This is a genomic window from Amycolatopsis sp. NBC_00348 (assembly GCF_036114655.1).
Lineage (GTDB): Bacteria > Actinomycetota > Actinomycetes > Mycobacteriales > Pseudonocardiaceae > Amycolatopsis.
Genome location: NZ_CP107994.1, coordinates 9,110,896 through 9,166,804, shown reverse-complemented (window position 1 = coordinate 9,166,804; position 55,909 = coordinate 9,110,896). Strand labels below are relative to the sequence as shown.

The following is a 55,909-nucleotide window of genomic DNA, read 5'->3' as shown; positions in this document are numbered from 1 at the left end:
GCCCGGCTGGCGACCTCGGGCACGACACCGCCGAAGCGCGCGTGCTGCTCGACGCTCGAGGCGACCTCGTCGGCCAGCAGCTCGAGCGTGCCGTCGTCGTGCAGGCGGACCAGGCCGACGCCGGTCTCGTCGCACGAGCTCTCGATGCCCATGATGATGCGCGACATCAGCCCGCCACCTCGTCTCGCGTCCGCGCGGGGCGGACCATCGTGTACGCGTCGGCACCGGAAGGCTGGTAGTAGCGCTTCCGGATGCCGAGCCGTTCGAAGCCGTGGCGCTCGTACAGCCCGAGCGCGGTCGTGTTGTCCGTGCGGACCTCGAGGAACACCGGCGCCTCGAACTCGTCGGCGCGTTCGAGCAGGGCCAGCAGCAGCGCCTTGCCGATGCCCTGGCCCTGGTACTCCGGCGCGACGCCGAGGGTGTGCACGGTCGCCTCGTACTCGCCGCGACGCCGGCCGAGAACGGCCAGCCCGGCGTAGCCGAGGAGCTCGTCGCCCTCGTCCGGGCGCGCGGCCAGGTAGAAGTGGCCGATGTCCAGCTCGGAGTGGAACGCGTGGGCGTTCCACGGGTCGTCCCCGGGGAAGAGGATCTTCTCGATCTCGACGCAGCGGGCGATGTCCTTGCGGCGCAGGGGATCGAGTCTCACGGCGCGGTCACCCGTTTCGGCGCCGACGGCTCGGCGGCGTCGGGGCGCCGCAGGTACAACGGCGTCAGCGGCGCGGGCGTCTCCTGCGCGAGCAGGGCGCTCCGAGCGGCCTTGACCAGCCCGGCGGGCGACGGGAAGCGCGGCTCGATCGGCCGGACGTCGAGCACCGCGCCGTAGAGGACCGCGCCGTCGCCGGCCGCGGCCTTGACGTCGGTTTCGAGGTCGGCCGGGCGCTGGACGTCGGGACCGTGCGTGCGCGCGCCGGACGCGTCGTAGGCCGCCCAGTAGACCTCGCGGCGGCGGGCGTCGGTGAGCACGAGGAACGGCTTCTCACCCGGGGCGACGTCGGCGGCGATCGCGTCGAGGCTGCCGACCGGGTACACCGGGATGCCGAGCGCGTGGCCGAAGGCGGCCGCGGTGGCCATGCCGGCGCGCAGGCCGGTGAACGGCCCGGGACCGACGCCGACGACGATGGCGTCGAGGTCCTTGAGGGTGATGCCGGCGGCTTCGGCCGCGGCCAGCGCGTGCGGCGTGATCAGCTCGCCGTGGGCGCGCGGGTCCACGGTGACGCGGTCGCCGCGCGTCTCGACCCGGTCGCCGTCCAGTGCGACGACGCCCGCGGTGACCGCCGGGGTCGAGGTATCGATCGCCAGTACCAACACGGTGTCCCAGCCTACGACCAGGCCGGGATGTCGCATTCGCGGGCCCGGATCACCGGTTAAACCGGTCGCTGCGGGGGTCTTATCCGCACGGTAACGTGCGAATCGGGGTTCGCAGGAGCGAGTCCCCCGAGCTGGAGGTCCCCGCGGTGCCCGACCCGTTGTTCCCCGCCCTCACGTCAGCCTCGGGCAACGAAGCCCTCCGATTCGGCGAACAGGCCCTGACCTACGCCGAGCTCGCCGCCGTCGCCGGCGGTCTCGCCGCCGAGCTGCCCCGCGGCCGCGTCGCCGTGTGGGCGACGCCGACCCTGCACACCAGCGTCGCCGTCGTCGCCGCCCTGCTCGCCGGGGTGCCCGCGGTGCCGCTGAACCCGAAGATCGGCGAGCGCGAGCTCGCGCACATCCTCGCCGACAGCGAGCCGCAGCTGGTGCTGGCCGAACCCGGCGTCGCGCTGCCTGTCGGGCTCGCCGGCCTGCCGCGGCGGGACATCCCGCTGACCGGGCCGGCCACGCCGCTCAAGGAAGAGCCGGACGCCGAGACGCCCGCGTTGATCGTCTACACGTCGGGGACCACCGGGCCGCCGAAGGGCGTCGTCCTCCCCCGCCGTTCGATCGCGACCACGCTGGACGCCCTCGAAGACGCCTGGGCGTGGACCGCCGACGACGTCCTGGTGCACGGACTCCCGCTGTTCCACGTGCACGGCCTGATCCTCGGCATCCTCGGCCCGCTGCGCCGCGGCGGCTCGGTCCGCCACCTCGGCCGGTTCTCGACCGACGGCGTCGCCCGCGAGCTGAAGGCCGGCGCGACCATGGTGTTCGGCGTCCCGACGATGTACCACCGCATCGCCGGTGAGGTCGGGACTGACGAAGCGTTGGCCGACGCCCTGCGCGGCGCGCGGCTGCTCGTCTCGGGGTCGGCGGCGCTGCCGGTGCACGACCACCAGCGGATCACCGAAGCGACCGGACAGCAGGTCGTCGAGCGCTACGGCATGACCGAGACGCTGATGAACACGAGCGTCCGCGCGGACGGCGAACGCAAGCCCGGCACCGTCGGCGTCCCGCTCGGCGGCGTGGAGCTCAGGCTGATCGGCGACGCCGGCGAGGTGCTCGACGACGTCGAGACCGTCGGCGAGATCCAGGTGCGCGGCCCCAACCTCTTCACCGAGTACCTCAACCGCCCGGACGCCACCGCGGCCGCGCTGGCCGACGGCTGGTTCCGCACCGGCGACATGGCCACGCGCGACGCCGACGGGTACGTCAAGATCGTCGGGCGCAAGGCGACCGACCTGATCAAGAGCGGCGGCTACAAGATCGGCGCGGGTGAGATCGAGAACGCGCTGCTGGAGCACCCCGGCGTCGCCGAAGCGGCCGTCACCGGCGAGCCGGACGACGACCTCGGCGAGCGGATCGTCGCCTGGGTCGTCCCGGAGGGTGAGCGGCCGTCGGCCGAGGAGCTGGCCGACCACGTCGCCCGGCTGCTCGCGCCGCACAAGCGCCCGCGGGTCGTCCGCTACCTGGATGCCTTGCCGCGCAACGACATGGGCAAGGTCCTGAAGCGAGCGCTCGGTGACTAGGCGGCCGGCGCGCGAGGTCGTCGACACGATTTCGACCGGTTTCGAGGAGTTCACGACGCCGCTGCGCGAGGAGCCCGCCGACGGGCCGATCGACTGGCCGGGTTACCGCGAAGCACGCTCCGCCGCCGAAGAGCGCACCGGCGAGAAGGAGTCGGTCGTCTGCGGGACGGCGAAGATCGGGGACGCCGAGGCCGTCGTGATCGCGTTCGAGTTCGGGTTCCTCGGCGGCTCGCTGGGCCAGCGCACCGGCGACCGGATCGAGGCGGCGTTCGCGCACGCCCGCGACGTCCGGCTGCCGGTGGTCTCGCTGATCGCGACCGGCGGCAGCCGCATGCAGCAGGGGATGCGCGCGCTCATGCAGCTGCAGCGGGTGGCGCGGGCGGCGGCGCGGACGCGGGCGGCGGGCGTCCCGCAGATCGCGGTGCTGCGCGACCCGACGACCGGCGGCGGCTGGGCGACGCTCGGCGCGGGCGCCGACGTCATCCTCGCGCTGCCCGAGGCCCAGGTCGGCTTCGCGGGCTCGCGGGTGCGGCCGGCCGGCTCCCCCGAGGCCTACACGGCCGAGGCGAAGCTCGCGTGGGGCCAGGTCGACGCCATCGTCGCGCCCGAGGACCTCGGGCCGGCGTTAGAACGCCGGCTGCGCTTGCTGACGTCCCCGTCGAACGCCGCGGCGCCACCGCCCCGGGCGCTGCGCGAGGCGGCGTTGCCGGACACGGGCTGGGACGCGGTCCAGGCCGCGCGGTCCCCACGCCGGGCGCGAGCCGTCGAGTACCTGGACGCCTACTTCGACTGGCGCGAGGACATCAGCGGCGACCGCTGCGGCGGCGTCGACGACGGCGTCCGCTGCGGCTTCGGCTGGCGCAACGGCCGCACGATCGCATACGCGGCCCAGTGCGGCACGCCGACGCTGCCGTCGGGCTTCCGCACGGCCGCGCGTCTGGTCCGGTTGGCGTCACGGCTGGCGATCCCGGTGCTGACGCTGGTCGACACCCCGGGCGCGGCCAACGACGCGGCGGCGGAACAGGCGGGCGCGGGCGGCGCGATCGCGGACCTGTTCGAGGCGGTCGCGACGGCGTCCGCCCCGGTGACAACGCTGGTGATCGGCGAGGGCGGCTCGGGCGGCGCGCTGGCGTTCGCGGCCCCGGGCTCGACGTGGGTGACCCCGGACGCGTACTTCTCAGTGACGTCACCCGAAGCGGCGGCGGCGATCCTGAAACGTCCCGCATCGGAGGTCCCGGAGCTGGCCAACCAGCTACGCCTACGCCCACAGGACCTGGTGCAGCTGGGCGTGGCCCGCGCGGTCGTCTCGGTGCAAGAGTCGTGAGTGTTCAGGGCGGTTAGAACCGCCCTAAACACTCACGACAGCCCGTGCCGACCATGAGCCGTGGGGTTCCAGCGTCACCTCGCGGACGTCGTCGTCGCGGCGGTCCAGCCGGACCACCAGGTAGTCCGACGACAGCCGCTCTGCCGAGCCCTCGCCCCACTCGACGACGATGGCCGAACGCTCCAGGTCCGTGTCCAGGTCCAGGTCGTCCAGCTGGGACAGGTCCCCGCCCAGGCGGTAGGCGTCGACGTGCACCAGCGGCACGCCGGCGGCACCCGCCGGGTGGACGCGGGCCAGCACGAACGTCGGGCTGCTCACCCGGCCGCCGACGCCAAGGCCGTCCGCGATGCCGCGGGTCAGCGTGGTCTTGCCCGCGCCGAGGGGCCCGGCGAGCAGCACCAGGTCACCCGCGCGCAGGGAGCGGCCGAGCGAGCGCCCGAACTCCATCGTGTCTTCGGGTGTCGGGAACAGATACGTCAACGCTGCCACCACCAGTTCCGCCGGGCCGAGTCCTCGCCGTCCACACCGGAGCAGCGTTGCAACAAGTCGATCAGGTGGCTGGTCACCAGGTCCGGCTGCTCCAGCAGCACCATGTGCCCGGCGCCGCGGACGCGCACCAGCTCCGCGTCGGGCAGCTCGGACGCGATCCGCTCGGCGTGCGCGAACGGCGTGAAGCGGTCCGAATCACCGCCGAGCACCAGCACTTCCGCGGTCTTCAGCCCGGCCAGCGCCGCGTAGCGGTTGTGGCTGCCGAGCGTGTCGACGAAGTTCACGAGCCCGCGCACCGGCGTCACTTCCAGCATCTCGAGCATGAAGTCGACGAGCCGGGGTGCGACGTCGCGGCTGCCGAACGCCAGCCGGCGCACGGCCTGGCGCGTCAGCTGGCCACCGGCCGCGCGGACGAACTCGACCAAGCCCGGCTGCCAGCCGGCGAGACCGCCGGCGGCGCGCGTCAGCGGGTTGTACTTCGAGAGCAGCGAACGCGGCAGCCCGCGCGCCCCGACCTCGCCCGCCGCCGTCGCGATGAAGGCGACGCCGGCCACGCGGTCCGCGAACAGCTGGGGGAACTCCGCGGCCAGCTCCATGATCACCATGCCGCCCATCGAGTGCCCCACCAGCACGATGGGCCCGGTCGGCACCAGCGACCGCAGCACGACGTCGAGGTCGCGGGCCAGCTGCTCGATCGTCGAGTTCTCCGCCGACGCCGCGCCGGACAGGCCGTGGCCGCGGTGGTCGTAGTAGACCTGACGCACGCGCGGCAGCCGCAGCTTCGCGAGGTCGCGGCGCTGGAAGTGGAAGCACCGCCGCGAAAGCGCGAAACCGTGCACGCCCACGACGGTCAGTTCGGGCTCGCCGCCGTCTTCCGGGTCGATCTCCTCGACCGAAAGCGGGGTGCCGTCGTCGGCCGCGACCGTGGACGTGCGGTCCGGCTTCAGCTCCCCCAGGGGCTCGTCCACGTACGGGTCCTCACTGTGCCGCCGCTGCTGGGCGGCGACCGCGATGGCGGCCGCGGCGGTCCCAGTGGCCACGGCTCCGACGCCGCCGGCGATGGCCAGCAGTCGACGTGAAGGTGTCACGAGGCCGCCCCCAGATACCGGCGCGCCACCCGCGGGCGGTACATCGACGTCACGATCTCGTAGTCGATGGTGCCGAGCTTGTCGGCCCATTCCCGCGCCGTCGGCTCACCGCGCGTCCCCGGTCCGAACAGGACGACCTCGGCGCCGACGTCCGGCTCGAAGTCACCGCAGTCGACGATCAGCTGGTCCATGCAGACGCGCCCGGCGACGGGCCGCCGTTGCCCGCCCAACCAGACGTCCATCCGGCCCGACAGCGACCGCGGCACGCCGTCGGCGTACCCGGCCGGCACCAGGGCCAGGTTCGTGTCGTGCGACGCGGTCCAGGTGTGCCCGTAGGACACCGACTCCCCGGCCTCGATGCGCTTGACCAGCGCGACGGCGGACCGGAACGTCATGGCCGGGCGCAGGTCCTCGGCCTGCGGCACCGGGTTGAGCCCGTACATCGCGATGCCCGGCCGCACGACGTCGAAGTGCAGGTCCGGCCGGGTCAGCAGGGCCGCGGAGTTCGCGAGGTGGCGCAGCGGGTCGAGCCCGGCGGCGCGGGCGACGTCGTAGGCGTCGTCGAAGCGCTTCGCCTGGGCGTCGATCGACGGGTGACCCGGCTCGTCCGCGCACGCGAGGTGCGACCAGATCGCGACGACGTCGACGCGCGGTTCGGCGGCCGCCGCGGAAACCAGCTCGGCCCAGCCCGCGGGCGGGCAGCCGTTGCGCGAGAGGCCGGTGTCGATTTTGAGGTGCACGCGAGCCCGGGTACCCGCGGGGACGGCGGCGGCGATGCGACGTAGCTCACCGACCGAGCTGGCGGCGAGGTCGACGTCCGCCTCGACGCCCGCGGCGAAGTCGACCTCGGGCACGTCCAGCCAGCTGAACAGCCGGGTGGTGATCCCGGCGCGGCGCAGGTCGAGGGCCTCGCCGAGCGAGCAGGTCCCGAGCCAGCTCGCGCCGGCCTCGACCGCGGCGCGCGCCACCGGCAGCGCGCCGTGGCCGTAGGCGTCGGCCTTCACCACGGCCATCACTTCGGCGCCGGGCGCGCGGGCGCCCAGCAGCGTGAGGTTGTGGCGGATCGCGTCGAGGTCGATGTCGACCTGGGCACGGGGAGAACTGGAGGGCGTCATGACGCCCGCCAGTTTCCCATGACCCGAGGTCAGGACAGGCGCGCCCCGGACGTGGCGGAGAACACGTGCAGCTCGTCGGGACGGATCCGCAGGTGCAGGGTGTCGCCCATGGCCGGCGGCTTGCGCGGGTCGACCCGGGCCACGACGTTGGACTTGGTGCCCTCGGCGTCGGTCTCGGCAAGCTTGCCGTAGACGTAGGCGTCCGAACCGAGCTCCTCGACCAGTTCCACCTTGATCGGCACGGTGCCGTCTTCGGTGGCCGACACCTCGAGCGACTCCGGCCGGAAGCCCAGCGTCACGGTGTCGCCCTCGGCGGCGGCGATGATCTCGCGGGTCAGCGGCACGCGCGCGCCACCCACCTCGGCGCCGTCGGTGGTGAGCTTCGCGGTGACGAGGTTCATCGCGGGCGAGCCGATGAAGCCGGCGACGAACGCGTTCGCGGGCTTGTCGTAGAGCGCGCGCGGGGTGTCGCACTGCTGCAGCAGGCCGTCCGACAGCACGGCGACGCGGTCACCCATCGTCATGGCCTCGACCTGGTCGTGCGTGACGTACACGGTCGTGACGCCGAGGCGGCGCTGGAGCGCGGCGATCTGCGTACGGGTCGACACGCGCAGCTTCGCGTCGAGGTTCGACAGCGGCTCGTCCATCAGGAAGACCTGCGGCTCGCGCACGATCGCGCGGCCCATGGCGACGCGCTGGCGCTGACCACCGGAAAGCGCCTTCGGCTTGCGGTCGAGGTAGTCCTCGATGTCGAGCAGCTTGGCCGCGTCGAGCACCTTCTGCTTGATCTCGGACGCGGGGCGCCCGGCGATCTTCAGCGCGAAGCCCATGTTCTGCCCGACGGTCATGTGCGGGTAGAGCGCGTAGTTCTGGAACACCATCGCGATGTCACGCGAGCGCGGCGGCAGCTGCGTGACGTCGCGGTCGCCGATCCAGACGGCGCCGTCGTCGATGTCCTCGAGGCCGGCGAGCATGCGCAGGCTGGTCGACTTGCCGCAGCCGGACGGGCCGACCAGCACCAGGAACTCGCCGTCGGCGATCTCCAGGTCCAGTGCGTCGACGGCCGGGCGGTCGCTGCCGGTGTAACGCCGGGTCGCCTTGTCGTAGGTGATGGAAGCCATCGGGGTCAGTCCTCTCCGAAAGTCCGCCGGACCCCGTGCGCGGCTTCGCGCGCTTCGAGGTGGCGCTGCTGGATCCGGTGGCCCTCGGCGCGCTGCGCCTCGGTCGGCTCGTCCAGCTCGAGCCGCGTCTTGTTCTTTCCTTGCCAGGACGGGGGTTCCGCACCGGAAGTCAGGGCCCAGGCCGCCTGCCGCGCCGCGCCGATGGCGACGTACTCGGCGACCTCGGGCAGCTGCACGGGCACGCCGAACACGAGCGGCGCGACCGCGCGGACGGCGGCCGACTGCGCGCCACCGCCGATCAGCAGCACGCGGTGGACGTCGAGGCCGTGCGCGCGGACCGCGTCGAGACCGGCGGCCAGGCCGCACAGCATGCCCTCGACGGCGCTGCGCGCGAGGTTCTCCGGCGTCATGTTGGCCCGGGTCAGGCCGGCCAGCGAGCCGGTGGCGTCGGGCAGGTTCGGGGTGCGTTCGCCGTCGAGGTAGGGCAGGAACGTCAGGCCGCCGGCCCCGGGCTCGGCGCGCAGGGCGAGCCGGTCGAACTCGCTCAGCGTCGCGCCGAGCATCGTCGCGGTCGACGTCAGGACGCGGGCGGCGTTGAGCGTGCAGGCCAGCGGCAGGAAGCGGCCGGTGGCGTCGGCGAACCCGGCGACCTCGCCGCTGGCGTCGGCCGCGCCGGTCTCGGCGACGCCGAACACGGTGCCGCTGGTGCCCAGCGACACGACGACGTCGCCCGGCTGCAGTTCGAGCGCGAGCGCGGCGGCCATGTTGTCGCCGGTGCCCGCGGAGACGAGCACGCCGTCCTTCGTGTGGCCGGCCGTGTCGGCCGGGCCGAGCACGGTGGGCAGCTCCGGCGTCCGGCCGCCGAAGGCGTGCGCGAGGACGTCGAGGCGGTAGGCGTTGTCGGACGGCGAGAAGTAGCCGGTGCCGGACGCGTCACCGCGGTCGGTGACCGGGTCGCCGCCGGTGAGCTTCCAGGTCAGCCAGTCGTGCGGCAGCAGCACGCGAGCGACGCGGTCGGCCAGCTTCGGCTCGTGGTCGGCGAGCCAGCGCAGCTTCGTGACGGTGAAGCTGGCGACGGGCACCGACCCGACGGACTTCGCCCAGACGGACGGCCCGCCGAGCTCGTCGATCAGGTCGAGCGCGGCCTGCGCCGAGCGGTTGTCGTTCCAGAGCAGCGCGGGCCGGACGACGTCGCCGCCGTCGTCGAGCGTCACCATGCCGTGCTGCTGGCCGCCGATGCCGATGGCCTTGACGTCGTCGAGCAGCCCGGAGGTCGCTTCCTGGAAGGCGCCCCACCACGCGGCGGGGTCGACCTCGGTGCCGTCCGGGTGCGGCGCGCGGCCGGTGCGGACGATCTCCCCGGTTCCGGCGTCGCACACGACGACCTTGGTCGACTGCGTGGACGAATCGATGCCGGCCACCAGCTCAGCTGTCATACGGCTGCCCCTCCTCGACGTGTTCGACGATCTCGATCGCCGTGCCCGCGTTGAGCGCGGCCTCGATCTCCTCGGTCGGCGTGGTCTCGCCGGTGATCAGCAGGTCGTAGTCCCCGACATCGCCGTGCGCGTAGGTCGCGGTGCGGCCGAACTTCGAGTGGTCGACGACGAGGACGCTGTGGTTCGCGATCTTCAGCGCGGTCTTCTTCAGCTCCGCGTAGTCGCGATCGGGGTGGTAGAGCCGCCCGATCGCGACGGCGGTGACCGACACGAAGGAGACGTCCGCGCGGATGCTGTCGAGCAGGTTCAGCACCTCGGGCCCGGCGCAGGAGTCGTACTCGTGGCTGTACCGCCCGCCGGCGAGCACGACGTCGACCTTCGGCCCGAGCAGCCGGGCGGCGTGCAGCGAGTTGGTGACGACGGTGAGCGCGTCGATCTCGGCGAGCCGCTTGACCAGCGGAAGGAGGGTGGTGGAGTCGTCGACGAAGACGGTCTGCCCCGGCTGGACGTGGTTCGCGGCGGCCTCGCCGAGCGCGTCCTTCTCGCCGTGGTGGAGGGTGTCGCGGAAGCGGGCGGCGGTCTCGATGGTGAGCGCCGGGTAGGCCTCGACCTTGCCGCGCAGCTTGCGCAGGAGACGACGTTCGTCGAGGTCGTCGAGGTCGCGGTGCATGGTCATCAGGCTGACCTTGAAGCGTGCGGTGAGGTCGTCGATCCGGGCTTCACCCTGCTCGATGACGTGATCGAGGATGTCCTGCCGCCGTTGTTCGACGACAGCATCGGACGGCCGGGTCTTCCGGTCTCCAGACGCTGTGCCGCCGCTCACACGCACTTCTTACCAGATTTAACGCCCGGAGTTAACAGAGAACTCGATAACTCTTCGCGCGCCGGTCGCTCGGGCGCAGGTTCGTGGGTTGCGGCGGGGGCACGAACGGCCCGTTCGCGACGCTCGCCCAGGCTCGAACGGGCCACTCGCGACGCTCACCCGGCACCAACGGACCGTTCGCGATGCTCCTCTGGGCACCAACGGGCCACTCGCACCCTCCCGCCAAAGCGCGAACGGGCCACTCGCGACCCAACCCGCCAAGCCACTCGCGACGCTTACCTGGCACTAGCGGGCCACTCCAGAACCTCCTCGGGCACCAACGGGCCACTCGCGCATCCCGCCGGGCACCAACGGGCCACTCGCGCCCTCCCGCCAAGGCACGAACGGGCCACTCGCGACCGTCGCCAGGCACCGCTCCGAGCGGCACCAACGGACCATTCGCACCTCACGCACGCCGTCCCGCCAAAGCGGCACTTTCACGTGAAAGTGCCGCTCGGCCAGCTCAGGACGTCAAAGACCGGACCGCGCGGATCGCTTCCGGGATCGCGTGGACCAGCGCCGACGACGACGTCGGGGCGTTCTGGGCCGCGATCGCGCCCGCCACGGAGTGCACGTGAGCCGCCGCGGCCGCCGCCAGCCAGGGGTCCACTCCCGCTGCCAGCAGGGCGCCGATCAGGCCTGACAGCACGTCGCCCGAACCCGGCGTCGCCAGCCAAGCTCCGTGTGGCTTGTTGACCGCCACCCGGCCGTCCGGGGCCGCGATCACCGTCACGTACCCCTTCAACAACACCACCGCGTTGTACCGCCGGGCCGCGTCGCGCGCCGCCGTCACCCGGTCCGCGCCTGGGGCACGCCCCATCAGCCGCGCGTACTCGCCCGCGTGCGGGGTCAGGACCAGCGGTGTGTCCGGGTCGCGCGCGTCCAGGACCTCCGGGGACTTCGCGATGATCGTCGTGGCGTCCGCGTCCGCGCACACCGGCAGACCCCGGCCCAGGACGTACCGGACGACGTCGCGGCCCTCCGAGCCCGTGCCGATGCCCGGGCCGACCGCCCACGCCTGCACCCGGCCGGCGTCGGCGACCGTGCCCGTCGCGATGACCTCCGGCCACTGCGACCGGACGACGTCCGCCGCGTGGCCGGCGTACCGGACCATCCCGGCCGTCGCGCGGACCGCCGAACCCGCCGTCAGCACCGCCGCGCCCGGGTAGGTCGCCGAGCCCGCCGCGACGCCGACGACGCCCTGGCTGTACTTGTCGTCCTCGGGGCCCGGCACCGGCCAGGCCGCGGCGACGTCGACGACGTCCAACTGGTTCAGTGAGGGTTCCCCCAGCTCGAGCCCGATGTCGACCAGCACGACCTCGCCGCACCACGTCGGCGCCAGCACGTGCACCGGCTTGCGGGCGCCGAAGGTGACCGTCAGCGTGGCCCGCACCGCCGGGCCGTCGACGGCGCCGGTGTCCGGGTCGACGCCACTGGGCAGGTCGACCGCCACGATCGGCGCTTCGACGAGGGAGACCAGCCGCGCGGCTTCGGGGCGCAGTGAGCCCGAAGCGGAGATCCCGACGATCCCGTCGACCACGACGTCGGCTCGCGCGATCCACTGTGGACCGTCCTCGGCGGACACCACCCGGCCACCCGCGCGGCGCAACGCCGCGAGCCCGGCCTCGTGCGCTCGCGAACCCAGCAGCACAGCCGTGACGGCGACTCCGCGACGGCGCAGGAAAGCCCCGGCCCACAAGGCGTCACCGCCGTTGTCACCGGAGCCGACCAGCAGCACGACCCGGCGTCCCGACACCGTGCCCGTGTGCTCGGCGAGGAACTCCGCCAGCCGCACGGCGAGCCCGAACGACGCGCGCCGCATCAGCTCGCCCTCGGGCGTGACGGCGAACAGCCGCCCCTCCGCCTCGCGAATCCGTTCCGTGGTCCAGATTCCCTGCACGGCGAAGGCCTCCCGTTATTCGACGGTGACAGACTTCGCCAGGTTACGCGGCTTGTCGACGTCGTACCCGCGGGTGCGGGCGATCTCCGCGGCCAGCACCTGCAGCGGCACCGTGGACACCAGCGGCTGCAGCAGCGTCGGCACCGCGGGGATCTCGATCAGCTCGTCCGCGAACGGCCGGACCGTCTCGTCACCCTCTTCGGCGATCACGATCGTGCGCGCGCCGCGGGCCTGGATCTCGCTGATGTTCGACACCAGCTTCGAGTGCAGCACCGCGCGGCCCTTGGGCGAGGGCATCACGACGACGACCGGCAGGCCGTCCTCGATCAGCGCGATCGGGCCGTGCTTGAGCTCGCCGGCGGCGAAGCCCTCGGCGTGCATGTACGCGAGCTCCTTGAGCTTCAGCGCGCCTTCGAGGGCGACCGGGAACCCGACGTGGCGGCCGAGGAACAGCACGGCCTTCGAGTCGGCGATCCGGCGGCCGAGGTCCCGCACCTGGTCCACAGTGGACAGGACCTTCCGGACGGCCGCGGGCATGGCCTCCAGCTCGGCGAACTCGCGGGCGACCTCGTCCGGGTACTTCGTGCCGCGGGCCTGCGCCAGCGCCAGGCCGACCAGGTAGTTGGCCGCGATCTGGGCGAGGAACGCCTTCGTCGAGGCGACGCCGATCTCGGGGCCGGCGTGCGTGTAGAGCACCGCGTCGGACTCGCGCGGGATCTGCGCGCCGTTGGTGTTGCAGACGGCCAGCACGCGCGCCTTCTGCTCGCGGGCGTGGCGGACGGCCTCCAGGGTGTCCGCCGTCTCGCCGGACTGCGACACGGCGACGACGAGCGTCGCGCGGTCGAGCACCGGGTCGCGGTAGCGGAACTCGCTGGCCAGCTCGACCTCGACCGGCAGGCGGCACCAGTGCTCGATGGCGTACTTGGCGACCAGGCCGGAGTGGTAGGCCGAGCCGCAGGCGACGACGAAGACCTTGTCGACGTCGCGCAGGTCCTGGTCGGAGATGCGCTGCTCGTCGAGGATGATCCGGCCGTTGTCGAAGTGCCCGCGAAGGGTGTTCGCCAGCGCCTCGGGCTGCTCCTCGATCTCCTTGAGCATGAAGTACTCGTGGCCGCCCTTTTCGGCGGCCGAGAGGTCCCAGTCCACGGTGAACGGCTTCGCCTGGGCGGCGTCGCCGTGGAAGTCGGTGACCTCGTAGCCCTCGCGGGTGATCACGACGAGCTGGTCCTGGCCCAGCTCGACGGCCTCGCGGGTGTGCTCGATGAACGCCGAGACGTCGGAGGCGACGAAGTGCTCACCCTCGCCGACGCCGACGACCAGCGGCGACGACCGGCGCGCCGCGACGATCGTGCCCGAGTGGTCGGCGTGCGTCACGACCAGCGTGAACGCGCCTTCGAGACGACGGCAGACGGCGGCGACGGAGGCCGCGAAGTCCCCGGCGGTCTCGCCGCCGGTGTACGCCCGCGCGATCAGGTGCGCGGCGGTCTCGCTGTCGGTGTCGCTGGCCATCTCGACGCCGTCGGCTTCCAGCTCGGTGCGCAGGGCGGCGAAGTTCTCGATGATGCCGTTGTGCACGACCGCGACGCGCTCGGAGGCGTCCCGGTGCGGGTGCGAGTTGCGGTCCACCGGGGCACCGTGGGTGGCCCAGCGGGTGTGGCCCATGCCGGCGGTGCCGGCGAAGCTGCCGCGGCCGACCTTGTCCAGCTCGGCTTCCAGGTTGGCGAGCCGGCCGGCCTTGCGCTCGACGTTCAGCGCGCCCGCGCCGTCGAGGACCGCGACGCCGGCCGAGTCGTAACCGCGGTACTCCATGCGCCGGAGCCCGCCGAGAACGACGTCCAGGGCCGGGCGGTGCCCGACATATCCCACGATTCCACACACGCGCACCAGCCTAACGAGGGACATTCAGCGGGCTGACCGGGCACGTGAACCGCCCGCGACCTGCGCGGACGGCGTTCCACATGGTCCGGACCAATGCGAAAAGGGTGACGTACGCAGTGTGAGCGCCCGGTTCCGCTCCGCGCTTTCGGCGGCCCCGGTGCGGCGAGCGAGCCGGGGCCGGGTGCGGGCAGTAGGGTTCCGGCCATGGCCAGCAAGCCCAAGCAGCTGCTCGCGGAGCTCAAGCACCCGGGTCCGCACGAGGTCCTCCGGGGCAACCTCGCCCTGGTCGGCCTGCCGGGCGTGGTGTATACGCCCCGCGCCGGTCTCGGCCTGCCCGCCGTCGCCTTCGGGCACGGGTGGCTGCAGCCGCCCGACCGGTACCGGCAGCTCCTGCACCACCTCGCCAGCTGGGGCATCGTCGCCGCGGCGCCGGCCACCCAGCGGGGGCCGCTGCCGTCGCACCGGCTGCTCGCCGCCGACCTGCTGACCACCCTCGACGTCGTCACGACGGTCCGTCTCGGCCCGGACGGCATCAGCGTCGACCCTGCGAAGCTCGGCCTCGCCGGGCACTCGGCCGGCGGTGGCTCGGCCGTGCTGGCCGCGGCGCAGGACGCGCAGGCCGAACACCCGCGGATCCGCGCCGTCGCGACGATCGCGGCCGCCCAGACGCTCCCGCCGGCCAGCGAGGCCGCGCGCGGCATCACCGTCCCGGGCCTGCACCTGGCCGCCGAAGAAGACCTGGTCGCGCCGGCGGTCGGGCACGCCGAGGCGATCTCGGACAACTGGGGCGGCGACGACGTCCAGCTGCGCACCCTCGGCAAGGCGTCCCACCTCGGTGTCACCGAGGGCAGGCACTGGTCGCAGCTGATCATGCACGGCAAGCCGCACCGCGGCACCCAGCAGCTCACCCGCGCGCTGTTCACGGCGTTCTTCCTGACCCACCTGACCGGCACCGACAAGTACCGGCCCCTGCTGGAGGCGGACGTCAAGCGCGCGACCATCGAGCGCGAGGACGAACCCGCTCACTGACCACACGAGAAAGGCCCGGCGAGATTCTCGCCGGGCCTTTCCGCTGTCGGAACCTCAGACCAGCCAGCTCGTGCTGGAGAAGTCGTCCTCGTCCTCGACCGGACGCGCGTGCCGTCCCCGCGGGCGCTGCGGCTCGGGTGCCGGGGGCGGTGGCTCCGGTGCGGGCACCGGCTCCGTCACCGGCTCGGGCCGCGGCGCGGTCGCGGCCAGGGCCGGAGCGGCGGGGAAGCTGTTCGTCGGCGTCGAGTCCTCGTCCTCGCCGCCGAACTGCATCAGCGACTCGCGGCCCTTGTCGGCCAGGGTCTTCTCCGTCGCCCAGCCGCCCGCGCTCTGCTTGCGCTTGTTGAGCTCGTCCATGTGCTCGGCGTACTTCTGCGCGGCACCCAGCTCGTTCTTCAGGCCCTCGCGCGCCTGCGTCTCGGCCTCCGCGACGCGCCGTTCGCGCAGCCCCCGCTGCTCGTCCTGCTCGCGCGCCGCGGCGTCCATCGTGGAGATCGCCGTGCGGTACCGCTCTTCGGCGCTGCTCATCGCCCCTCCTCAGCTCTCACTCGAAAGCCCTCCCAGAAGGCCCGTCACCGGTCGTACCGGATCGAGCGCTCACCCTCGTCGTCCAGCGAGCCGCTGATCCGGCCCTTCGCCCCGCTCGTCTCGAAAACGCCGCCTTCGATGCGGTACTGGCTGGGGCCGCGCTGCTGGTCGCCACCGCCGCCGCCACCGGGCGAGCCACCCATGCCGCCCATCATCCCGCCCATCCCGCTCATGCCACTGGCCGAGCCGCTCGCGGCCGCCTGGTGCATGCCGGGGTCGACCGGCGTCGCGCCGAGCCCGCCGCCGTCGGCCGCCGGGAGCGACGCGTCGCTGCCCGCCTGCGCGCCCGGCTCCAGCGACACCGCGCCGGCGAAGTCGGCCGTGGTGTGGCCACCGGTGACGGCGGAGCCGAAGTCGCTCGCCCCGGCCGTGGTCGTCGAGTCGCCGCCACCGCCGGCCCCGGCGTCGGCCGTGGCCAGCGCCGGTTCGGCCGTCGCGTCGGTGCCGAGGTCACCGGAGAAGTCCATGCCCCCCGGCGTGCTGAACCCGCCGCCACCGCCGGCCGACGAGCCTTGCGTCAGGCCCGGATCCGGGTTGTCCGGCGCCGGGTCCTTCGTCAGCGGCGGCTCGGCGTCCGCGTCGTGCTGGATCTCGGCGGCGACGCCACTGCCGCTGTCCGGCCCGCCGGCCGCGCCGTCGGACCCCCCCGTACCGCCGGGGGTCGCGCCGGACGTGCTCGTGTCAGACGCCGCGCCGGTCCCGTCGGCCTTGAGGTCGTCGGCCTTCGGGCCGTCCTTCGAATCCAGGGTGTAGGTGGTCGGCTCGCCCTTGCCGTCGTCGACCGTGACGACCGTCGGCCCGCCGGGGCCTTCCGGCCGCTCGGCGGTGATCTTCAGGTTGCCGTCCTGGATGTGGATCTTGCCGTCGGCGCCCGGCTTGTAGCTGCCGTCGGCCGAGGGCTGCCCGTCCTTGACGGCGTGGCTGCCCTGCGGCCCGAAGGCGGCGTCTTTCGCGCCGTCGGTGGTCTTGCCGTCGGCGCCCTTGGCCTCGGCCTTGTCGTCGTCGCCCCAGTCGAGGGGGTAGTCCTTCTTGTGGCCCTGGCCGTCGTCGACCGTGATGTCCATCTTGCCCTGCTTGTCGGGCTCGGACATCTCGATCGTGTTGTCGCCCTTCTTGACCGACACGGTCTCCGTGTCGTCGGCGTCCTTGATGGCCTCGCCGGTCTTCGGGTCGATCGGGTACGGCTCGCCGGTCGACGGATCGACCTCGAGGGGCTTGCCGGTGACCGGGTTGGTGCCGGCGTCGTCCGGCTTCGGCGCGGCGTCCTCCGGCTTCGGCGGCTCGCTCGCGGACGGCGTCGTGGTACCGCCGCCACCGCTGCCGGTGCCGCCGCCACCCGTGCCTGGCCCGCCCCCGCCGGTGCCGGGGCCGCCGCCACCGGTGTTGGAGTCCTTGCCCCCGCCGCCGGTGCTGGTGTCCTTGCCGCCGTCACCCTTGCCCGTGTCCGGGCCGGCACCCTTGGCCTCGGTCAGCTGGTTTGTGTAGCCGGACAGGTACTGGTCGAGCGCGCCCCACTGCTGGTCGATCGTGTCCTTGGCGGACTTGCAGGAGCCGTTGAACGCGTTGATCAGGCCCTGGTACTCGGTGGTGAACGCGCCGTCGCGCCAGTAGCGGCAGACCTGGCGGCCGTACTCCTTGTTCTCGTCGTTGAAGCCGCAGTCGTCGTTCTGCAGCCGCTCGGCGAGGTTCGTCTGGTTGCCGTTCTGCGCGTTGACGCTGTCGACCCAGCCGGCGACCTTCATGAAGTCGTCGAACTCGCCGGTCTCGCCGTTCGCGATCTTGAGGACGTCGCGGGCCATGGTGATGTCGGCCTGGGCGATCGTCGTGCGGTGCAGCGCGAGGACCTCGTCGACCTTCTTCTTGACGGCGTCGAAGACGTGCCCGACGGTCTCCGGGAGCAGCTTCGCGGCGCCGTCGATCTGCTGGGAGAGCTCCTTGGCGTGCGGCTTGATCGCCTCGTCGTACTTGATCTCCGCCGCGTTGGCGCCCTTGCCCTTCCACTCCCCGAAGAGGGTCTGGAGCTCGGTGTCGCTCTTGGAGAGCGTGTCCTCGACGACCTTGTGCGCCTTGCCCAGGTCGTCGGCGTCGGTGAGGAACTTCTGGTACTGGATGCCGCGGTTCTCGTGGAACTTGTCCTTGAGGTCCTTCTGCGGGTCGAGCTGGCCGGTGCCGCCCTTGATCTTGTTCCAGATGTCGGTGGTCCACAGCACCAGGAAGTCGACCGTGACGTTGCCCTGGTCGAGCTGCTCGTCGGAGCTCTTCGCGCCCGCGTTGAGCGTCGGCTTCGCGATTCCGTCGAGGTTCTTCTTCGCCTGGTTCTTGCGGTCGGTCTGGGCCTGCTGTTCCTTGCCCTTGGCCTGCGACTCCTGCTGGGCTTCCTTCAGCCGGTCGTCGACCTCGCCGTCGGAACCGGTGGGGTAGAGCGGCGTGGTGGCCCAGTTCCGGTCGGAATACCCGTCGATGTATTCCTTGGCGTACTTTTCTTCTTCGTCGTTGAAGTTCCAGGTGTCCTTGTCGTACGCCTCCATGAGGGCGGATTTCTTTTCCATGGAGACGTTCGGGTCGTCGAGGACCTTCTTGATGTCAGCCCATTCGGCCATTACTTGCTCCCCGCCGCGTTGGCCTGCGCACCCGCGTCCGATTCCTGCGTGGTGTACTTCCCGCCCGCGGTACCGATGCCACTGCCGAGGTTCATCAGCGCGTTCGACAGCCCGGTCATGCCCGCGCCGATCTCGTCGATCCCGGCCTTGTACTTGCCGAAACCTTCCTGGTGGACGCGGCCGAAGTCCGCAGCCACGATCGCCGTCGGCGCGACTTTCTTCGCTTCGCCCGCCGGGTCGTCCGCGACGTCGTTGAGGCGGATCTGCGCCCGCGTCATCGCTTCCGAACTCGCCGTATAACCGTCTGGCATGGTGGCTGCCCCCTTCGATCCCACAGTCCCTGGCACCTGTTCGAAGACTGTGACGCGCCCGGACGCCGATCGGTGCCGTCGCAGATGCACACAGAGTCTAGCGTTCGGCCGTCTGGCCAGCCGCGACTTCGGAAAAGTGCACCCGGGAGTCACCCGGTGGCGCGCTGTGCCTCGACGGCTTCGGAAATGACCTCGGCGACGCCCCGGACGTCGACCAGCCGGTCGAGCTCGTCCAGGTCGACGGAGACGCCGAAGCGGACCTCGACCCGCGCGAGCAGCTGGATCCGCTGCCGGGACGTCAGGCCGATGTCGTCGAACGGCGTCGAGTCGGCGAGCCGGTCCGGCGGGAGCTCCAGCGCGAGCGCGACGATCTTCCGGATCTCGTCGGCGTAGGCGGCCGCGTCAGTCATGGCGCCCATTCTCACCCCACCAGCGGTCCCGGGCCGCGGCGCGGGAGACCTTGCCGCTGGAGGTGCGCGGCACCGCGCCGGGCCGGACCAGCCACAGGCCGCGCAGGGGCAGGTCGTGGCCCGCCGACACGGCCCGGCGGACGGCGGTGGCCACGGCGTCGTCGTGGTCCGCGGCGCCGACCACGGCCGCCACGCCCTCACCGCGGCCGTCCCGCACCGCGAACGCCGCGACCCGGCCGGCCCGGACGGCGGGGTGCGCGGCCTCGATCGTCGCCTCGATGTCCTGCGGGTGGTGGTTGCGGCCGTCGACGATGATCAGGTCCTTCAGCCGCCCGGTGACGTACAGCAGGCCGTCGTGGACGAAGCCGAGGTCGCCGGTGCGGAGCCAGCCGGGCTCGGCGAAGGCGTCACCGCGGTCCGGCCGGCCCCAGTAACCGTCGGCGACGTTGGGCCCGGCCACCCAGATCTCCTTGTCGACAACCTGGACGCGCTGGCCGTAGGGCCGGCCCGCCGAGACCAGCCGCTCGCCGTCGAAGTCCGTGATCGTCGGGCCTTCGTCGCCCGCGCTGGCGACGAACACCGTCGCCTCCGCCAGCCCGTAACACGGCTTCTGCGCGGCCCGGGGCAGCCCGAACGGCGCGAAGGCGCGATCGAACGCCTCGACGGTGGCCGCGCGGACCGGCTCGCTGCCGTTGAGCACCGAGTTCACGTGCGACAGGTCGACGTCTTCGAGCTCGCCGGCGGCTTCCGCGGCCAGGTCGAAGGCGAAGTTCGGGGCCGCCGTGATCGCGCCCGGGTGCCCGGCCAGCAGCCGGATCCAGCGCAGCGGGTCGCGCACGAACTCCATCGGCGTGAAGAACACCGAGTGCGCGCCGAGGAACACGGGCGTGCCGATGAGCAGGACCAGGCCCATGTCGTGGAAGAACGGCACCCAGCCGGCGAGGTGGGTCGACGCGTCGGCGTGGTAGCACCGGGTGGTCTGCCAGCAGCTGGCCACCAGCGCGCGGTGGGAGATCACGGCGCCGGCCGGACGGCTCGTCGAGCCCGACGTGTACTGCAGGTAAGCGGGGTCGGTCATGGCGACCGCGGCGGGCGGCTCGACGTCGTCCGGCTCGACGTCGTCGATCGCCAGCAGCACCTCCGGCCGGGACGCCAGGCTCGCCAGGAGGTCCTTCGACGTCAGGATGACCGACGGCGTGGCGTCGGCGAGGGCCGACTCGAGCCGGGCGCGGTTGGTGCGGCCGGCCGGGACGGACAGCGGCACCGCGACGCGCCCGGCGTACAGCGTCCCGAGGAAACCGACGACGTACCCGAGGTCCTGGCGGGCGACGATCGCCACCCGGTCACCCGGCCGGGTGACGCGGCGCAGTTCGCGGGCGACCCCGCGGACGCGTGCGAGCACCTGCGGCCACGTCAGGGTGTGATCGACAGGCCCTGGGAAGACCCGGCAGGTGAACGCGGGCCGGTCGGCGGCCGCGTTGCGGAGCAGGAGATCCGTGAGGGGCGTGGTCAGGACCTCGTCCGGGACGGCTGCGGGCGGCACCGCCTCATCCTGCCCTACGGTGTGGATCCGATGGACGAGTTCGAACGGCACGGGATCGCCGTGGTCGAGGGCCGCGACGCGGCGGCGCGCGCCCTGCGGTCGCCGGAGCTGACGTCGGATCCCGGCCTCGGGTCACCCAGCGTGCTGCTGCGCGACGGCGACGGCCACGCACGGGTGCGCGGTGTGCTGCGGGAGATCATCGCCACGCTGGAGCCGTTCCCGGACGCGGTCCGCGCCGATGTCGAAACGGTCGTCGACGCGCTGGGGACGTCGTTCGACCTCGTGCGCGACTTCGCGCGGCCGGTCGCGGGCCTGGTGACGGCCGCGGTGCTGGGCGTGCCGCTCGACGACGTCTTCCTGGACCACCTGGAAGCGACGACGGCGAACCTCGACGTCTTCGGCGGCACCGACCGGCAGGGCCAGGCGTCGGCGTTCCGGCTGTCGGTGCAGCTCAGCCGGGCTCCGGCCGAGCCGGGCAGCGGCCTGGCGGCCCTGCGCGCGGCGCACGCGGCGGGCCGGCTCGACGACGACGAGCTGGCGATCAACCCGGTGGTCCTGGCGCACGCGGCGTACGAGAACTCGCTGAACTTCCTGGCGAGCGCCGGACTTTCGCTGGCTTCGGGCGTCGCGCGGACGAGCGCGCGTGACCTGGCGGCGGAGATCTGCCCGGCCCGGTACGTCCTGCGGTTCGGTTCCGAAGGTCCGGTGGCGATCTCCCTGACCGACGGCTTGCCGTTCGGCCTGGGCCGCCACGCCTGCCCGGGGTCCGGAGTGGCGCTGGCCGAAGCCGAGATCGCGCTACGCGCGCTGGCCGACGTCCTCAGCGGCGGGTGCCGGGTCGAGGACGTGCGGTGGAAGACACACCCGGTGTTCCGCGGCCTGGCCTCGGCGCGGGTCCTCGTGAGTGTTTAGGGCGGTTCTAACCGCCCTAAACACTCACGAGAGCCGCGGCAGACTCAGGAAACCGCCGAGACCACTCCGGCGAGGCGGTCGGCGGCGGCCTGGGCGGTGGCCTGGGCCGGGGCCTCGACCATCACGCGGACCAGCTGCTCGGTGCCGGACGGGCGCAGCAGCACCCGGCCTTCCTCGCCCAGCTCGGCCTCGACCTCGCCGACGGCGTCGCGGACCTCGCTCGACCCCGCGACCGCCGCCTTGTCGGCGACCCGGACGTTGATCAGCACCTGCGGCAGGCGGTTCATCACGGCCGCCAGGTCGGCGAGGGACTTGCCCGTCTCGGCCATGCGGCTCATCAGGCGCAACGCCGTCAGCAGGCCGTCACCCGTGGTGGCGTGCGCCGGGAGGACGACGTGGCCGGACTGCTCGCCGCCGAGGGCGAAGCCGCTGGACCGCAGCTCCTCGAGGACGTAGCGGTCGCCGACCGCGGTGGTGACCACGGTGATGCCGTGGGCCCGCATCGCCAGGTGCAGGCCGAGGTTGCTCATCACGGTCGCGACCAGCGTGTCCTTGGCCAGCTCGCCGGACTCGGCCAGCGCGAGCGCCAGCACGGCCATGATCTGGTCGCCGTCGATCAGCTCGCCGGCGGAGTCGACGGCCACGCAGCGGTCGGCGTCACCGTCGTGGGCGATGCCGAGGTCGGCGCCGTGCTTGACGACGGCCTCGCGCAGCCGATCCGGGTGGTTGGAGCCGCAGTGCTCGTTGATGTTGACGCCGTCGGGCTCGGCGTACAGCGCGACGACCTCGGCGCCGGCGCGGCGGTAGATCTCGGGCGCGGCGGCGGACGATGCGCCGTTCGCGCAGTCGACGACGACCTTGAGGCCGTCGAGCGAGTGCGGCGTCACCGCGAGGAGGTGCTCGGCGTAGCGGTCGAGGGCGTCCTCGACGTCCGTGACACGACCCACACCGGCGCCGGTCGGCCGGACGGCGTTCGAGGCCAGGCCGGCTTCGATCTCGTCCTCGATGCCGTCGGGGAGCTTGTGCCCGCCCGAGGCGAAGAGCTTGATGCCGTTGTCCGGCATGGGGTTGTGCGACGCGGAGATCATCACGCCCAGGTCGGCCTCGAGCGAGCCGACCAGGTAGGCGACGGCCGGCGTCGGCAGCACGCCGACCCGGCGCACGTCCGCGCCGGCGGAGGTGAGCCCGGCCACGACCGCGGCTTCGAGCATCTCGCCACTGGCGCGCGGGTCCCGGCCGACGACCGCGATGGGCCGGTGCGAACGGTCGTGCGCGGCGAGGACGCGGGCGGCGCTGGCGGCGAGCGCCAGCGCGAGTTCGGGCGTCAGCTCGGCGTTGGCCAGACCACGTACCCCGTCGGTACCGAACAGGCGTGCCATCGATCGACCTCCTCAGAGCGGCTGCGGCAGCGCAACCACCACGACAACCTAGCGAGCGTTCCCGGGCGCACTACCCCACCCCCGAATGTCGCTCCGAGCACGGGAAATGCGACATCCGCCTGGGCGGGTCGGTAAAAACGCCGGAGCGCCCATCCGATAGACGGATGAGCGCTCCGGTGGGTTGCGCCAGAGGCGCGATCAGCGCTTGCTGTACTGCGGGGCCTTACGGGCCTTCTTGAGGCCGTACTTCTTCCGCTCCGTGGCGCGCGCGTCACGGGTCAGGAAGCCGGCCTTCTTGAGGGCCGGGCGGTCGTCCGCGTCGACCTCGATGAGCGCACGGGCGATGGCCAGGCGCAGCGCGCCGGCCTGACCCGAGACGCCGCCACCGTGCAGGTTGGCGAAGATGTCGAACGCGTCCGGCTTCTCGACCAGGACCAGCGGGTCCTTGATGAGCTGCTGGTGCACCTTGTTCGGGAAGTACTCCTCGAGGGTGCGGCCGTTGAGCTTGAACTCACCGGTGCCCGGGACGACACGCACGCGAACGACGGCTTCCTTGCGGCGGCCGACGGTCTGGGCGTTGCCGCCCGCGGCCCGCGACGGGCGCGGGGCGGTGGCGGACTCGCTGGTCGCCGCCGGGGTCTCGCTGGTGGCAACCGGGGTCTCGCTCGTCGCGACCGGCGTCTCGCTGGTGGCGACGGCAGCCTCGGGAGCTTCCGTGGTTTCGGGAGCCTCGGTGGCTTCCGGGGTCTCGACGGCGCCGGTCTCGGTCGCCTCGGTGGTGACCTCGGCGGTCTCGGGCTCGGTGCTGGTCACAGACTGTTCCTCACTCACTGCGCGACCTGCGCGATCTTGGTGATCTCGCGCACCTGCGGCTGCTGCGCGGTGTGCGGGTGCTGCGGGCCGGCGTAGACCTTCAGCTTCTTGGCCTGGGCGCGGCCGAGCTTGTTCTTCGGCAGCATGCCCTTGACGACCTTCTCGAGAAGGTGTTCGGGCTTGGTGTCGAGCAGCTCGCCGAAGGACCGCTTGCGCAGACCGCCGGGGTAACCGCTGTGCCGGTAGGCGAACTTCTGCGTGCGCTTGTTTCCGGTGAGCGCGACCTTCTCGGCGTTGACGATGATGACGAAGTCACCGGTGTCCACGTGCGGGGCGTAGGTCGGCTTGTGCTTGCCGCGCAGCAGCGTGGCGACCTCGGTCGCGAGCCGGCCGAGCACGACATCCTCGGCGTCGATCACGTGCCAGGCACGAGTGACGTCGCCGGGCTTGGGGCTGTACGTGGGCAAGGGTCTACCTCGTCGTCAACATTGCGTGTGGGTTCTGTGCGGGCCTAGCGCGCTGATGCGCCGCAACGCACAACGACATATGAAGATACCCCCACGCTCGCCGCAGCCACGCATCGGGGGTGGGTGGAAGCGCCGGGACAGGCCCGGCCCCTGCGGACTCTACCCGGTTTTCCGGCCGAAGTGCCCGCACGCGCGGCCCCGACACGCGAGGATGAGACGATCCGGGCGCCCGGAGCACGGGCACAGGCGAGCAGGGGACGGCGATGAGGAAACGACCGACGGCGATCTTCGTCCTGGGGGCGTTCCTGGCGCTCGTCAGCGCCTGCGGCCAGGCCAAGGCGGGCACGCCGCTGCCGAAGGGCGACGACGCGGCGGACTACGTCGGCGGCAAGTTCGAGCAGGTGATCGGCAAGCTCGAGGACAGCATCACCGACACCCGCGACGTCACCAACTCGCTCGACGCCTACTTCAAGTTCGACGACAAGTGGGTCCACAGCACCGTCACGTCGGCCCGCACCGGCAGCCCGGAGAACCGGGTCGTGCGGCACCGCTCGCTGAAGAACCCCGACGAGATCATCGACACGTACACCCCGGCCGACGGCCCGGTCGAGTACACCTACCTCGGCCCGATGTACGTGCAGAAGGGCGTCTCGCCGACGGCGTGGGTGTCGATGCCGAAGCCCGAGGCCGGCCTGATCCAGCCCTGCGTCTGGGGCGGGGTGCTGACCCCGTGCCGGATGGCCGACTCGACGGTGGACGCCTACCGGGCCGACAAGCGGGCGGTCCGCGGGGCGAAGAGCCTCGGCGACGGCAAGACCGCGCTGACGGTCAACGTGCCCTTCGAGGTCTTCGTCAAGAACCGGGTCGAGATCCTGCCGGCCAGCGTCACGAGCCTGATCGGGCCGGAGCTGAACAAGGCCATGGTGCCGACCACGATCACGCTGAACCCGGACGGCAGCCTGGTCTCGTTCGCGATGGACGCCAAGTTCGGCGGCGACAGCCACCAGGTCGAGCTCAAGTACGAGTTCAAGTTCACCGGCCCGGCGAGCCTGCAGGACATGCCGAAGCTGCCCGACGCGTCGCAGATCACCGTGCTGCCCGACCGCGCGGCGATGGACGACTTCTACCGCCGGCTCGGCGACGCGCAGGGCAACTGATCCGTGGCCGTCTCCCCCCGCCCGACCCGAGGTGATCCCCGATGACCCAGCCGCCCGACCAGCAGCCGCAGTGGTGGCAGCCGCCGGCCGACCCGCCGGCGCCGGGCCGGCCGCAGTCCCCGGCGTGGCAGCCGGAGCAGCAGGCGACCGGCCCGCATTCCGGGCAGTGGCAGCAGAACGACGCCCCGGGCGCGGCCACCGGGTCCTACACGGGCCAGTGGGCCCCGCAGCAGCCCGGCCCGAGCGGGTCGTTCTCCGGGCCGTGGCAGGGACAGCAGAACGCCCCGTGGCAGCCGCAGCCGCCGACACCCCAGCAGGGCGCCCCGGGCGGCGGCCGGCCGCCACAGCAGCCGGGCCCGCAGTACGGCGGCGGGTTCCAGCCGTCGCAGTACGGCGGCCTCGGCGCGTTCGCCGCGGCGCCCGAGAAGCGGCCGAAGTCGAAGAAACCCTTGCTGATCGCCGGGATCGTGGTCCTGGTGCTCGTGCTCGGCGGCGGTGGCGCGTGGCTGCTCGGCGCGTTCCGCGGGGACGTCCTGGACCAGGAGTCCCTTCAGGACGGTGTGGTCAAGGTCCTGAACGAGAACTACGGCGAGCCGGACGTGAAGAACGCGCAGTGCCCGTCGAACGAGGCGGCCCAGAACGGCACGACCTTCGACTGCACGGTGCAGATCGGCGGCCAGGCCAAGAAGGTCACCGTGCGGGTGCTCAACGACCGTCCCGAGTACGAGGTCGGCGCGCCGCACTGAGTTCCCGGCTCGCCACCCGTCCGGCCGGTCAGGCGCGGTCGTGGACGGTGACCTGGTAGCCGTCGGGGTCGGCGAAGGTGAACGTCCGGCCGAAGGGGCCGTCGATCGGCGCAGAGACGATGGTGTGGCCGCCGGCGACGAGAGCGTCGTGGATGGCCTGGACGTCGGTGGCGTGGAGCCAGATCGCGGCACCGATGCCGGGCTGGGCAACGGATGCGAGGTCGGTGCCGGGAACGACGTCGCGGAGGGCGAACGCGATCGGCTTCGTCTCGAAGACGACGGCGTGCGGCGGTCCGGCCGACGAGCGGACGAGGCCGAGGTACTGCTCGTAGAACGCCTGTGAGGCAGCGAGGTCACGCGCCTGGAGCGAGATGAAGTCGGGGCCGGTGACGGGCATGTGGTGCTCCTTCTTTTGTGTCAGTCTTCTGACACGGCTCAATCTATGTCAGAATACTGACATGAGTCAAGACGGAGTCGGCGTCGACCTGGAGACGTCACTGGGCTACCTGCTGAAAGAGGCGTCGAGCGCCCTGCGCGCGGCCATGGACGAGGTGCTGCGGCCGCTCGGGATGAGCGTGACGCACTACTCCTGCCTCGAACTGCTGGCCCAGCGACCGGGCTTGTCGAACTCCGAGCTCGCGCGGGGCGCGTTCGTGACCCGGCAGTCGATGAACGTGCTGCTCCAGAACCTGGAACGAGAGGGCCACGTGACCAGGCCCGAGGCGGCACCGGTCGGGAAGGTGCTGCCCACGCGGCTCACGCCTCGCGGCCGGCGGAGCCTCGAGAAGGCGACCGTGGCGGTGCGGTCCGTCGAGGTCCGGATGCTGGCCGGGATGACCGAAACCGAGCAGGCGGGCGCGTTCCGGATCCTGCGGAGCATGATCCGGTCCCTGCGCGACGGCGGCTAGCCCGCTCCCGGCCCGTCTTCGCGACGAGCCGGTTTTCCTTGTCCGGAAACGGAAAACGGCGGGCCCCGCACCGAAGTGCGGGCCCGCCGTGGTTCCCGGGGCTAGCGGCTCAGAACAGGCCTTCGACGGCGCTGTCCGTCGACTGGTAACCGTCGGCGATCTGCGGCAGGGCGGCGGCGATCTGCGCCAGAACCTGCTTCAGGTCCTCGAAGCTCTGGTCCCACGCGCGCTGGGCCTGGTCGTACTGCTCCTTGGCGGAACCGGTCCAGGTGGTGATCAGCGGCTTCAGGTCGTCCTTGAGGCGGTCGAACGCCTGCTGCAGCTCGCCGCCGGTCTGCGTGCAGTCGTCCGCGGCAGCGCGGATGGTGGCGTAATTGACGACAATGCCGGCATCGGACATGACGTACTCCTTCGGAACTCAAGAATTTCGGGTGAATGAAAAGAAAGACGGGGGTGAAGCTCAGCCGAGCGCGTCGAAGCCGCGGTTGACGGCGCCCAGGATCTCCTGCTGCTGCTGCTCGGACTTCTCGTACTTCGAACCGGCCTCGCGGAGGAGCTCCGCGATCTTCTGCAGCGCCTGGTTCATCTTGCGGGCGTCCTCGTCGAAGCGCTGCATGACGTGGTCGAACGCCTTCTGCGCGTCGCCCTGCCAGCCGGCGCGGGTGGCCTCGATGCGGTCGCGCAGCGTGGACAGGTTGCTGTCCATGCCCGCGCGGACCTCGGTGACCTTGCCCTCGGCGTCGGTGAACTGAGCAACTGTCCCTGTGAATCCAGCCATGCTGGAAACCCCCTTCATAAGAGTGGTTGGCCGTAGCGCGTCTCGTTCGTTTGTACGGCCCTACGACGCAGACCCTGCCATGCCCGGTTCCCTCTTGTCGTGCTTCGCCGGCAAGTAGTTGCTTGCGTGAACGCTCCCCCTGGGAACCGATCGCCGCCCGTTGCGGCGAATCACCCCGATCCGGCGACTCGTCACCCGAAAATACGTTCTCCACCAGCGGGGTTAGCACACGCACAGCGAACACGCGGTGAACTCACTGGCCGCGATTCATGATTCGCATTTGGGAAAAGTCTTCGTCATCGTCACTCGTTCGAGGGGCCCGAGCGGGAGATTGCGAACGCGAAGGAACCGAATCGGGAACCACGGGGGTCTCGGGGGTCTCCGGAACCGCCAGCCCGCGGGCCCGGCGGAACCGTTCGGCGGCCGCCCGCAGGGTGCCGGGCGTCGGATCGCCGGACTTCGCGCCGCGACCCGTTCGCTTCAGCAATTCGACGTTTTCGCTGTGGTGGCGCTGATTGCGCGCCTTCGCGTTCCCGGAGACGCGCCGGGCGTGCGTCACGGCGTCCTGGCCGATCCGCTTGAAGGACGCCGCGGCGCTCTCGAATTCTTCGGACGGCACCGCGTGCCCTCCTCTCAGTTGAGGATTTCCACCGTCCGCACGGCCTGCGTGCAGGCGGCGGCGACCCGGTCGCGCAGCTCGGGCTGCACGTACTGGCAGCCGACGTGGACCCGGATCCGGCCCTTCGCCACGACGTACCAGTCGACCTGGATGTCGGGGCGGTCCGGCTTGACCTGGTGGTAGAAGATCACCGTGCGACCCGCGTACGAGGCGCTCGGGTTGTACGCACTGTACTGGTCCGGGTCGTTGTCGGCGCTCTTCTTGAGCTCGTCCGAGAGCTTCTGCGGGTCCGCCGTCGCGTCGTAGTCCATGACGTACTCCTGCGCGACGAGCAGGTCGTTGCCGTCCGCCGACTCCTGCGGGTGGATGACGACCTGGCGGTCGGCGACCCGGTCGTCGGTCTGGACCCAGTCGGTGGGCGCGACGAACTTGAAGTCGTACTGCGAGAGCGTCCGGCCGGTCTCGGCCTGGGTGCTGTCGCGCGTGAAGAAGAGCACCCCGCCGACGACGAGCGCGGCCACGACGACCACCGCGACGGCCACGACCCCCCACAGCTTCTTGCGGTCCTTCGCGGGCGGCTCGGGCGCGGGCGGAGCCGCGGACGCGCCGCCGGGCCGGCCACCAGGGCCACCGGGACCACCAGGACCGCCGGGGCCGCCGGGGCCGCTCTGGGCGGGCTGGCCGGCCGCCGGCGTCCACGGGCGGGCCGCGGGCTGGCCGTGGGGCGGTGACGGTGGCGGTCCGGGACGGTTCGCGTTCGGCGGGGTGAACTGAGCCGGTGCGGACCGGGGTGGCGCCGGGCGCGGGGCGACGTCGCCGGGGCGGACGACCTCCGTGCGCTGCGCCGCCGGGTTCAGCGCGCCTCCGGGGACCGCGCCCATCCGGGCCATCGCCTCACCGGGCAGCGCGCCGGTGCGGTCCGGGTCGACCAGCACCGCGCGCAGCGCGCCGCGCGCGACCACCGTCTCCGGCTGGTCGAGGCTCGTCGGGACGACGCCGGTGCGTTCGTGCACCAGCCGGGAGATCATCGGGATCCGGCTCGACCCGCCGACCAGGAAGATCGCGGTGAGCTGCTTCGGCCGCAGGCCGGCGTCGCCGATCGAGGCGACGGTCAGCTCCACCGCGCGCCCCAGCGGCGCCGCGATCAGCCGTTCGAGGTCCTCGCGGGTGACGTGCGCGTCGGCGAACGGCGGCGGCATCGGGACGTCGGTGTAGGCGTGCCGCGACAGGGTTTCCTTCGCCCCGCGCACGTCCTGGCGCAGGACACGGCGGCGTCGGCGGTCGACGAGCTCCCGGCCTTCGACGAGCTGGCGCCAGGCGTCCTGCTCCCCACCCGCCACGAGCTCGCCGACGTGCTCCAGCAGCGCCTGGTCGATGTCCGCGCCGCCGAAGGCGGGATCACCCCGGGTGGCGAGGACCTGGAAGCCACCGCGCTGCGGGCGGCCGGCCCGGTCCCGGGCGGTGTCCGGCGGGAGCCGGCGCACGACGCTGACGTCGACCGTGCCGCCGCCGAGGTCCAGCACCGCGAGCGCGTCGCCCGGGCGGCCGCTGAACTCGACGGTGCGGTCGTTGGTGACGTCCTGCGGTGCGAACGTCGCGGCGTGGTAGACCGCCGCCGCGACCGGCTCCGGCACCAGTGCGACCTCGCGCGCCAGCCCGCCGGCCGCCTGCCGCAGCAGCCGGGTGCGGATGGCGCCCCAGTCCGCCGGGTGGGTCAGCACGAGCAGGTCGACCTCGGCCTCGCCGGCCAGCCGGCGCGCCTCGGCGACCGCGCGGCCGAGCACGGCGTGCACGACGTCGGTGACCCGCAGGACGCTGTCGCCGAGCAGCAGCTCGCCCTCGTCGATCCGCCGCTTGGGGTTCGGTTCGTAACGCGACGGGTCGACCGCCGCCTGCCGCTCGGCCTCCTGGCCGACGAACAGCGTGCCGTCGGCCGCCGCGTACACGGCCGAGGACATCAGCGGCTGGCCGTCGATCACCACGACCTGCGGATCGCGCCCGTTGACCGAGGCGACGACACAGGTGCTCGATGTCCCGAAGTCCACCGCTACCCGCACTGTCACCCGATGCTCCCGCAATACTCGCCGCGATCCCCCGCGCCACCGCGATCACGCCGGCGGGGCGCACCCTCGGGGAGGAAACCTACCCCGTCGTCGAAGGTGCGCCCCGCTGCCGTACGCAGTTTAGTCCGGTTGGATCCACGACACCTGGATCAGCTGCTTGCCGTGCTTGCGGGTCAGCATCAGGCCCCGGCCCGGCGGCATCGCACTCGGCTTGATGTTGCCGATCAGCGCACCTTCGTCGCGCGAACCGTTCATCACCATGCCCGGCGCCGCGATCTCCTTCAGCTTGCCGATGATCGGGTCGTACATCGCCTTGCTCGCACCACCGGTGCGCCGCACGACCACCAGGTGCAGGCCGACGTCCTTGGCCTGCGGCAGGAAGTCCGAGATCTTCCGCAGCGGGTTGTTGGACGAGGTGGCCACCAGGTCGTAGTCGTCGACCAGGATGAACAGCTCCGGGCCCTTCCACCACGACCGCGTCTTCAGCTGCTCCTGCGTGACGTCCGGGCCGGGCAGGCGCCGCGTCATCGAGTTGAAGACGTCGTTGACCATGCTCTCCAGCTGCGCCGCCGACACCGCGTAGCCGAGCAGCGAATCGCCCTGGACGAACCCGAGCATCGAGCGCCGGTAGTCGACCAGCAGGATCAGCGCTTCCTTCGACGTGAACCGCTCGGAGATGCCACGAGCGATCTGCCGCAGCAGGTTCGTCTTCCCGGACTCGCCGTCGGCGAACGCGTAGAAGTGCGGCTCGGCGTTGAAGTCCAGGTAGATCGGCTGCAGGTCCTCTTCGTTGACGCCGATCGGGATCAGCTTCGACTCGCGGGCCGTGTCGAGCTTCAGCACCTCGTCGTAGGTGATCATCTCTGGCAGCAGGCGCACCTGCGGCGCCACCCGGCCCCGCCACGCCGCCTTGATCTTCGCCACCGCGTCGGCCACGCCGGACGCGATCGTCTCCGCGTCACTCGAGCCGTCGATCCGCGGCAGGCCGCCGAGCAGGTGCAGCTTCTCGCGCGTCAGGCCGCGGCCCGGCCGCCCGGCCGGGATGTTGACCGCGATCCGGCGGTCGATGTCCGACTCGGTCGGGTCACCGAGGCGCAGCTCGAACCGGGTGCCGATCATGTCCTTGATGGCCGGGCGGATGTCCGCCCACCGGTTGGCGGAGATGATGACGTGCACGCCGTAGGACAGACCCTGGGTGGCGAGCCGGGTGATCGTGGTTTCGAGCTCTTCGAAGTCGTCGCGCAGGGCCCGCCAGCCGTCGACGATCAGGAACGCGTCGCCGAACGGGTCCTGGTCCGGCCGGATCTCGCCGCGGCGCTTCCGGTTGCGGAACTCGGTCATCGAGTCGATGCCCATCGCCCCGAACCGGCCTTCCCGCTCGACGAGCAGGGTGGTCAGCTCGGCCACGATCCGGCGGGCCTTGTCCGGCTCGCGCCGGGCCACGGCCACCCCGCCGACGTGCGGCAGGTCGGCCAGCCCGGCCAGGGTGCCACCACCGAGGTCGAGGCAGTAGAACTGCGCCTCTTCCGGCGTGTGCGTCAGCGCCATCGACATGATCAGCGTCCGCAGCATCGTCGACTTGCCCGACTGCGGGCCGCCGACGATCACGCCGTGCCCGGCCGCACCGGCGAAGTCCGCCCACAGCGGGTCACGGCGCTGCTCGTAGGGCCGGTCGACGATGCCGAGCGGCACCTGCAGCCGGCCGTTGCCGAAGAAGCCGACCGGGGACAGGCCGCGGTCGTCGGTCGGGTTCAGGTTCGGCAGCAGCGTGTCGAGCGAGTTCGGGTCCTTCAACGGCGGCAGCCACACCTCGTGCGCCGGCGGGCCCTGCCCGATCAGCCGCGAGACGATGACGTCCAGCTCGCTCGGCTCGACCGCCTCTTCGGGCTGCTGCCGCTCTTCGACCTTCGGCGCCGCGTCGAACAGCTCCGGTTCCGGTTCCTTCGGCAGCTCGACGAAGTCCGGGACGAACAGCTGCGGGCGCTTGTCCGCGCGCACCACCGTCGCCGCCGGGCCCGCGGCCTGGATGCCGGCCGGCCGGTACGGGCCCGACACGTAGGACGCCTTGAACCGCACCAGCGTCGAGGTGTCGAACTTCAGGTAGCCGCCACCGGGGACCGAGGGCAGCTCGAACGCGTCCGGGACGCCGATCGCGGCGCGGGACTCCGCCGCGGAGAACGTCTTCAGGCCGATCCGGTAGGACAGGTGCGAGTCGAGCCCGCGCAGCTTGCCCTCTTCCAGGCGCTGCGACGCGAGCAGCATGTGCATCTGCAGCGACCGGCCCAGCCGGCCGATCGCGACGAACAGGTCGATGAAGTCCGGCTTCGCCGCGAGCAGTTCGGAGAACTCGTCGCAGACGATGAACAGCGCGGGCAGCGGGTCGAGGTCGGCGCCGTTCTCACGGGCTTTCTCGTACTCCCAGACGTTCTTGAAGTTACCGCCGTTCTTCAGCGCTTCCTGCCGGCGGTTCATCTCGCCGGCCAGCGCGTCCTTCATGCGGTCGACCAGCGTGACCTCGTCCGCGAGGTTGGTGATGACCGCGGAGACGTGCGGCGCCTTGTCGAGACCCAGGAAGGTCGCGCCACCCTTGAAGTCGACGAGGACGAAGTTGAGCGTGCTCGAGGAGTGCGTGGCCAGCATGCCCAGCACCAGCGTGCGGAGGAACTCCGACTTGCCGGAACCGGTCGCGCCGATGCACAGGCCGTGCGGGCCCATCCCCTCGGCGGCGGCTTCCTTGATGTCCAGCTCGACCGGCTGGCCGTACTCGCCGACGCCGAACGGGACGCGGTAGCGGTCGCGGATCGGGCGGGGCCGCCACGCCTGCTGGACATCGAAGGTCATCGGGTCGCCCGGGATGCCGAGCAGCTCCAGCAGCGACGGGTTGGACAGCAGCGGCTCTTCGTCGCTGACGTCCTGCCCGGCCGCGCCGCCGACGCGGTAGGGCGAGATGAGCCGCGCCAGCGACTCCGTCTCGACCACGCTCAGGGTGTCCGGGCGGCCGAACCACTCGACGCCGCCGGCACTGCGCGCGCCGAGCCTGTCGGCCTCCACGACCAGCCGCAGCCCGCGGCGGGCGGCGAGGTTGCCGATGGAGTCGGACAGGTCGATCAGCGTGACGCCGACCAGGCCCTCTTCGAGGATGATCTGCTCTTCGCGGGTCACCTCGGCGTCGTCGACGATGATCACGACGTGCGGCTGGTCCGGCGCCGGGGTGGCGTTGCGGGAGAACCGCTGGCGGTCACGCAGTTCTTCGTCGAGCCAGTTTTCGATCTGGGCCAGCGAGCCGGCCATCATGCGGAGCTGGCCGATGCCGTCGGACATCGTCGGGTGCTGGGCGTGCGGCAGCCACTTCGCCCACTCCCACTCCTCCTTCGCGCGCCCCGCGGTGGCGACCGCGATCAGCACGTCGTCGGGGCTGTGGAAGGTGACCATCTGCGCGAGCATCGCGCGGGTCAGGCCGCGGGTCAGCGCCCGGTCGCCCTGCATGCTCACCGCGGCGAACCCGCGCAGCGTGATCTGGGTGGGCAGGTCCGGCACGATCGAGTGCGCGCGCACGAACCGGCGCAGCGCGAGGGTGGCGATCGGCTCCAGCTCGTCGACCGGCCCGGTCTGCGGCGGGACCAGCCGCGTCGCGAGGCGGTGCGAGCTGCGCCCGACGCGCAGGTGCAGGAAGTCCTGGTCGTTCTGGCGGCGCTCCCACATCCGGCGGCTGCCCGCCAGCGGCCACAGGGACTGGGGGTCCGGGTGCACCCACTCGAGCGCGGCCCGCTGGTCGACCATCGCCTCGCGGGCGCGGTCGCGCATCTGGCCCAGGTAACGGAGGTAGTCCTTGCGGTCTTCGTCCATCTCGGCGCGCTTGGCGCCACCGCCCTTGCCGCCACCGCCGGCCATCATCCCGAGCGTGCCGACGACCATCATGCCGCCCATGGCCATCATCATCGGGTTCCGGTTGCTGGCCTGGAACATGAAGACCATCATCCCGAGCGACGCCACGATCATCACGATCGGCAGCGCCTTCATGACGATGTTGCCGGGGATGACGCGGGGCACCTCGGGCGGCGGCTCGAGGTGCACCTCACCACCCGGCGGGCGCGGTGCCGCCAGCCGCGGCGACTTCTTGAACTGCAGCGTGCTCATCGAAGGACCCCTCATTCAAACTCGACGATGGCGGCCACCGTTTAGTGCACAAGGTGCGCGGAACAACCTAGCGAACGTCGCGGAGGAATTCCGGCGGATACCGCAACCGCCCCTGTGACCCACGTCGGGCGTCCCTGCCCTCGTCCGGCGAGTGTACGGCCCACGACCGACAGTCATGATCGCTCGGGGAAATCTGCCTTCACACTGTCGGTTACAGCCGGTTCACCCTTGGCGACAAGCGTGCTAATCATGATCTGGCGATGATCACCACGCGGGGAGGGACCATGAACGGGAACAGCCGCCGATTGGCACTGGCAGGCGTGGCGGCGGCAGCGTTGCTGACCGCAACGGCCGCGTCGGCATCCGGCGCGGGTGTGACCGCCGAATCCACGGCCGCCTGTCACGAGACACCTCACGAGATGGTCGGCGGACGCTCGCAGAACCTTTTCTTCTGCGCCGACGTGGTCGGCACCGCCGGCAACTTCCGGCCCGACACCCGCATCTACCTCGACCGGGCCGACTACGGTCCCGACCCGACCCATTGGGCGGGCTGGATCGCCGAAGGCCCGATGGGAACCAGCAGGACGGCGAGCGGGACCGTGGCCGGGGACCACTGGTGGCGAGTCTGCACCCACGAGGCCGGTGGCCCGTTTTACTGCACCCACTGGTACCACCAGTAGCGACCTCGGACCGACCTGCGGCGGGCAGTGATTTTCGGACGTTCGATGATGTCGGCGCCCGGGTCCGGTATAAGTTCCCCCGGGAGCAGTATCAACCGAGCGGGGGCAGTGCAGTGGCTACGGGCACGACAGTTTTCAGCAGGGTGACGGTGGTGGCGCCCTCCACCCGGATCGACGTGGCGCTGCCCGCCGACGTCGCGGTGGCCGATCTCCTCCCGATGCTGCTCGACATGGCCAAGGAGTCGTCGCCCGACGGCGGCGCCCGCCACGGCGGCTGGGCGCTGGCGAAGCTCGGCGACGCCCCGCTCGACCCCAGCCGCACGCTCGCCTCGCTCGGCGTCGTCGACGGCGAGCTGTTGCAGCTGCGCAAGCGCAACGAGAACCCGCCGCCGCCGCTGTACGACGACGTCGTCGACGCGATCGCCGAGTCGTCCCCGGACAGCTTCCGGCCGTGGACCAAGGAAACGGCCAACCGCTTCGGGCACGTCGCGGGCGGGCTGGCGCTGGTCGTCGCCGCCGTCGCACTGTTCTTCAGCGGGTCGTTCTACGGCGGCAGCGCGCTCGGCGCGGCCATCGCCGGCGGCATCGGCGCGATCGCGTGCGTCGCGGTCGGCGCGACGCTCGCCAAGGCGTACCAGGCCGAGTCGACCGGCGTGCTGGTCGCCGCGGCCGGCGGCCTGCCACTGGCCTTCGTCAGCGGCTTCTACACCGTGCCGGGGCTGTCGCTGCGGGCCAACCTGCTGCTCGGCGCGGTCCTCGTGATCATCGTCGCCTCGGTCTGCATCATGGTCATCGGCGCCGGCATCACGACGTTCATCGCCGCCGCCACCGCGGGCACCTTCGGGGCGCTGGCGTTCCTGTTCGGCACGCTCATCGCGCACCCGGCCGCCGGCATCGCGGCCGGCACCATCGCCGTCGCGCTCGCCTGCATCTCGATCCTGCCCCGCGCCACGATCTGGCTCGCGAAGCTGCCGCTGCCGCACGTCCCGGGCAGCGCGGAGGAGCTCAAGGAAGACTCCGGCTTCCCCGACTACCGGGCGATCGAGCGCCGCACGGCCATCGCGCACAACTACATGACCGGCCTGATGATCGGCTGCGGCGCCACGGTCGCGGTGGCCGCCGTCATCGCTTCTTCCGGGCCCGGCGTGTTCGGCATCATCCTCGGCGTCGTCGCGACGCTCGTGCTGCTGCTGCGCGCCCGCGCGTACGCGAACGGCAGCCAGGCCATCGCCCTGCTCACCACGGGCATGGTCTCGGCGACCGGCATCGCGATCGGCTGGCTGACGACGTCGAGCCCGCAGAACCGCCTGCTCATCGTCTTCGGTGTGCTGATCCTGCTGGCCGCCGGCGCGCTCGTGGTCGGCGTGATCTTCCCGAACCAGCGCTTCTCGCCGCCGCTGCGGCGCACGGTGGAGATCATCGAGGCGCTCTGCATCGCGTCGGTGCTCCCGCTCGCCCTGGGTGTGATGGACCTCTACACCACCCTGCGGCACCTGAACTTCAAGTGACCGGATCGGGTGAATCTCGGATGGCTGCAGGACGCCGCTTCGGCGCGACCCGGCGAACGACCACGGCGTTGCTGGCCGGCACCATCGGCGTGCTCGCGCCGCTCGGCGTCGCGCTGCCGGTGTGGGCGCAGACGGCCCCGGCGGACGGCTACTACGCGACCCCGCCGCCGGTCGACGACAGCAAGCTGATCCCGGACGAGCGCAAGCCGGACAAGGCGTACAAGCCGACGAAGGGCTGTGTCCAGCGCGCCGTCCTCGGGCAGAACATCGTGCTCAAGACCCGGCCGTGGGGCCAGGACTACCTGCAGATCGCCAAGGCGCAGGAGATCGTCAAGGCGGCCACCGGCAGCGCCGGAGGCGGCATCCGGGTCGCGGTGATCGACACCGGCGTGACCCGGCACCCGTGGTTCCAGAACCGGCTCGAGTCCGGCGGGGAGTACGTGGCGAAACCGTCGAAGGGACAGCCCGACGGTCTCGAGGATTGCGACGGGCACGGCACGGAGGTCGCCGGGATCATCGCGGGCAAGCCGGACGACCCGGAGGTCGGGTTCGTCGGCGTCGCCCCGGACTCGACGATCGTGTCCTACCGCCAGCTGAGCGAGAACTACGAGCCCGACACGACTCCCCCGTCGTCGACGCCGCCGGCCAGCAGCAGCGGTACCCCGTCGTCGAGCACGAACCCGCCGTCCGGCTCCGAGAGCTCGCTCCCCCCGAGCGGCAACGGAGGTGGCAGCGGCGGCGGCGATGGTGATGGGACCACCCCCGGGCAGACCAACGGTGGCCGCCAGCTGGAGAAGCCCGGCACCGCGGGCACCCTCAAGACGCTGGCCGAGATCATCCACGGGATCGCCCAGCGGCACGAAGCCAGTGTCATCAACATGTCGGTCGACAACTGCCGCACCGCGACGGGGTCGATCACCGAAGGCGAACAGCAGGTCCAGGCGGCCGTGCACTTCGCGGCGTCGCAGAACATCGTCGTCATCGCCGCCGCGGGCAACGCGACGGACACCTGCCTGCAGAACGACCAGGCGGACACCCGCAAGCCCAAGACGATCGTCACGCCGCCGTGGTTCGCCGACGACGTGCTGTCCGTGGGCGCGATCGACGAGACCGGCAGCGTGGCGCCGTTCAGCGTGCACGGACCCTGGGTGGGCGTCGCGGCACCCGGCACGAAGATCATCTCGCTGGACCCCGCCGAGGGATCGGTGGGACTGGCGAACCTGACGTTCGAAAGCGGCGACAAAGCCAGCGAAATCCAGGGTACGAGCTTCGCGGCACCCTACGTCGCCGGCTTGGCGGCGCTGGTCCGGGCGAAGTACCCCGACCTCGACGCGAAGCAGGTCGTCAACCGGATCAAGGAGACGTCCCAGCACCCGGCCGCCCCCGGCGGGCGCGACACGTTCGTCGGCGCGGGCGTGATCGACCCGGTGGCGGCCCTGACGCAGAGCCTGCCGTCGGAGGTCGGGGTCGTGGCGTCGGACCCGGGCCCGCAGATGGCCCAGCTCCCCCCGGCCAACGACCGCAGCTCGACCCCGATGATCGTGGCCCTGGCCGGCACCGGTGGTGGCCTGGTGGCCCTGCTGATCACGCTCTTCGTGATGCGCACGATCCGCCGCAACCGCCCGGAGCCCACCGGCCCGGTGCGCTGACCGCCGGAGCTACTGCGCGGGCGGCTTGGGCTTCGGCGCCGTCTCGTCCTCGCCGATCACCGGCGGGGCGACCAGGTCCGGCTCGCCGAGCAGCTCCGACGACTTGATCATCGGCCGGTTCTTCGACGGGCGGCGGGCCTGGCCGCCGCCTCCGCCGAAGCCGCCGATGCCCATCATCGGCATCATCGGCATGCCCGACGCGCTGTGGTCCGCGGTGTCCGCCGCGACCGGGGCGACCGGCGCCTGCGGGACGGCCGCGTCCGCGGGCCGGCCGGAGTCGGTGTGCTTGCTGTCCTCCGCCGACGACGCCGTCATGACCTCATCCGAGCCTGAGCCCGAATCCGAACCGGTCGAACCCGTCGAAGAAACCGCCGTCGCGCCGGATTCCGTGTCCTGCAACCGAAACCGGTCCTGCGGGTACCGGTGGTTGATCTCGACGCTCCGGGTGACGACGTCGGGGTCGTCGACCCCGTCGCACAGCCGGTCGAACGCCTCCAGGACGTCGCGCGCGGTCTCGTACAGCCCCTTCGCCGACTCCTGCGTCTCCCGCAGCTGCGTCCGCGCCCGCCGGGTGCCGCCGCTGGGGAGCGTCATCGACTCCGACACCAGCTCCGCCGCGTCCACCAGCACTTCGACGAGGTCGACGACGACGTGGCGCAGGGTCGTCACCAGGTCGTCGAGGGCGCCGGCGAGGACGGTCAGCGCTTCCTGGAGGTCGCCGCCCGCGGCGCCGATCTCGCGGATGTACGCGACGAACGCGTCCGCGTCCCGGCCTTCCCAGCCGCCGTCCAGACGACCGAGCCGGTCGTCGAGCCGGGCGGACACCTCGGCCGCCGCGGCGGCCGCCCGGCGCAACCGGCCGGCCTCGGCACCGAGGTCGCCCCAGCGGCCGATCAGCGGGCGGAAGTACGTCTCGACGGGGTCGATCAGCCCGAGCTGCCCCGAAAGGTCGGTGAGGTACGACAGGTACGGCTCGGCCGCGGCGGCGATGTCGTCGCCCGCCGCGTCCGGCCCGAAGGTGATGGCGGGTGCCGCCGCGGGGGCGGCCGTCCGCTTGGCCAGGGGGTGCGGGATGGAAGCGGTGGACGCTTCCGGTTCGGCGAACATCATTCGAGCCTCCCGGCGCGCTTGATCAGCTCCGCGGCCTGGGCGTCGTGGTCGCTGTGGCGCACCGTGACGTGCCGCAGCGCCTCCGCGGCCGACCGCAGCGCCTCGGCGCCGTCGGCCAGCTGCTGCCGCAACGCCCCGGCCGCGCGGCCGTACGACGCACCTAGGCCGATCTGCGCCCCCAGGGCGCCGTAGGACTCGTCGGAAACGCCTTCGCCGCCCACCTCGGCCGCCGCCGAATCCAGCTCGGCTGCGGCCTCCTCAGCCGTCTTGGCGTACTCGGCGACGACAACGCCGTCCATCCTCAAGCCGGCCACGGCACCTCCGCTCGCGAAAAGACCATCCGAGCGTGTGTGACGCGCAGAGCGGCCCGATGGTTCCGCTCAGCTGCCGGGCTGCGGGCCGGGCGTCGGGAACGAGCCGGCGTTCGGGTCGATCGGCACGGAGTCGAACTCCCGCAGGACGTCCTGTGTGTTCAGCGAAGCACCGGTCGGCAGCAGGCCGATGATCGACTCCGGCGCCGGCTGCCGGTTGTTCAGGCCGATCGCGTCCGCGGTCGCGGCGTCCGGGACGCTGTAGCGGATGCCGCGGTCGGAGATCAGCTGGATCGAACCCTTGCCGAAGCTCGCCTTGCCGGTGGCGGACTGGACGACCGCGCCGAACCCGGGCTGCAGGTAGAACCCGTTGACTGGCACGCGGTTCGGGCCGGGCGTGGTGACCTTGATCGTGCTGAACTTGTCGCCGTGGCTGTTCTGGCCCGGCAGCTGGGTGTCGATGTACACCGAGGTGTGGGCGTCGCGGTTGTCGCCTTCGCCGACCACGGACCAGCCGAGGCACGAGACCGCCGAGTTCTTCGTCGCGTCGAGGACCGTCGGGACCGTGCGCGGGAAGTCGTCGACCTTGATGTAGTCCGGGTCGGTGGGCTGCAGGACGCGGACGCCGGACAGCTTGTCGAGGCCGAGGATCTGGATCCGGCTCGCGCTGCCGTGCTTCGCGACGCGGATGACGTCGGCGACCGCGTTCGACACCTGCTGGATGCCGCCCGTGGTGATGGCCCAGTACTGCGGCTGGGCACCGGTCGGCTGCGTGGAGAAGACGTCGCCCGCGGACAGGCCGTCGAAGTCGGCCGGCGCGTTGCCGTCCGCGATCACCGGCGGGGTCAGGCGCGCGACCTCGGGGATGGCGTTCAGCAGCCCCTGCGTGATCTTCCGCGGTTTCTGGTTCAGCTGCAGGGCCGTCGAGACCGCGTTGTGCGAGTCGCCGGTGTCGATCTCGGCGCGCACGGTGTTGGCGTTGGGGCGGTTCTGCGTGCTCGGCAGGCGGTAGATCAGGTACGTCTTGCCGTTGTCCGCCGCCGCCAGCAGCGCTTCCTTGTCCCCCAGTTCGGTACCGAGGGCGCTCGGCGCGATTCCGCCGAAGACGTAGGTGTTGGTCTTGTTCACGCTGTCGGGCTGCGGCAGCGAAGGATCGAGCTGAACCTGGTCGCAGACGGCCCAATTCGCGGAAGTCCGCTGCGAATCCCCCGGAATCAGTTGCGGGCCGTCGGGAATTCCGGTCAGTTTTCCGCGCGGGATGTTCTTCAGCTGTTCATCGGAAACGACCGTGGGATTCTTCACAGCGGCCGGGCTCGCCGCGGCCGCCGGCGCCGCCACGCTGTTGCCGCCGGCCGCCCCGGACGACTGCTTCGACTGGGCGAGCAGCAACAACCGCGCGGACGCCAGGTTGAAGGTCGGGACGAGCGTCTTCGGGTTCCCCATCACGACGTAGACCGTGCCGGACTGCTCGCCGATCACGATGCCGCCGGCCTCGGGCACCGACGGCGCCGGGCTGAGCAGGCCCCAGACGACGAACACGATGGCGCCGAGAGCACCGAGCACAACACCGACGATCGTGGCCCTCGTGTGGGTGCGCATCGGGTCGTGCAGCATCACGGCATCACGCCGGACCAGTGCCGACTGCATCCGGCGCAGGACGAACTTGTACGCCTGAACCTGAGACTTAGTCGTGGGTGTTGATGGCATTCTCGACCTACAGCTCTCCCCGTCGCGGTACGGTTCCGCAGGATAGCCGTACGGGGACCGTCTGGTGTGGGGTTTCTACCAACTCAAGCTAGTGTCGGACTCCCCGGGACCCGGCTTCCGGGTACGCAGCAAGCACGAGGGGAAGAGAAAGCGCGGATGTCCGTCACCAACCCTCCACGTCCGCCTGGCCCGCCCGGGCCCCCGCCGCCCGGTCAGGGACGCCCCGGCCCGCCGCCTCGTCCGGGCAGACCGACCGGCCCCAACGTCCTTCCCGGTGGCCCTGGCGGACCCGGCGGGGTGCCGGGTGGCCCCGGTGGCGGACCCGGCGGACCTCAGGGGCCCGGTGGTGGCCCCGGTGGACCCCCTCGCGGCCCCGGCGGACCCGGTCCCGGCCCTGGTGGCCCCGGCGGACCGGGTCGTCCCGGTCCCGGTGGCCCGGGCGGACCTGGTGGACCCGGCGGCCCGGGAGGTCCCGGTGGGCCTGGCGGACCCGGTGGACCGGGCGGGCCCAGCGGACCCGGCGGTCCCGGCGGACCCCAGGGGCCCGGTGACTCCGACGGCCCGGCCAGTACCCCGGCCGGCGCGACCCGGATGGCCCCGCCCGCGCGGCGCCGGTCCTCTGGCGTGAACCTCGGCCCGCTCCCCGTGGCGAACCTCGTCGTGCTCGAGGTCGGTCTCGCGGTCGGGCTGGTGCTGCTCGCCATCGACATGTCGTTGAAGTACGTGGGGATCGGCATCCTCGCGGCCGCCCTGATCGTCGCGCTGCTGCGCTGGCGCGGCCGCTGGTTCACCCAGTGGGTCGGCCTGACGATGCGGTACTCCTTCCGGTCCCACGACCGCGTCGCCGAGCCGCTGCCGCCGAGCAGCGTCGAGGCGATGGCGGCCGAGGAGACCGCGGTGACCGGCGCGGACGACGCCCGCGTGAACCTGCTCCGCATCGCCGTCCCGGACCTCGTCGTCGCGCACGGCGTCGACCACGAGCGCCAGCAGGTCGGGCTCGCCTGGCACGACGGTTCTTGGACGGCCGTGCTGCTCGTCGAGCCCACCCCGGCGATGATCACCCAGGCCGGTGACGCGCCGAGCCTGCCGCTCGCGGCGCTCGCCCCGTGTCTGGAGGACCGCGGCGTGGTCCTCGACTCCATCCAGATGATCTGGCACTGCTACCCGGGCAGCGCGGCGCTGCCGTCGGACTCGCCCGCGCTGAGCTCCTACATGGAGGTGCTCGGCCCGCTGCCCGCGGCGGCGCGGCGGACGACGTGGGTCGCGATCCGGCTGGACCCGAAGCGCTGCCCGGCGGCGATCCGGGAGCGCGGCGGCGGCGTCGTCGGCGCCCACCGCGCGCTGATCGGCGCGCTTTCCCGCGTGCGCAACGCCTTGGAGTCCCAAGGCGTCCCGACCCGGCCGCTCGACCCGGACGAACTGCTGCGCGCGAGCATTTCCGCCGCGGAGCTGACGTCGGTCGCCGGCTCGCCGGACAAGGTGATGCTGCAGGAGCGGTGGTCCGGCGTGACCGCGGCCGGCATCGGCCACGCGAGCTACGCGATCACCGGCTGGCCGAAGGGCAAGATCACCGGCAGCCTCAACGCGCTGACGAGCGTCCGCGCGCTGTCCGCGACGGTCGCGATGTCCATCTCACCGGCGTCGGACGAGGGCAAGATCGGCCTGCGCGGCGTGGTCCGGCTCAGCGCGCGCAACCCGCGTGAGCTCGACGCCGCCGACCAGCGGCTGCACGGCCTGTCCGAGCGGCTGGGCGTGGTTCTGACGCCGCTGCGCGGGCTGCAGGTCTCCGCGCTCGCCGCGACATTGCCGATCGGAGGTACGGCATGACTTCCCGTCTCCGCGACGCCGGGCAGAACACCGGTGTGGCGCCGGAGTTCACCGTGGACCCCGCGATGCTCGACGCGATCAGCCCGTCGGGTGACCGCGGCGGCATCGTGCTCGGCTCGGGCCTCAAGGGCGAGCCACTGACGATCTCGGCCCTGCGCTCGACGCCGACCCGCATCGTGCTGGTGGGCGGGCTGTACCTGGCCCGCCAGGTGGCGATGCGCGCGATGGCCGTCGGCGCGTGGGTCGTGGTGGCCACGGGCCGCCCGACCGAGTGGCAGGTGCTGTCCCGCGCGGCCGGCAGCCGCGACGGCCGGCCGTCCCCGCTGGTCCAGATCCGCCGGCTGTCCCCGGTCGAGCTGCCCCGCCCGTCGGAGGACGCCCCGTTGCTGGTGGTCACCGACGGCGGCCCGACCCCGCAGGACCTGTTCCCGCCGAGGTCGCCGTGGCAGACGACGATCTACGTCCTCCCGTACCTGCACCCCCAAGCGGGCGCGACGGCGAACGCGGCGGACCTGGTGCTGATGCAGCGCCTCCCGGCCGGCCAGGCCGAGCTGGCGGCCCGCATCTGGCGCCTGCCGCCGCAGATGATGCGCCAGCTGACGACGTTGAAGGACGACCAGGTGGTAGCCCTGGGCCGGAACCTCTGGCGACCACTGCGCCTGGTGACGACGGGCAAGGAGCAGCAGCTCCTGGGCCCGGTCCGCCGCGGCGACTGAGGTTTCCCCGCACGCAGGAAAGCCGTGAAGGCCTCCTTACCGGCTCTTAGCGCCGGTAAGGAGGCCTTCACGGCTTTCAGGGGGAGGTGCGGACGTTGCGCGTTTGCTCGGCTCGTGCGGCCAGTTCGGCGTCCGGCGGGTAGTCGACCGCTGTGAGGGTCAGGCCGTGGGCCGGGGCCACCGCGCTGTCGCGGACGCCGCTCGCCAAGACCTCGCCCGGCCAGCTCGGCCCGCGGCGGCCGTCGCCCACCAGGAGGAGGGCTCCGACCAGGCTGCGGACCATCGAGTGGCAGAACGCGTCCGCGGAGACCTCGACCTCCAGCAGGTGCTCGTCCACCCGGCGCCAGACCAGGCGTTGCAGCTCGCGGATCGTCGTGCCCGTGTCGCGCTGCTTGCAGTACGCCGCGAAGTCCTGCAAGCCCAGCAGCGCCGAAGCCGCGGCGTTCATCGCGTCCGTCGACAGTGGACGGTTCCAGGCCAGCGTGTCGTTGCGGCGCAACGGGTCCACGCCCCAGGGGGCGTCCGAAACGCGGTAGCGGTAGTGGCGGCGGACCGCCGAGAACCGGGCGTCGAAACCCGCCGGGGCCACGCGGGCGCCCAGGACGCGCACGTCGCCCGGCAGGAGGCGGTTCCAGCGCCCGGCCATCCGCGTCAGGTCCGGGATGCCTTCGGCCGACACCGGGACCCGGCTCGACGCCGAAGGGGCCAGCGGCACGACGTCGACGTGCACCACCTGGCCGGTCGCGTGCACCCCGGCGTCCGTGCGGCCCGCCACGACCACCGACTTCGGTACTGAGGCACCCGGCGGCTGGCGCTGCAGGGCCTCCTCCAGCTCCGCCTGGACCGTGCGGCGGCCCGGCTGGCGGGCCCAGCCCGAGAAGTCCGTGCCGTCGTAGGAGACGTCCAGGCGCAGACGAACGAGCCCGCCGTCCCCAGCGGGGATGGCGGGCTCGTTCGGAACGGCTTCCGTCGTCAGGACTCGTCGTCCTGCTGCGACGGCGGCAGCGAGAAGCCCGCGGCTTCCGCGGCTTCGGCGGTGGCGAACCACACCTCGGCCTTGGTCTGCTCGTAGTACGGGCTTTCTTCGGTGTGGTAGTACTTCGACTCGTCGTTGCCCTTGATCGGGAAGCCCTCGGGCTGCGTCCCGTCCTCGAGCGGCGCGTGGCTGCCCTCACCGTAGGGAGCCTCCGAAGCGGCTTCCTCGGCGGCCGGGGCGGCCTCGACAGCGGCGGCCGGCTTCTCGTCCTTGGCGAACTTGGTCTTGCGCGCGCGCTCGGCCTCGCTCGTCACGGTCTTCTCGTTCACCAGCTCGATGACGGCCATCTTGGCGTTGTCGCCCTTGCGGGCCATCGTCTTGGTGATCCGGGTGTAACCACCGGGACGCTCCGCGAAGTGCGGACCGATCTCGGCGAACAGCTTGTGGACGACGTCCTTGTCACGGACGACGCGCTGAACCTGACGGCGGTTGTGCAGGTCGCCCCGCTTCGCCTTCGAGATCAGCTTCTCGGCCAGCGGGCGGACCCGCTTCGCCTTCGCCTCGGTGGTGGTGATCTTGCCGTGCTCGAACAGCTGCGTGGCCAAGTTGGCCAGGATCAGCCGCTCGTGCGCGGCTGATCCGCCGAGCCGGGCTCCCTTGGTAGGGGTGGGCATTGGTTCTCCTACTAGTTCAGCTCGCAGCGTCCAGGCACAGAGCCCTAGAGCTGCTCGGTCTCTGCGTAGTCCTGGCCATCGTCGTGGCCGTCCGAAATCCCGTCGGCGATGCCACCGACACCCTCCGACCAGCCTTCACCGTCGTAGCTGGCGGCAGCCGCGGTCGGGTCGAACCCGGGCGGGCTGTCCTTCAGCGCGAGGCCGAGACCGACGAGCTTCAGCTTGACCTCGTCGATCGACTTGGCGCCGAAGTTGCGGATGTCGAGCAGGTCCGCCTCGGAGCGCGAGACCAGCTCGCCCACCGTGTGGATGCCCTCGCGCTTGAGGCAGTTGTACGACCGGACGGTGAGGTCCAGGTCCTCGATCGGCATCGCGTAGGCGGCGATGGTGTCCGCTTCCTGCGGCGACGGGCCGATCTCGATGCCCTCGGCGTCGACGTTCAGCTCGCGGGCGAGACCGAACAGCTCCACCAGCGTCTTGCCGGCCGACGCGACCGCGTCGCGCGGCGTGATCGACGGCTTGGTCTCGACGTCCAGGATCAGCTTGTCGAAGTCGGTGCGCTGCTCGACACGGGTGGCCTCGACCTTGTAGGTCACCTTCAGCACCGGCGAGTAGATCGAGTCGACCGGGATCCGGCCGATCTCCGCGCCCGCCTGCTTGTTCTGCAGGGCCGGAACGTAACCGCGGCCGCGCTCGACGACGAGCTCGATCTCGAGCTTGCCCTTGCCGTTCAGCGACGCGATGTGCAGGTCCGGGTTGTGCACGGTGACGCCGGCCGGCGGCACGATGTCGGCCGCGGTGACCTCACCGGGGCCCTGCTTGCGCAGGTACATGGTGACCGGCTCGTCCTCTTCCGAGGACACCACGAGCTCCTTGAGGTTCAGGATGATGTCGGTGACGTCTTCCTTCACCCCGGGAACGGTGGTGAACTCGTGCAGCACGCCGTCGATGCGGATGCTCGTCACGGCCGCGCCCGGGATGGACGACAGCAGCGTGCGCCGCAGCGAGTTGCCGAGGGTGTAACCGAAGCCGGGCTCCAGCGGTTCGATGGTGAACCGGGAACGGGTCTCGTTGACCGTCTCTTCGCCGAGAGCCGGCCGCTGGGAAATCAGCATTCTTCCTTGTTCCTTTCCAGACGACGCCCGCCATATGACGTCGAAGGGATGGCGAGGCGGCGGCGCACTGTGGGCGCCGCCGCCCGTAACCGGCCCGGAAGCCGGATTACTTCGAGTAAAGCTCGACGATCAGCTGTTCCTGAACCGGAACGTCGATCTGCGCACGCTCCGGCAGCTGGTGGACCAGCACGCGGAGGTTCGACGAAACGACCTGCAGCCACGCCGGGATCGGGCGGTCGCCGTAGGACTCCTTGGCCACGACCAGGGGCAGCATCGTGAACGACTTCGGCCGCACGTCGATGATGTCCCACTTCGAGACCTGGTAGGACGGGACGTTGACCTTGACGCCGTTGACCAGGAAGTGGCCGTGGCTCACCAGCTGCCGCGCCTGACGGCGGGTGCGGGCGATGCCGGCGCGGTAGATCACGTTGTCCAGGCGGGACTCGAGGATCTGCAGCAGGTTCTCACCGGTCTTACCCGGACGCCGGACGGCTTCCTTGTAGTACCGGACGAACTGGCGCTCGAGAACGCCGTAGGTGTAGCGAGCCTTCTGCTTCTCCTGCGACTGCAGGAGGTACTCGGACTCCTTGATGCGCCCGCGGCCGTGCTGGCCCGGCGGGTAGGGGCGACGCTCGAAAGCCTGGTCGCCGCCGATGAGGTCAACCTTGAGGCGACGCGAAATACGCGTCGCGGGGCCGGTGTAACGAGCCATTTCTTCTTACTCCTCCCCGTTCCTCAGACCCGGCGCCGCTTGGGCGGGCGGCAGCCGTTGTGAGGCTGCGGGGTCACGTCCTGGATGGTGCCGACCTCGAGGCCGGCCGCCTGCAGCGAGCGGATCGCCGTCTCGCGGCCCGAACCCGGGCCCTTCACGAAGACGTCGACCTTCTTCATGCCGTGCTCAGCAGCCTTGCGGGCGGCGTTCTCGGCGGCCATCTGCGCGGCGAACGGGGTGGACTTGCGCGAGCCCTTGAAGCCCACGTGACCACTCGACGCCCACGCGATCACGGCACCGGTCGGGTCCGTGATCGAGACGATGGTGTTGTTGAAGGTGCTCTTGATGTGCGCGTGACCGTGCGCGACATTCTTCTTTTCCTTGCGGCGGACCTTCTTGGTCCCCGCCGCGGTACGAGACTTCGGTGGCATGTTCTGAGGGTTCTCCTGTTAGCGCGCGTTCTCTTGGTGAGCGGCGACCGCTTCGGCCTGTCCGCGCCGGATGATCGAACCGGCGTCGGTGTACAGGTTGCGGAGCGCCATCGGGCGGGCGTAGAGCGCCTTGGGCGAGACACAGGCCGAGCCGCGACGCTGAGCGCCGCCCATCTGCACGACCTTCTTGCCCTGGACGCTCACTTCTTGCCAGCCTTCTTCTTGCCGGCGACCGTCTTCTTCGGACCCTTGCGGGTACGGGCGTTGGTCTTCGTGCGCTGACCGCGGACGGGCAGTCCGCGACGCCAGCGAAGGCCCTCGTAGCACCCGATCTCGATCTTCCGACGGATGTCGGCGTTCACCTCGCGGCGAAGGTCACCCTCGACCTTGAAGTTCTCTTCGATGTACGTACGCAGCTTCGCGAGGTCGTCATCGCTGAGGTCCTTGACGCGGGTGTCCGCGTTGAGCTCGGCAGCCTTGATGAGCTGCTTCGAGCGGGTACGGCCGATGCCGTAGATGTAGGTAAGCGCGATCTCCAACCGCTTTTCGCGGGGGAGGTCTACGCCAGCGAGTCGTGCCATTGGCGTTGATGCTCCTTCTTAGAATTCATCCTCAGGTCTGCTCCCCGTCCGGTTCCGGGACCGACTCGCCTGTCGTGCCCTCGGCTCGCGCTTCGGGTGTCCCGGCCCCGGCCTGAAGTCCGGGGGTGAACCGGATCACTCGCGTGACCCGGCAGGTGCGGGGAGGTTGTGTAGCCGTCAATCCACTCTGGTCGAGTGCGGGCGATCAGCCCTGCCGCTGCTTGTGCCGCAGGTTTTCGCAGATCACCATGATCCGGCCGTGACGGCGGATCACCTTGCACTTGTCGCAGATCTTCTTGACGCTCGGCTGGACCTTCACGTCTTCTGCTCTCCTGCTTCTGAGCTGCTCGTGATCACTTGTAGCGGTAGACGATGCGACCACGAGAGAGGTCGTAGGGCGAGAGCTCCACGACAACCCTGTCCTCGGGCAGGATGCGGATGTAGTGCTGCCGCATCTTGCCGCTGATGTGTGCCAGGACCTTGTGACCGTTCTCCAACTCGACGCGGAACATCGCGTTGGGGAGCGGCTCGACTACGCGGCCTTCGACCTCGATGGCCCCGTCTTTCTTCGCCATGTCCTCCGCATTTCCTTGTCAGCATTGCCTGTCGCTACACAGAGTGATCAGATGAGCACGAGTGCCTGTCTGGTGTGCAACGTCGGCACACTCGTGCCCGAGTCCCAGTACCGTGAATTCACGAACGCGCAGGATCCGGGCGCGATAAGTGCGCCGACTTGACAGTGTACGCAACCCGTGTCGCGACCCCCAAACCGGGGGTAACCATGCTAGAAGAACGCGCAGGTCGCCGTACGGATGATCAACACGGACGGGTGAACGCGCAGGTCAGGCGTCTTCCGGAGCCGTAAGCACCCACGGGCCGTCTTCGGTGATCGCCACCGTGTGCTCCCAGTGGGCCGCGCGGGAGCCGTCGGCCGTGACGACCGTCCAGCCGTCGTCCAGCTCGCGGGTCTCGCCGCCACCGCCGGTGAGCATCGGCTCGATCGCCAGGGCCATGCCGGGCTTCAGCCGCGGGCCCTTGCCCGGCTTGCCGACGTTCGGCAGGAACGGGTCCATGTGCATCTGACGGCCGATGCCGTGGCCGCCGTACTCGACGATCATCCCGTAGTCGATGCCGTCGTCCTTGGCCGCGCGCTCGGCGGCCGACTGGACGGCGTAGGAGATGTCGGTGAGCCGGCCGCCGGCGTTGACCGCCTCGATCCCGGCCCACATCGCCGCTTCGGTCGCCGCGGACAGCGCCAGGTCGGCCTTCGCGACGTCCCCGATGGCCAGCGTGACGGCGGAGTCGCCGTGCCAGCCGTCGAGGATCGCGCCGCAGTCGACCGAGATCAGGTCACCGTCGGCGAGGACCTGGGTCTTCGCCGGGATGCCGTGGACGATCTGCTCGTTCACCGACGCGCAGATCGACGCCGGGAAACCGTGGTAGCCCTTGAACGACGGCACCGCGCCGGCGTCCCGGATGGTCTGCTCGGCGAGCTCGTCGAGCTCGGCGGTGCTGACCCCCGGGACCGCGGCGGCGCGGACGGCGGCGAGCGTACGAGCGACGACGAGCCCCGCGGCCCGCATCGACTGCAGCTCGCCCGGGGTCTTGACCTCGATCATGCGCCCACGCCGGAGCACTTGCAGAACACGCAATCCTCCGAGATTCACGTGCGGTCGCGCAGCGCTTTCAGCACGCGGTCCGAGATCTCCTCGACACTGCCGACGCCGTCGACGGTCACCAGGATGCCGGCGTAGTACTCGAGCAGCGGTGCGGTGTCCGACACGTAGATCTGCTGACGGCGGCGGATGACGTCTTCGGTGTCGTCCGCGCGGCCCCGCGACATGAGGCGGCCGACGACGACGTCCTCCGGCACCTGCAGCTGGATCACCGCGGTGAGGGAAGCGTCCGCCTCGCCGAGGATCTCGCCGAGGACCTCGGCCTGCTTGGTGTTGCGGGGGAAGCCGTCGAGCAGGAAGCCGGCCTTCGCGTCCGGCTCCGCGAGCCGCTCGCGGACCATCTCGTTCGTCACCGAGTCGGGCACGAGCTCGCCCGAGTCCAGGTAGCGCTTGGCTTCCTGGCCGAGCGGGGTCTCCTGGCCGACGTGGGCGCGGAACAGGTCGCCGGTCGAGATGTGCGGGATCCGCAACTGCTCGGACAGCGCCACCGCCTGCGTACCTTTGCCCGCGCCGGGCGGACCCACGAGAACCAGCCGCGTCACTTCAAGAACCCTTCGTAGTTGCGCTGCATCAGCTGGCTTTCGATCTGCTTCACGGTGTCGAGCCCGACACCGACCATGATCAGCACAGCTGTGCCACCGAACGGGAAGTTCTGGTTGTTCCCGCTACCGGTCAACGACAGGAAGAAGTTCGGGAGGATCGCGATGATACCGAGGTACAGCGAGCCCGGCAGGGTGATCCGGCCGAGCACGTAGCTCAGGTACTCCGCGGTCGGCCGGCCCGGGCGGATGCCCGGGATGAACCCGCCGAACTTCTTCATCTCATCCGCACGCTCGTCCACGTTGAACGTGATCGTGATGTAGAAGTACGTGAAGAAGATGATCAGGGCGAAGTACAGCGCGATGTGCACCCAGCTGGACTGGTTCACGATGTAGTTCTTGATGAAGACCTGCCAGCCGGAGTTGGCGTTCTGGTCGCCGACGAGGCGGCTGATCAGGTCCGGCAGGTACAGCAGGGAAGACGCGAAGATGACCGGGATGACGCCGGCCTGGTTCACCTTGATCGGCAGGTAGGTCGACGTGCCGCCGTACATCCGGCGGCCGATCATGCGCTTGGCGTACTGCACCGGGATCCGGCGCTGCCCCTGCTCGACGAAGATGACGCTGGCGATGATCACCAGGCCGAAGACGCAGACGATCGTCAGGCCGAGACCACCCGCGTTGCTGAGGATGTTGCCGCCCTCGACCGGGATGCGCGCGGCGATGTTCAGGAAGATCAGGACGGACATGCCGTTGCCGACACCGCGTTCGGTGATCAGCTCACCCAGCCACATCATGACGGCGGTGCCCGCGGTCATGGTGATGACGATGATCGCCAGCGAGTAGACGCTGTTGTCCGGGATGATCGGCGAGTCGCAGTCCGGGAAGAGCTGCTTGCGGTCCGCGAGCGCGACCACACCCGTGGCCTGCAGGATCGCCAGCGCGACCGTCAGGTACCGGGTGTACTGGGTCAGCTTGCCCTGGCCGGACTGCCCTTCCTTCTTCAGCTCCTCGAACCGAGGGATGACGACGGTCAGCAGCTGGATGATGATGCTCGCCGTGATGTACGGCATGATGCCGGTCGAGAAGAGCGACAACTGCAGCAGCGCACCACCGCTGAACAGGTTCAGCAGCTGGTAGACGCCCTCCTGCTGCGCCTGGGAGCTGCACGCCTGAACGGCTCCGTACGAGATCCCGGGGGCCGGAATGGTCGCACCGATTCGGTAGACCGCGACGATGGCTAGCGTGAACAGGATCTTCTTGCGTAGATCCGGCGTCGCGAGAGCCGAGCGGAAGGCGCTGAGCACGCGGGGGACCTCCTCGGCGTCGTCGGCTGTCCTAACCGACGATCGGCTTGGCCGGCACGGGTGGCCGGCGGGAACACAGCACTACTGGCACGCAAGCCAGGAACGCTTCGGGGCACACTCGTCCCGAAGCGTGTCGCCGACTCTAACAGCTTCACAGGGCGTGTCCGCAGTGCGTGTGCGTTTTCCGTACCAAGGTTGCTCCGGCGGGTTGATCCACTTCGGCGACTTGGCTGTATTCCTTGACACACCGGGCCGTGATCATGGTGGATCCGGGCCCTTTCCGGGTCAGGAACCGGCCGTCGCGAGGACGCCGGCGAGGCCGACCAGGACCACTCCGGTGCCGCGGTCCACGTTGCGCCGCGCGCGTGGCGACGGCTTGATCGACTTCACCGCGGCGCCGACGCCGACGTAGGCCGAGCCGGCCAGGAACTCGGCCAGCAGGTACACCCCGCCCAGCAGCGCGATCTGCGCCGGAAAGGGCCCGTGAGCTGGCTCGATGAACTGCGGGACGAAAGCGGTGAAGATGAGGACGGCCTTCGGGTTCGTGATCGCGACGCCGAACTCCTTGCGCGCGACCCGCCACGCGGACATCGGCACGGCGGGCTGCTCGGCCGCTTCGGCGGCGTCGCCGGCGTCGTCACGGCGGCGGATCGTCGACCACAGCAGGCGCGATCCGAGCCACAGCAGGTAGGCGGCACCGGCCCACTTGATGATCGTGAGCGCGGTTTCGGAGGCGGCGAGCAGCTGCCCGAGCCCGGCCGCCACGGCCGTGATCAACAGCGTGAACGCGACCAGCCTGCCGGCCAGTCCGGCGAGCCCGCGGCGAACACCGTGCGTCATGCCGTGGTGCAGACCGAGCAGGTTGTTCGCCCCTGGCGTAAGCGCGACGAGCACCGACGCGCCGAAGAAGACCAGTACCCACACGACGACCACCTCCACATCCACCGTAACGACGGCGGCGAGCGGTTAACGGCGCTCGGGATCCTCCGGCGGCAGCACGGTGATGGCGATGCCGGAGGGCGGGGTGGGCGTGTCCGCGTAGGCGGCGCCGGGGTCCGCCCAGGCCGGGCTCGGCTCGGCGGGCGTCAGGTGGCCCAGCACCGCGGACGCGGCGGCGAGGACGACGCCGATGATCAGCGACCACAGACCGAGGCCGAGGCTGACGTCCAGGCCTTCGTCGCCGAGACCGGAGGAGAACCCGAAGGCGCTCATCCCGATGGTGGCGGCGACGCCGGCGGCGAAGCTCGCCCCGATCACGGTGAGCCGGGCACCGAGCCGGCCGGATCGCCTCGTGAAGCTGAAGACCGCCGCGGCCGCCAGCACCGCGACCGCGAGCACGATCGGGATCCCGACGGGCGCCGCGGGCTGGTCGATCGAGTAGTTGCCCTCCGCGGAGACCTGGCTGCTCCAGGCGGACTGGGTGAAGACCAGCTTGGGGGTGAAGAACGTCTGCTGGGGCGTCACGTGCTGCTCGATCCGGAGCAGCGGCAGGAAGCTCGCGCCGAGGACCAGCAACGTCCCGAGCACCACGAGGACCGGCGCGAGCACCCGCGGCGGTCCGGTGGCCGGTTTCGGGGCCTCCGGAGCGGGCGTCTCGGCCGGTGCCGAGGGCGCGTCCGGCGGCGAGCCGGGCAGGATCGCGACCGGGACCGGCTCGGTGGGCGGGCTTTGGCTGTCGGACAGCGAAAGCTGCGGTTGCGGCGCTCCGACCGGGAAGGCGCCGGCCGGTTCGGGCCGGGGTGCCTCCACGGGGAACGCCAAGGGCGACCCCTCCGCCGCCGGTCGCTCTGCCGGGGGCTTCACCGCCTCGGGATCGGCCGGGCCGAACAAGTCCCCCGTCGCAGAGCCCGACGTCTCCACCGGGAAGGCCAGCGGCGACGCGGGGGCGTCCTGCTCCGCAGGCCGTGGTGACCCGGGACGCGCCGGTTCCGGCGTTCCGGAGGGCTCCGCAGGCCGCGGCCCGTCGGACGGGTCTGGCGGGTTCGGGTCCTGCGGCGATCTGTCCACTCTGCGATCTTCCGCGCCGGATCCGGTATCGGCAAGAAACTCCGGTTCAGCGGCCTGGTCGCTCGGGTGGTGCTTCCGGCGGGAGGACCGTGATCGAGACCCCGTCGAGCGCCTGGACCGCCGGCATCGCGAACCCCGACGGCGGGGTGTCCGTGTCGGCGTAGGCCACCGCCGGGTCGGCCCAGTCCGCGCCGCGGTGGCCGGCCGTCCGGTGGGTGACCACCGCCGCGGCCGCGGCCACCAGCGTGCCGCCGATGAGGAGCCACATGCCCGGCTCGGTGGACAGGTCGATGCTGCCGTAGTCCGCACGCGCCCCCTGGCCGAGGCCGACCATCTCGATGGTGAGGACGACGCCGGCGGCGAAGACCACGCCCACCTGGCCCAGCCACCCGCCCAGGCGCCGGCGGGCCAGGAGGAGGCCCGTCGCGGCGGCGAGCAGCACCACCATCACGATGATCGGGAAGCCGAAGGGCGCGCTGGGCCGGGCGAGGGACTCCTGCGCGGTGAACTCGATCCGGGTCCCCCACGCCGACGTCGTGATGACGGCCATGGCGCCGGCCTGCAGCTGGGAAAGCGGGTACACGGCGCGGAAGAGCGGCAGGAACAGCCCGCCGGCCAGGAGCACGGTGGCCAGCGCGTAGAGCCCCGGTGCGAGGAGAGCCCGCTTCCGCCGCGGCGTCATGGCGGGCGGCGGGGGCTGCTGAGGGGTGTCCACTCGCCGATCTTCCAGGCGAAATGCCCGATGGGCAAGGCTGCCGTGCGCGGGTGCGGGAACGCCGAAGGCCCGCCTGGCTGGGCCAGGCGGGCCTTCGGTCAGTACCGCGAACGAGCTCAGTTGGTGGTGGCGGAGCCACCGGCCGCTTCGAGCTTCTCCTTGGCGGAGCCGGAGAAACCGTCGGCGGTCACGTCGAGCTTGACGCCGTCGACGTCACCGTTGCCGAGCACCTTGACGAGCTTGCCCTTGCGGACGAGACCCTTGGAGACGAGCTCCTCGGCGCCGACCTTGCCACCGTCCGGGAAGACGCGGGCGATGTCGCCCACGTTCACCGGCTGGTACTCGGTGCGGAAGCGGTTCTTGAAGCCGCGAAGCTTCGGGAGCCGCATGTGGATGGGCATCTGCCCACCCTCGAAGCCGGCGGGCACGTTCTTCCGGGCCTTGGTGCCCTTGGTACCGCGACCGGCGGTCTTGCCCTTCGAACCCTCACCACGACCGACGCGCATCTTCTCGCGCTTGGCGCCCGGAGCCGGACGCAGGTGGTGGATCTTGATGGCCGTCATGCCTGGACCTCCTCGACCTCCACCAGGTGGCGGACGGTGTGGATCAGGCCGCGCACCTGGGGGGTGTCATCACGCACGACGCTCTGGCGGATCTTGCGCAGCCCGAGGGTGCGCAGCGACTCGCGGTGAGCGTGCTTCGTGCCGATCTTGCTCTTGATCTGGGTGACTTTGAGCTGAGTCATGTCAGGACCCCTGACCCGCGCGCTGGCGCAGCATCCGGGCCGGAGCGACGTCCTCGAGCGGGAGACCGCGGCGGGCCGCGACCTCTTCGGGACGCTGCAGACCCTTCAGGGCCGCCACAGTCGCGTGCACGATGTTGATCGCGTTGTCGGAGCCGAGCGACTTCGACAGCACGTCGTGGACGCCCGCGCACTCCAGCACCGCGCGCACCGGGCCACCGGCGATGACGCCGGTACCGGCGGAAGCCGGACGGAGCAGCACGACACCGGCGGCTTCCTCACCCGTGATCGGGTGGGGAATGGTGCCGCCGACGCGGGGGACGCGGAAGAAGTTCTTCTTCGCTTCCTCGACGCCCTTGGCGATCGCCGCGGGA

At 71.4% G+C, this 55,909-nt stretch carries 58 protein-coding genes (2 of these 58 running past the window's edge); 12 read left to right on the top strand and 46 right to left on the bottom strand.

Going from position 1 to position 55,909, the window contains the following annotated elements; genetic code table 11:
• The 3 genes in view from tsaD to tsaB are tightly spaced (each overlapping or abutting the next) and all read right to left on the bottom strand, a layout consistent with a single transcriptional unit that may run on beyond the window.
• On the bottom strand, window positions 1–167 hold the 5' end (the start) of the coding sequence (tsaD, locus tag OHS58_RS41225) for a tRNA (adenosine(37)-N6)-threonylcarbamoyltransferase complex transferase subunit TsaD (protein WP_328645921.1). Its footprint begins 880 nt before the window's first position; only the first 167 of its 1,047 coding nucleotides appear in the window; the start codon lies at window positions 165–167; its stop codon lies beyond the left edge, outside the window.
• Window positions 167–646 carry a ribosomal protein S18-alanine N-acetyltransferase gene (gene rimI / locus OHS58_RS41220; protein ID WP_326946051.1) on the bottom strand — a complete coding sequence of 160 codons (480 nt, stop codon included), beginning with the start codon at window positions 644–646 and terminating at the stop codon, window positions 167–169. Before rimI ends, tsaD begins: the two co-directional genes overlap by 1 nt.
• Entirely contained in the window at window positions 643–1,308 is a 666-nt protein-coding gene (tsaB, locus tag OHS58_RS41215; RefSeq protein WP_326956045.1) for a tRNA (adenosine(37)-N6)-threonylcarbamoyltransferase complex dimerization subunit type 1 TsaB, read from the bottom strand. The genes rimI and tsaB overlap by 4 nt, the downstream gene beginning before the upstream one ends.
• A 146-nt stretch (window positions 1,309–1,454) precedes the next feature.
• On the opposite strand from tsaB, the gene OHS58_RS41210 reads away from it, so the two are divergent.
• On the top strand, window positions 1,455–2,879 hold the full coding sequence (locus OHS58_RS41210) for an acyl-CoA synthetase (protein ID WP_328645920.1): 1,425 nt from the start codon (window positions 1,455–1,457) through the stop codon (window positions 2,877–2,879).
• Window positions 2,872–4,203 carry a carboxyl transferase domain-containing protein gene (locus tag OHS58_RS41205; protein WP_328645919.1) on the top strand — a complete coding sequence of 444 codons (1,332 nt, stop codon included), beginning with the start codon at window positions 2,872–2,874 and terminating at the stop codon, window positions 4,201–4,203. The genes OHS58_RS41210 and OHS58_RS41205 overlap by 8 nt, the downstream gene beginning before the upstream one ends.
• 24 nt (window positions 4,204–4,227) lie before the next feature.
• On the opposite strand, the gene tsaE is transcribed toward OHS58_RS41205, so the two are convergent.
• From tsaE to glmS, 8 genes are all read right to left on the bottom strand, one after another.
• Entirely contained in the window at window positions 4,228–4,683 is a 456-nt protein-coding gene (gene tsaE, locus OHS58_RS41200) for a tRNA (adenosine(37)-N6)-threonylcarbamoyltransferase complex ATPase subunit type 1 TsaE (RefSeq protein ID WP_328645918.1), read from the bottom strand.
• The gene (locus tag OHS58_RS41195) at window positions 4,680–5,780 is read right to left on the bottom strand and encodes an alpha/beta fold hydrolase (protein WP_247060599.1); all 1,101 of its coding nucleotides are present in this window, start codon (window positions 5,778–5,780) and stop codon (window positions 4,680–4,682) included. Before OHS58_RS41195 ends, tsaE begins: the two co-directional genes overlap by 4 nt.
• Window positions 5,777–6,895, bottom strand: coding sequence for an alanine racemase (gene alr / locus OHS58_RS41190; RefSeq protein ID WP_328645917.1), 1,119 nt, complete (start codon window positions 6,893–6,895; stop codon window positions 5,777–5,779). The genes OHS58_RS41195 and alr overlap by 4 nt, the downstream gene beginning before the upstream one ends.
• Window positions 6,896–6,924: 29 nt before the next feature.
• Entirely contained in the window at window positions 6,925–8,016 is a 1,092-nt protein-coding gene (locus OHS58_RS41185; RefSeq protein ID WP_247060595.1) for an ABC transporter ATP-binding protein, read from the bottom strand.
• Window positions 8,017–8,021: 5 nt separating this feature from the next.
• Window positions 8,022–9,452 carry a xylulokinase gene (gene xylB, locus OHS58_RS41180; protein ID WP_328645916.1) on the bottom strand — a complete coding sequence of 477 codons (1,431 nt, stop codon included), beginning with the start codon at window positions 9,450–9,452 and terminating at the stop codon, window positions 8,022–8,024.
• Complete coding sequence (locus OHS58_RS41175; protein ID WP_326946044.1) at window positions 9,442–10,275, bottom strand: DeoR/GlpR family DNA-binding transcription regulator; 834 nt, start codon at window positions 10,273–10,275, stop codon at window positions 9,442–9,444. The genes xylB and OHS58_RS41175 overlap by 11 nt, the downstream gene beginning before the upstream one ends.
• 502 nt (window positions 10,276–10,777) lie before the next feature.
• Entirely contained in the window at window positions 10,778–12,214 is a 1,437-nt protein-coding gene (locus OHS58_RS41170; protein ID WP_328645915.1) for an NAD(P)H-hydrate dehydratase, read from the bottom strand.
• A gap of 15 nt (window positions 12,215–12,229) precedes the next feature.
• Entirely contained in the window at window positions 12,230–14,092 is a 1,863-nt protein-coding gene (glmS, locus tag OHS58_RS41165) for a glutamine--fructose-6-phosphate transaminase (isomerizing) (protein ID WP_326946042.1), read from the bottom strand.
• A 204-nt stretch (window positions 14,093–14,296) separates the two neighbouring features.
• On the opposite strand from glmS, the gene OHS58_RS41160 reads away from it, so the two are divergent.
• Entirely contained in the window at window positions 14,297–15,121 is an 825-nt protein-coding gene (locus OHS58_RS41160) for a dienelactone hydrolase family protein (RefSeq protein WP_328645914.1), read from the top strand.
• A 54-nt stretch (window positions 15,122–15,175) separates the two neighbouring features.
• On the opposite strand, the gene OHS58_RS41155 is transcribed toward OHS58_RS41160, so the two are convergent.
• From OHS58_RS41155 to OHS58_RS41135, 5 genes are all read right to left on the bottom strand, one after another.
• Complete coding sequence (locus OHS58_RS41155; RefSeq protein WP_328645913.1) at window positions 15,176–15,649, bottom strand: hypothetical protein; 474 nt, start codon at window positions 15,647–15,649, stop codon at window positions 15,176–15,178.
• 44 nt (window positions 15,650–15,693) lie between these two features.
• Window positions 15,694–18,309, bottom strand: a complete 2,616-nt coding sequence (locus OHS58_RS41150) for a WXG100 family type VII secretion target (RefSeq protein WP_328645912.1) — start codon at window positions 18,307–18,309, stop codon at window positions 15,694–15,696.
• Window positions 18,309–18,620, bottom strand: a complete 312-nt coding sequence (locus OHS58_RS41145) for a hypothetical protein (RefSeq protein WP_247060586.1) — start codon at window positions 18,618–18,620, stop codon at window positions 18,309–18,311. The genes OHS58_RS41150 and OHS58_RS41145 overlap by 1 nt, the downstream gene beginning before the upstream one ends.
• A gap of 149 nt (window positions 18,621–18,769) precedes the next feature.
• Window positions 18,770–19,030 (bottom strand): acyl carrier protein, encoded by a 261-nt coding sequence (locus OHS58_RS41140; protein ID WP_247060584.1) that lies wholly within the window; start codon window positions 19,028–19,030, stop codon window positions 18,770–18,772.
• The gene (locus OHS58_RS41135) at window positions 19,023–20,573 is read right to left on the bottom strand and encodes a fatty acyl-AMP ligase (protein ID WP_328645911.1); all 1,551 of its coding nucleotides are present in this window, start codon (window positions 20,571–20,573) and stop codon (window positions 19,023–19,025) included. The genes OHS58_RS41140 and OHS58_RS41135 overlap by 8 nt, the downstream gene beginning before the upstream one ends.
• Before the next feature lie 30 nt (window positions 20,574–20,603).
• Between OHS58_RS41135 and OHS58_RS41130 the strand changes: the two genes are divergently transcribed.
• The gene (locus tag OHS58_RS41130; RefSeq protein ID WP_328645910.1) at window positions 20,604–21,485 is read left to right on the top strand and encodes a cytochrome P450; all 882 of its coding nucleotides are present in this window, start codon (window positions 20,604–20,606) and stop codon (window positions 21,483–21,485) included.
• Window positions 21,486–21,529: 44 nt separating this feature from the next.
• On the opposite strand, the gene glmM is transcribed toward OHS58_RS41130, so the two are convergent.
• From glmM to rplM, 3 genes are all read right to left on the bottom strand, one after another.
• Window positions 21,530–22,864, bottom strand: coding sequence for a phosphoglucosamine mutase (glmM, locus tag OHS58_RS41125; protein ID WP_326946036.1), 1,335 nt, complete (start codon window positions 22,862–22,864; stop codon window positions 21,530–21,532).
• A gap of 198 nt (window positions 22,865–23,062) precedes the next feature.
• Window positions 23,063–23,677: a 30S ribosomal protein S9 gene (gene rpsI / locus OHS58_RS41120; protein WP_326956059.1), complete on the bottom strand. Its 615-nt coding sequence runs from the start codon at window positions 23,675–23,677 to the stop codon at window positions 23,063–23,065.
• 14 nt (window positions 23,678–23,691) lie between these two features.
• Window positions 23,692–24,144: a 50S ribosomal protein L13 gene (gene rplM / locus OHS58_RS41115; protein WP_247060576.1), complete on the bottom strand. Its 453-nt coding sequence runs from the start codon at window positions 24,142–24,144 to the stop codon at window positions 23,692–23,694.
• A gap of 263 nt (window positions 24,145–24,407) precedes the next feature.
• Between rplM and OHS58_RS41110 the strand changes: the two genes are divergently transcribed.
• Together OHS58_RS41110 and OHS58_RS41105 are read left to right on the top strand one after the other, a co-directional pair.
• Entirely contained in the window at window positions 24,408–25,301 is an 894-nt protein-coding gene (locus OHS58_RS41110; protein ID WP_247060575.1) for a hypothetical protein, read from the top strand.
• A gap of 41 nt (window positions 25,302–25,342) precedes the next feature.
• Window positions 25,343–26,047, top strand: coding sequence for a DUF4333 domain-containing protein (locus OHS58_RS41105; protein WP_328645909.1), 705 nt, complete (start codon window positions 25,343–25,345; stop codon window positions 26,045–26,047).
• Between the two features lie 28 nt (window positions 26,048–26,075).
• Here the strand turns inward: OHS58_RS41105 and OHS58_RS41100 are convergent, their stop codons facing one another.
• A complete protein-coding gene (locus OHS58_RS41100) occupies window positions 26,076–26,444 on the bottom strand; it encodes a VOC family protein (RefSeq protein WP_328645908.1) in 369 nt (122 codons plus the stop codon).
• Window positions 26,445–26,505: 61 nt separating this feature from the next.
• On the opposite strand from OHS58_RS41100, the gene OHS58_RS41095 reads away from it, so the two are divergent.
• On the top strand, window positions 26,506–26,955 hold the full coding sequence (locus tag OHS58_RS41095) for a MarR family winged helix-turn-helix transcriptional regulator (protein WP_328645907.1): 450 nt from the start codon (window positions 26,506–26,508) through the stop codon (window positions 26,953–26,955).
• A gap of 109 nt (window positions 26,956–27,064) precedes the next feature.
• Here OHS58_RS41095 and OHS58_RS41090 read toward each other — a convergent pair whose 3' ends face one another.
• The 5 genes from OHS58_RS41090 to eccCa all read right to left on the bottom strand — a co-directional run bounded on the left by OHS58_RS41090 (window position 27,065) and on the right by eccCa (window position 34,552).
• Entirely contained in the window at window positions 27,065–27,355 is a 291-nt protein-coding gene (locus tag OHS58_RS41090) for a WXG100 family type VII secretion target (RefSeq protein ID WP_247060571.1), read from the bottom strand.
• 60 nt (window positions 27,356–27,415) lie between these two features.
• Window positions 27,416–27,733 (bottom strand): WXG100 family type VII secretion target, encoded by a 318-nt coding sequence (locus OHS58_RS41085; RefSeq protein ID WP_328645906.1) that lies wholly within the window; start codon window positions 27,731–27,733, stop codon window positions 27,416–27,418.
• A 253-nt stretch (window positions 27,734–27,986) separates the two neighbouring features.
• A complete protein-coding gene (locus tag OHS58_RS41080) occupies window positions 27,987–28,352 on the bottom strand; it encodes a hypothetical protein (protein WP_247060568.1) in 366 nt (121 codons plus the stop codon).
• Window positions 28,353–28,366: 14 nt separating this feature from the next.
• On the bottom strand, window positions 28,367–30,415 hold the full coding sequence (locus OHS58_RS41075; RefSeq protein WP_328645905.1) for a type VII secretion-associated protein: 2,049 nt from the start codon (window positions 30,413–30,415) through the stop codon (window positions 28,367–28,369).
• A gap of 120 nt (window positions 30,416–30,535) precedes the next feature.
• Window positions 30,536–34,552, bottom strand: a complete 4,017-nt coding sequence (gene eccCa / locus OHS58_RS41070) for a type VII secretion protein EccCa (protein WP_326946030.1) — start codon at window positions 34,550–34,552, stop codon at window positions 30,536–30,538.
• A 284-nt stretch (window positions 34,553–34,836) separates the two neighbouring features.
• Here eccCa and OHS58_RS41065 point away from each other — a divergent pair, with 284 nt between their 5' ends.
• The 3 genes from OHS58_RS41065 (at window position 34,837) to OHS58_RS41055 (ending at window position 38,389) form a co-directional block, all read left to right on the top strand.
• Entirely contained in the window at window positions 34,837–35,232 is a 396-nt protein-coding gene (locus OHS58_RS41065; RefSeq protein WP_328645904.1) for a hypothetical protein, read from the top strand.
• Between the two features lie 143 nt (window positions 35,233–35,375).
• Window positions 35,376–36,740, top strand: a complete 1,365-nt coding sequence (gene eccD, locus OHS58_RS41060; RefSeq protein ID WP_326946028.1) for a type VII secretion integral membrane protein EccD — start codon at window positions 35,376–35,378, stop codon at window positions 36,738–36,740.
• A gap of 20 nt (window positions 36,741–36,760) precedes the next feature.
• Window positions 36,761–38,389, top strand: coding sequence for a S8 family serine peptidase (locus tag OHS58_RS41055; RefSeq protein WP_328645903.1), 1,629 nt, complete (start codon window positions 36,761–36,763; stop codon window positions 38,387–38,389).
• A 9-nt stretch (window positions 38,390–38,398) separates the two neighbouring features.
• On the opposite strand, the gene OHS58_RS41050 is transcribed toward OHS58_RS41055, so the two are convergent.
• From OHS58_RS41050 to eccB, 3 genes are all read right to left on the bottom strand, one after another.
• Complete coding sequence (locus OHS58_RS41050; RefSeq protein ID WP_328649937.1) at window positions 38,399–39,496, bottom strand: WXG100 family type VII secretion target; 1,098 nt, start codon at window positions 39,494–39,496, stop codon at window positions 38,399–38,401.
• Entirely contained in the window at window positions 39,496–39,813 is a 318-nt protein-coding gene (locus OHS58_RS41045) for a hypothetical protein (RefSeq protein WP_326946026.1), read from the bottom strand. The genes OHS58_RS41050 and OHS58_RS41045 overlap by 1 nt, the downstream gene beginning before the upstream one ends.
• Before the next feature lie 66 nt (window positions 39,814–39,879).
• Window positions 39,880–41,517 carry a type VII secretion protein EccB gene (eccB, locus tag OHS58_RS41040; protein ID WP_328645902.1) on the bottom strand — a complete coding sequence of 546 codons (1,638 nt, stop codon included), beginning with the start codon at window positions 41,515–41,517 and terminating at the stop codon, window positions 39,880–39,882.
• A gap of 591 nt (window positions 41,518–42,108) precedes the next feature.
• On the opposite strand from eccB, the gene eccE reads away from it, so the two are divergent.
• The gene (gene eccE, locus OHS58_RS41035) at window positions 42,109–43,344 is read left to right on the top strand and encodes a type VII secretion protein EccE (protein WP_326946024.1); all 1,236 of its coding nucleotides are present in this window, start codon (window positions 42,109–42,111) and stop codon (window positions 43,342–43,344) included.
• On the top strand, window positions 43,341–44,060 hold the full coding sequence (locus OHS58_RS41030; RefSeq protein ID WP_247060552.1) for a hypothetical protein: 720 nt from the start codon (window positions 43,341–43,343) through the stop codon (window positions 44,058–44,060). Before eccE ends, OHS58_RS41030 begins: the two co-directional genes overlap by 4 nt.
• A 76-nt stretch (window positions 44,061–44,136) precedes the next feature.
• Here the strand turns inward: OHS58_RS41030 and truA are convergent, their stop codons facing one another.
• The 18 genes from truA to rpsE form a co-directional block, all read right to left on the bottom strand.
• Window positions 44,137–44,967: a tRNA pseudouridine(38-40) synthase TruA gene (gene truA, locus OHS58_RS41025; RefSeq protein WP_328649936.1), complete on the bottom strand. Its 831-nt coding sequence runs from the start codon at window positions 44,965–44,967 to the stop codon at window positions 44,137–44,139.
• 65 nt (window positions 44,968–45,032) lie between these two features.
• Window positions 45,033–45,710 carry a 50S ribosomal protein L17, sunset domain variant gene (gene rplQ, locus OHS58_RS41020; protein ID WP_442788253.1) on the bottom strand — a complete coding sequence of 226 codons (678 nt, stop codon included), beginning with the start codon at window positions 45,708–45,710 and terminating at the stop codon, window positions 45,033–45,035.
• Window positions 45,711–45,754: 44 nt separating this feature from the next.
• Window positions 45,755–46,825 carry a DNA-directed RNA polymerase subunit alpha gene (locus OHS58_RS41015; protein ID WP_004558887.1) on the bottom strand — a complete coding sequence of 357 codons (1,071 nt, stop codon included), beginning with the start codon at window positions 46,823–46,825 and terminating at the stop codon, window positions 45,755–45,757.
• 106 nt (window positions 46,826–46,931) lie between these two features.
• Entirely contained in the window at window positions 46,932–47,537 is a 606-nt protein-coding gene (gene rpsD / locus OHS58_RS41010; RefSeq protein ID WP_247060548.1) for a 30S ribosomal protein S4, read from the bottom strand.
• Between the two features lie 23 nt (window positions 47,538–47,560).
• A complete protein-coding gene (gene rpsK / locus OHS58_RS41005) occupies window positions 47,561–47,968 on the bottom strand; it encodes a 30S ribosomal protein S11 (RefSeq protein ID WP_247060546.1) in 408 nt (135 codons plus the stop codon).
• Between the two features lie 18 nt (window positions 47,969–47,986).
• Window positions 47,987–48,172 carry a hypothetical protein gene (locus tag OHS58_RS41000; RefSeq protein ID WP_020643221.1) on the bottom strand — a complete coding sequence of 62 codons (186 nt, stop codon included), beginning with the start codon at window positions 48,170–48,172 and terminating at the stop codon, window positions 47,987–47,989.
• The gene (gene rpsM / locus OHS58_RS40995; protein WP_004558883.1) at window positions 48,169–48,549 is read right to left on the bottom strand and encodes a 30S ribosomal protein S13; all 381 of its coding nucleotides are present in this window, start codon (window positions 48,547–48,549) and stop codon (window positions 48,169–48,171) included. Before rpsM ends, OHS58_RS41000 begins: the two co-directional genes overlap by 4 nt.
• 205 nt (window positions 48,550–48,754) lie before the next feature.
• Entirely contained in the window at window positions 48,755–48,868 is a 114-nt protein-coding gene (gene rpmJ / locus OHS58_RS40990) for a 50S ribosomal protein L36 (RefSeq protein ID WP_004558882.1), read from the bottom strand.
• Window positions 48,869–48,902: 34 nt separating this feature from the next.
• Window positions 48,903–49,124 (bottom strand): translation initiation factor IF-1, encoded by a 222-nt coding sequence (gene infA, locus OHS58_RS40985; protein ID WP_004558881.1) that lies wholly within the window; start codon window positions 49,122–49,124, stop codon window positions 48,903–48,905.
• A 267-nt stretch (window positions 49,125–49,391) separates the two neighbouring features.
• Window positions 49,392–50,168, bottom strand: a complete 777-nt coding sequence (gene map / locus OHS58_RS40980; protein ID WP_328645901.1) for a type I methionyl aminopeptidase — start codon at window positions 50,166–50,168, stop codon at window positions 49,392–49,394.
• A gap of 44 nt (window positions 50,169–50,212) precedes the next feature.
• Window positions 50,213–50,767 carry an adenylate kinase gene (locus OHS58_RS40975; protein WP_247060543.1) on the bottom strand — a complete coding sequence of 185 codons (555 nt, stop codon included), beginning with the start codon at window positions 50,765–50,767 and terminating at the stop codon, window positions 50,213–50,215.
• A complete protein-coding gene (gene secY, locus OHS58_RS40970) occupies window positions 50,764–52,071 on the bottom strand; it encodes a preprotein translocase subunit SecY (protein WP_247060542.1) in 1,308 nt (435 codons plus the stop codon). Before secY ends, OHS58_RS40975 begins: the two co-directional genes overlap by 4 nt.
• Window positions 52,072–52,356: 285 nt before the next feature.
• Window positions 52,357–53,016, bottom strand: a complete 660-nt coding sequence (locus OHS58_RS40965) for a LysE family translocator (RefSeq protein ID WP_328645900.1) — start codon at window positions 53,014–53,016, stop codon at window positions 52,357–52,359.
• Between the two features lie 21 nt (window positions 53,017–53,037).
• Window positions 53,038–53,832 carry a hypothetical protein gene (locus tag OHS58_RS40960; RefSeq protein ID WP_328645899.1) on the bottom strand — a complete coding sequence of 265 codons (795 nt, stop codon included), beginning with the start codon at window positions 53,830–53,832 and terminating at the stop codon, window positions 53,038–53,040.
• A 292-nt stretch (window positions 53,833–54,124) separates the two neighbouring features.
• Window positions 54,125–54,793 (bottom strand): hypothetical protein, encoded by a 669-nt coding sequence (locus OHS58_RS40955; protein ID WP_328645898.1) that lies wholly within the window; start codon window positions 54,791–54,793, stop codon window positions 54,125–54,127.
• Between the two features lie 116 nt (window positions 54,794–54,909).
• On the bottom strand, window positions 54,910–55,356 hold the full coding sequence (gene rplO, locus OHS58_RS40950; RefSeq protein ID WP_326946019.1) for a 50S ribosomal protein L15: 447 nt from the start codon (window positions 55,354–55,356) through the stop codon (window positions 54,910–54,912).
• Window positions 55,353–55,538: a 50S ribosomal protein L30 gene (gene rpmD, locus OHS58_RS40945; protein ID WP_247060536.1), complete on the bottom strand. Its 186-nt coding sequence runs from the start codon at window positions 55,536–55,538 to the stop codon at window positions 55,353–55,355. The genes rplO and rpmD overlap by 4 nt, the downstream gene beginning before the upstream one ends.
• Before the next feature lies 1 nt (window position 55,539).
• On the bottom strand, window positions 55,540–55,909 hold the 3' portion of the coding sequence (rpsE, locus tag OHS58_RS40940; protein ID WP_247060534.1) for a 30S ribosomal protein S5. 278 nt of this gene lie beyond the right edge of the window; the window shows 370 of its 648 coding nt (coding positions 279–648); its start codon lies off the right edge, out of view; it ends in the stop codon at window positions 55,540–55,542.

Coding starts and splice junctions, on each gene's coding strand:
- alr (WP_328645917.1), bottom strand. CDS start 6,895: ATGACGCCCTCCAGTTCTCCCCGTGCCCAGGTCGACATCGACCTCGAC.
- OHS58_RS41185 (WP_247060595.1), bottom strand. CDS start 8,016: ATGGCTTCCATCACCTACGACAAGGCGACCCGGCGTTACACCGGCAGC.
- xylB (WP_328645916.1), bottom strand. CDS start 9,452: ATGACAGCTGAGCTGGTGGCCGGCATCGATTCGTCCACGCAGTCGACC.
- OHS58_RS41160 (WP_328645914.1), top strand. CDS start 14,297: ATGGCCAGCAAGCCCAAGCAGCTGCTCGCGGAGCTCAAGCACCCGGGT.
- OHS58_RS41155 (WP_328645913.1), bottom strand. CDS start 15,649: ATGAGCAGCGCCGAAGAGCGGTACCGCACGGCGATCTCCACGATGGAC.
- OHS58_RS41150 (WP_328645912.1), bottom strand. CDS start 18,309: ATGGCCGAATGGGCTGACATCAAGAAGGTCCTCGACGACCCGAACGTC.
- OHS58_RS41145 (WP_247060586.1), bottom strand. CDS start 18,620: ATGCCAGACGGTTATACGGCGAGTTCGGAAGCGATGACGCGGGCGCAG.
- OHS58_RS41140 (WP_247060584.1), bottom strand. CDS start 19,030: ATGACTGACGCGGCCGCCTACGCCGACGAGATCCGGAAGATCGTCGCG.
- OHS58_RS41130 (WP_328645910.1), top strand. CDS start 20,604: ATGGACGAGTTCGAACGGCACGGGATCGCCGTGGTCGAGGGCCGCGAC.
- glmM (WP_326946036.1), bottom strand. CDS start 22,864: ATGGCACGCCTGTTCGGTACCGACGGGGTACGTGGTCTGGCCAACGCC.
- OHS58_RS41110 (WP_247060575.1), top strand. CDS start 24,408: ATGAGGAAACGACCGACGGCGATCTTCGTCCTGGGGGCGTTCCTGGCG.
- OHS58_RS41105 (WP_328645909.1), top strand. CDS start 25,343: ATGACCCAGCCGCCCGACCAGCAGCCGCAGTGGTGGCAGCCGCCGGCC.
- OHS58_RS41100 (WP_328645908.1), bottom strand. CDS start 26,444: ATGCCCGTCACCGGCCCCGACTTCATCTCGCTCCAGGCGCGTGACCTC.
- OHS58_RS41095 (WP_328645907.1), top strand. CDS start 26,506: ATGAGTCAAGACGGAGTCGGCGTCGACCTGGAGACGTCACTGGGCTAC.
- OHS58_RS41090 (WP_247060571.1), bottom strand. CDS start 27,355: ATGTCCGATGCCGGCATTGTCGTCAATTACGCCACCATCCGCGCTGCC.
- OHS58_RS41085 (WP_328645906.1), bottom strand. CDS start 27,733: ATGGCTGGATTCACAGGGACAGTTGCTCAGTTCACCGACGCCGAGGGC.
- eccCa (WP_326946030.1), bottom strand. CDS start 34,552: ATGAGCACGCTGCAGTTCAAGAAGTCGCCGCGGCTGGCGGCACCGCGC.
- OHS58_RS41065 (WP_328645904.1), top strand. CDS start 34,837: ATGAACGGGAACAGCCGCCGATTGGCACTGGCAGGCGTGGCGGCGGCA.
- OHS58_RS41055 (WP_328645903.1), top strand. CDS start 36,761: ATGGCTGCAGGACGCCGCTTCGGCGCGACCCGGCGAACGACCACGGCG.
- OHS58_RS41050 (WP_328649937.1), bottom strand. CDS start 39,496: ATGTTCGCCGAACCGGAAGCGTCCACCGCTTCCATCCCGCACCCCCTG.
- eccB (WP_328645902.1), bottom strand. CDS start 41,517: ATGCCATCAACACCCACGACTAAGTCTCAGGTTCAGGCGTACAAGTTC.
- eccE (WP_326946024.1), top strand. CDS start 42,109: ATGGCCCCGCCCGCGCGGCGCCGGTCCTCTGGCGTGAACCTCGGCCCG.
- OHS58_RS41030 (WP_247060552.1), top strand. CDS start 43,341: ATGACTTCCCGTCTCCGCGACGCCGGGCAGAACACCGGTGTGGCGCCG.
- rplQ (WP_442788253.1), bottom strand. CDS start 45,710: ATGCCCACCCCTACCAAGGGAGCCCGGCTCGGCGGATCAGCCGCGCAC.
- OHS58_RS41015 (WP_004558887.1), bottom strand. CDS start 46,825: ATGCTGATTTCCCAGCGGCCGGCTCTCGGCGAAGAGACGGTCAACGAG.
- rpsD (WP_247060548.1), bottom strand. CDS start 47,537: ATGGCTCGTTACACCGGCCCCGCGACGCGTATTTCGCGTCGCCTCAAG.
- rpsK (WP_247060546.1), bottom strand. CDS start 47,968: ATGCCACCGAAGTCTCGTACCGCGGCGGGGACCAAGAAGGTCCGCCGC.
- rpsM (WP_004558883.1), bottom strand. CDS start 48,549: ATGGCACGACTCGCTGGCGTAGACCTCCCCCGCGAAAAGCGGTTGGAG.
- infA (WP_004558881.1), bottom strand. CDS start 49,124: ATGGCGAAGAAAGACGGGGCCATCGAGGTCGAAGGCCGCGTAGTCGAG.
- map (WP_328645901.1), bottom strand. CDS start 50,168: ATGATCGAGGTCAAGACCCCGGGCGAGCTGCAGTCGATGCGGGCCGCG.
- rplO (WP_326946019.1), bottom strand. CDS start 55,356: ATGACGGCCATCAAGATCCACCACCTGCGTCCGGCTCCGGGCGCCAAG.
- rpmD (WP_247060536.1), bottom strand. CDS start 55,538: ATGACTCAGCTCAAAGTCACCCAGATCAAGAGCAAGATCGGCACGAAG.